60 protein-coding genes and 1 pseudogene (2 of these 61 cut by a window edge) are annotated in these 57,671 nt (G+C 32.3%); 16 read left to right on the top strand and 45 right to left on the bottom strand.

All coding sequences use genetic code 11. From position 1 onward, the window contains the following. The 5 genes from C4S29_RS05480 to pth all read left to right on the top strand — a co-directional run. Window positions 1-90 carry the 3' end of a type II toxin-antitoxin system RelE/ParE family toxin gene (locus C4S29_RS05480; RefSeq protein ID WP_103913145.1) on the top strand. Its footprint begins 204 nt before the window's first position, so the window shows 90 of its 294 coding nt (coding positions 205-294); its start codon lies beyond the left edge, outside the window; it ends in the stop codon at window positions 88-90. A 210-nt stretch (window positions 91-300) separates the two neighbouring features. Then, on the top strand, window positions 301-657 hold the full coding sequence (locus C4S29_RS05475) for a hypothetical protein (protein ID WP_103913144.1): 357 nt from the start codon (window positions 301-303) through the stop codon (window positions 655-657). 8 nt (window positions 658-665) lie between these two features. Further along, window positions 666-4,040 carry a transcription-repair coupling factor gene (gene mfd / locus C4S29_RS05470; RefSeq protein WP_103913143.1) on the top strand — a complete coding sequence of 1,125 codons (3,375 nt, stop codon included), beginning with the start codon at window positions 666-668 and terminating at the stop codon, window positions 4,038-4,040. Between the two features lie 32 nt (window positions 4,041-4,072). Continuing rightward, entirely contained in the window at window positions 4,073-4,912 is an 840-nt protein-coding gene (locus C4S29_RS05465; protein ID WP_103913142.1) for a hypothetical protein, read from the top strand. Window positions 4,913-4,915: 3 nt separating this feature from the next. Continuing rightward, a complete protein-coding gene (gene pth, locus C4S29_RS05460) occupies window positions 4,916-5,479 on the top strand; it encodes an aminoacyl-tRNA hydrolase (protein ID WP_103913141.1) in 564 nt (187 codons plus the stop codon). 243 nt (window positions 5,480-5,722) lie between these two features. Here the strand turns inward: pth and C4S29_RS05455 are convergent, their stop codons facing one another. From C4S29_RS05455 to C4S29_RS05400, 11 genes are all read right to left on the bottom strand, one after another. Beyond that, the gene (locus C4S29_RS05455) at window positions 5,723-6,157 is read right to left on the bottom strand and encodes a hypothetical protein (protein WP_146063263.1); all 435 of its coding nucleotides are present in this window, start codon (window positions 6,155-6,157) and stop codon (window positions 5,723-5,725) included. A gap of 512 nt (window positions 6,158-6,669) precedes the next feature. Further along, window positions 6,670-7,350: a hypothetical protein gene (locus C4S29_RS05445; protein ID WP_103913138.1), complete on the bottom strand. Its 681-nt coding sequence runs from the start codon at window positions 7,348-7,350 to the stop codon at window positions 6,670-6,672. Then, entirely contained in the window at window positions 7,347-7,832 is a 486-nt protein-coding gene (locus C4S29_RS05440) for a hypothetical protein (RefSeq protein WP_103913137.1), read from the bottom strand. The genes C4S29_RS05445 and C4S29_RS05440 overlap by 4 nt, the downstream gene beginning before the upstream one ends. A gap of 371 nt (window positions 7,833-8,203) precedes the next feature. Further along, window positions 8,204-8,776 (bottom strand): Crp/Fnr family transcriptional regulator, encoded by a 573-nt coding sequence (locus C4S29_RS05435; protein WP_103913136.1) that lies wholly within the window; start codon window positions 8,774-8,776, stop codon window positions 8,204-8,206. A gap of 120 nt (window positions 8,777-8,896) precedes the next feature. Then, entirely contained in the window at window positions 8,897-9,532 is a 636-nt protein-coding gene (locus C4S29_RS05430; RefSeq protein ID WP_103913135.1) for a carbonic anhydrase family protein, read from the bottom strand. 22 nt (window positions 9,533-9,554) lie between these two features. After that, the gene (locus tag C4S29_RS05425) at window positions 9,555-11,162 is read right to left on the bottom strand and encodes a SulP family inorganic anion transporter (protein WP_103913134.1); all 1,608 of its coding nucleotides are present in this window, start codon (window positions 11,160-11,162) and stop codon (window positions 9,555-9,557) included. Between the two features lie 113 nt (window positions 11,163-11,275). Beyond that, window positions 11,276-11,569 carry a hypothetical protein gene (locus C4S29_RS05420; RefSeq protein WP_103913133.1) on the bottom strand — a complete coding sequence of 98 codons (294 nt, stop codon included), beginning with the start codon at window positions 11,567-11,569 and terminating at the stop codon, window positions 11,276-11,278. Between the two features lie 190 nt (window positions 11,570-11,759). After that, window positions 11,760-12,428 (bottom strand): carbonic anhydrase, encoded by a 669-nt coding sequence (locus C4S29_RS05415; protein WP_103913132.1) that lies wholly within the window; start codon window positions 12,426-12,428, stop codon window positions 11,760-11,762. Between the two features lie 91 nt (window positions 12,429-12,519). Next, window positions 12,520-13,074, bottom strand: coding sequence for a serine O-acetyltransferase (locus C4S29_RS05410; RefSeq protein ID WP_103913131.1), 555 nt, complete (start codon window positions 13,072-13,074; stop codon window positions 12,520-12,522). A 26-nt stretch (window positions 13,075-13,100) separates the two neighbouring features. After that, window positions 13,101-14,264: a glycosyltransferase gene (locus tag C4S29_RS05405; protein ID WP_103913427.1), complete on the bottom strand. Its 1,164-nt coding sequence runs from the start codon at window positions 14,262-14,264 to the stop codon at window positions 13,101-13,103. Window positions 14,265-14,315: 51 nt separating this feature from the next. After that, complete coding sequence (locus tag C4S29_RS05400; RefSeq protein WP_103913130.1) at window positions 14,316-14,876, bottom strand: acyltransferase; 561 nt, start codon at window positions 14,874-14,876, stop codon at window positions 14,316-14,318. A 48-nt stretch (window positions 14,877-14,924) separates the two neighbouring features. Between C4S29_RS05400 and C4S29_RS05395 the strand changes: the two genes are divergently transcribed. After that, window positions 14,925-15,155, top strand: coding sequence for an acyl carrier protein (locus tag C4S29_RS05395; RefSeq protein WP_103913129.1), 231 nt, complete (start codon window positions 14,925-14,927; stop codon window positions 15,153-15,155). On the opposite strand, the gene C4S29_RS05390 is transcribed toward C4S29_RS05395, so the two are convergent. From C4S29_RS05390 to C4S29_RS05375, 4 genes are read right to left on the bottom strand one after another with little or no spacing between them, the layout of a single operon-like run. After that, on the bottom strand, window positions 15,148-15,768 hold the full coding sequence (locus C4S29_RS05390; RefSeq protein ID WP_103913128.1) for a GNAT family N-acetyltransferase: 621 nt from the start codon (window positions 15,766-15,768) through the stop codon (window positions 15,148-15,150). The two genes, C4S29_RS05395 and C4S29_RS05390, sit on opposite strands and share 8 nt — an antisense overlap. Continuing rightward, a complete protein-coding gene (locus C4S29_RS05385; protein ID WP_103913127.1) occupies window positions 15,765-17,210 on the bottom strand; it encodes an AMP-binding protein in 1,446 nt (481 codons plus the stop codon). Before C4S29_RS05385 ends, C4S29_RS05390 begins: the two co-directional genes overlap by 4 nt. 31 nt (window positions 17,211-17,241) lie before the next feature. After that, window positions 17,242-18,408, bottom strand: a complete 1,167-nt coding sequence (locus tag C4S29_RS05380; RefSeq protein WP_103913126.1) for a glycosyltransferase — start codon at window positions 18,406-18,408, stop codon at window positions 17,242-17,244. Window positions 18,409-18,416: 8 nt separating this feature from the next. Then, window positions 18,417-19,253 carry a glycosyltransferase family 2 protein gene (locus C4S29_RS05375; protein WP_103913125.1) on the bottom strand — a complete coding sequence of 279 codons (837 nt, stop codon included), beginning with the start codon at window positions 19,251-19,253 and terminating at the stop codon, window positions 18,417-18,419. A gap of 114 nt (window positions 19,254-19,367) precedes the next feature. Here C4S29_RS05375 and C4S29_RS05370 point away from each other — a divergent pair, with 114 nt between their 5' ends. Genes C4S29_RS05370 through C4S29_RS05350 form a run of 5 tightly spaced genes read left to right on the top strand, consistent with a single transcriptional unit; the run spans window position 19,368 to window position 24,512 of the window. Then, entirely contained in the window at window positions 19,368-20,138 is a 771-nt protein-coding gene (locus tag C4S29_RS05370) for a class I SAM-dependent methyltransferase (RefSeq protein WP_103913124.1), read from the top strand. Between the two features lie 7 nt (window positions 20,139-20,145). Next, entirely contained in the window at window positions 20,146-21,864 is a 1,719-nt protein-coding gene (locus C4S29_RS05365) for an HAD-IIIC family phosphatase (RefSeq protein WP_103913123.1), read from the top strand. Window positions 21,865-21,867: 3 nt separating this feature from the next. Next, window positions 21,868-22,107: an acyl carrier protein gene (locus C4S29_RS05360; RefSeq protein ID WP_103913122.1), complete on the top strand. Its 240-nt coding sequence runs from the start codon at window positions 21,868-21,870 to the stop codon at window positions 22,105-22,107. Window positions 22,108-22,144: 37 nt separating this feature from the next. After that, complete coding sequence (locus tag C4S29_RS05355; protein WP_103913121.1) at window positions 22,145-23,578, top strand: MBOAT family O-acyltransferase; 1,434 nt, start codon at window positions 22,145-22,147, stop codon at window positions 23,576-23,578. Next, complete coding sequence (locus C4S29_RS05350; protein ID WP_103913120.1) at window positions 23,565-24,512, top strand: hypothetical protein; 948 nt, start codon at window positions 23,565-23,567, stop codon at window positions 24,510-24,512. The genes C4S29_RS05355 and C4S29_RS05350 overlap by 14 nt, the downstream gene beginning before the upstream one ends. On the opposite strand, the gene C4S29_RS05345 is transcribed toward C4S29_RS05350, so the two are convergent. From C4S29_RS05345 to C4S29_RS05250, 20 genes are all read right to left on the bottom strand, one after another. Beyond that, window positions 24,509-25,447, bottom strand: coding sequence for a glycosyltransferase family 2 protein (locus C4S29_RS05345; protein ID WP_103913119.1), 939 nt, complete (start codon window positions 25,445-25,447; stop codon window positions 24,509-24,511). The two genes, C4S29_RS05350 and C4S29_RS05345, sit on opposite strands and share 4 nt — an antisense overlap. Next, a complete protein-coding gene (locus C4S29_RS05340; RefSeq protein ID WP_103913118.1) occupies window positions 25,448-26,266 on the bottom strand; it encodes an FkbM family methyltransferase in 819 nt (272 codons plus the stop codon). Window positions 26,267-26,269: 3 nt separating this feature from the next. Further along, window positions 26,270-27,352, bottom strand: coding sequence for a glycosyltransferase family 47 protein (locus tag C4S29_RS05335; RefSeq protein WP_103913117.1), 1,083 nt, complete (start codon window positions 27,350-27,352; stop codon window positions 26,270-26,272). Then, a complete protein-coding gene (locus tag C4S29_RS05330) occupies window positions 27,349-28,293 on the bottom strand; it encodes a glycosyltransferase family 2 protein (RefSeq protein ID WP_103913116.1) in 945 nt (314 codons plus the stop codon). Before C4S29_RS05330 ends, C4S29_RS05335 begins: the two co-directional genes overlap by 4 nt. A 43-nt stretch (window positions 28,294-28,336) precedes the next feature. After that, window positions 28,337-29,485, bottom strand: coding sequence for a glycosyltransferase family 4 protein (locus tag C4S29_RS05325; RefSeq protein ID WP_103913115.1), 1,149 nt, complete (start codon window positions 29,483-29,485; stop codon window positions 28,337-28,339). Beyond that, the gene (gene asnB, locus C4S29_RS05320) at window positions 29,485-31,284 is read right to left on the bottom strand and encodes an asparagine synthase (glutamine-hydrolyzing) (RefSeq protein ID WP_103913114.1); all 1,800 of its coding nucleotides are present in this window, start codon (window positions 31,282-31,284) and stop codon (window positions 29,485-29,487) included. The genes C4S29_RS05325 and asnB overlap by 1 nt, the downstream gene beginning before the upstream one ends. Before the next feature lie 2 nt (window positions 31,285-31,286). Then, window positions 31,287-32,885 carry a hypothetical protein gene (locus C4S29_RS05315; RefSeq protein WP_146063262.1) on the bottom strand — a complete coding sequence of 533 codons (1,599 nt, stop codon included), beginning with the start codon at window positions 32,883-32,885 and terminating at the stop codon, window positions 31,287-31,289. A 7-nt stretch (window positions 32,886-32,892) separates the two neighbouring features. Continuing rightward, window positions 32,893-33,678: a class I SAM-dependent methyltransferase gene (locus C4S29_RS05310; RefSeq protein ID WP_103913112.1), complete on the bottom strand. Its 786-nt coding sequence runs from the start codon at window positions 33,676-33,678 to the stop codon at window positions 32,893-32,895. A gap of 71 nt (window positions 33,679-33,749) precedes the next feature. After that, the gene (locus C4S29_RS05305; RefSeq protein ID WP_103913111.1) at window positions 33,750-34,418 is read right to left on the bottom strand and encodes an NAD-dependent epimerase/dehydratase family protein; all 669 of its coding nucleotides are present in this window, start codon (window positions 34,416-34,418) and stop codon (window positions 33,750-33,752) included. Next, entirely contained in the window at window positions 34,415-35,341 is a 927-nt protein-coding gene (locus C4S29_RS05300) for a glycosyltransferase family 2 protein (RefSeq protein ID WP_159969828.1), read from the bottom strand. Before C4S29_RS05300 ends, C4S29_RS05305 begins: the two co-directional genes overlap by 4 nt. A 211-nt stretch (window positions 35,342-35,552) precedes the next feature. Then, on the bottom strand, window positions 35,553-36,470 hold the full coding sequence (locus tag C4S29_RS05295) for a glycosyltransferase family 2 protein (RefSeq protein ID WP_103913109.1): 918 nt from the start codon (window positions 36,468-36,470) through the stop codon (window positions 35,553-35,555). Continuing rightward, window positions 36,470-37,357: a glycosyltransferase gene (locus tag C4S29_RS05290; protein ID WP_103913108.1), complete on the bottom strand. Its 888-nt coding sequence runs from the start codon at window positions 37,355-37,357 to the stop codon at window positions 36,470-36,472. Before C4S29_RS05290 ends, C4S29_RS05295 begins: the two co-directional genes overlap by 1 nt. A gap of 5 nt (window positions 37,358-37,362) precedes the next feature. Beyond that, window positions 37,363-38,118 carry a glycosyltransferase family 2 protein gene (locus tag C4S29_RS05285; protein ID WP_146063261.1) on the bottom strand — a complete coding sequence of 252 codons (756 nt, stop codon included), beginning with the start codon at window positions 38,116-38,118 and terminating at the stop codon, window positions 37,363-37,365. A 53-nt stretch (window positions 38,119-38,171) separates the two neighbouring features. Further along, window positions 38,172-39,086, bottom strand: coding sequence for a glycosyltransferase family A protein (locus tag C4S29_RS05280; protein WP_146063260.1), 915 nt, complete (start codon window positions 39,084-39,086; stop codon window positions 38,172-38,174). Beyond that, a complete protein-coding gene (locus C4S29_RS05275; RefSeq protein ID WP_103913105.1) occupies window positions 39,083-40,111 on the bottom strand; it encodes an acyltransferase family protein in 1,029 nt (342 codons plus the stop codon). The genes C4S29_RS05280 and C4S29_RS05275 overlap by 4 nt, the downstream gene beginning before the upstream one ends. 5 nt (window positions 40,112-40,116) lie before the next feature. Further along, window positions 40,117-41,007: a glycosyltransferase family 2 protein gene (locus C4S29_RS05270; protein ID WP_103913104.1), complete on the bottom strand. Its 891-nt coding sequence runs from the start codon at window positions 41,005-41,007 to the stop codon at window positions 40,117-40,119. A gap of 3 nt (window positions 41,008-41,010) precedes the next feature. After that, window positions 41,011-41,751, bottom strand: a complete 741-nt coding sequence (locus C4S29_RS05265) for a dTDP-4-amino-4,6-dideoxyglucose formyltransferase (RefSeq protein WP_103913103.1) — start codon at window positions 41,749-41,751, stop codon at window positions 41,011-41,013. Window positions 41,752-41,831: 80 nt separating this feature from the next. Beyond that, on the bottom strand, window positions 41,832-42,914 hold the full coding sequence (locus C4S29_RS05260; protein ID WP_103913102.1) for a DegT/DnrJ/EryC1/StrS family aminotransferase: 1,083 nt from the start codon (window positions 42,912-42,914) through the stop codon (window positions 41,832-41,834). A gap of 3 nt (window positions 42,915-42,917) precedes the next feature. Continuing rightward, window positions 42,918-44,117 (bottom strand): ABC transporter ATP-binding protein, encoded by a 1,200-nt coding sequence (locus C4S29_RS05255; protein WP_103913101.1) that lies wholly within the window; start codon window positions 44,115-44,117, stop codon window positions 42,918-42,920. Beyond that, a complete protein-coding gene (locus tag C4S29_RS05250) occupies window positions 44,117-44,959 on the bottom strand; it encodes an ABC transporter permease (RefSeq protein ID WP_146063259.1) in 843 nt (280 codons plus the stop codon). Before C4S29_RS05250 ends, C4S29_RS05255 begins: the two co-directional genes overlap by 1 nt. A 113-nt stretch (window positions 44,960-45,072) precedes the next feature. Here C4S29_RS05250 and C4S29_RS05245 point away from each other — a divergent pair, with 113 nt between their 5' ends. Next, window positions 45,073-45,921, top strand: coding sequence for a hydroxymethylglutaryl-CoA lyase (locus C4S29_RS05245; RefSeq protein ID WP_103913099.1), 849 nt, complete (start codon window positions 45,073-45,075; stop codon window positions 45,919-45,921). 317 nt (window positions 45,922-46,238) lie between these two features. Here C4S29_RS05245 and C4S29_RS05240 read toward each other — a convergent pair whose 3' ends face one another. The 9 genes and pseudogenes from C4S29_RS05240 to C4S29_RS05200 all read right to left on the bottom strand — a co-directional run bounded on the left by C4S29_RS05240 (window position 46,239) and on the right by C4S29_RS05200 (window position 53,528). Continuing rightward, window positions 46,239-46,568, bottom strand: a complete 330-nt coding sequence (locus C4S29_RS05240) for an iron-sulfur cluster assembly protein (RefSeq protein ID WP_103913098.1) — start codon at window positions 46,566-46,568, stop codon at window positions 46,239-46,241. 12 nt (window positions 46,569-46,580) lie between these two features. Next, entirely contained in the window at window positions 46,581-47,243 is a 663-nt protein-coding gene (locus C4S29_RS05235; RefSeq protein ID WP_103913097.1) for a hypothetical protein, read from the bottom strand. Between the two features lie 191 nt (window positions 47,244-47,434). Then, window positions 47,435-48,130, bottom strand: a complete 696-nt coding sequence (locus C4S29_RS05230) for a 3'-5' exonuclease (protein ID WP_103913096.1) — start codon at window positions 48,128-48,130, stop codon at window positions 47,435-47,437. Window positions 48,131-48,312: 182 nt separating this feature from the next. Next, complete coding sequence (locus C4S29_RS05225; protein ID WP_103913095.1) at window positions 48,313-48,819, bottom strand: hypothetical protein; 507 nt, start codon at window positions 48,817-48,819, stop codon at window positions 48,313-48,315. Window positions 48,820-48,950: 131 nt separating this feature from the next. Beyond that, complete coding sequence (gene sufD, locus C4S29_RS05220) at window positions 48,951-50,231, bottom strand: Fe-S cluster assembly protein SufD (protein WP_103913094.1); 1,281 nt, start codon at window positions 50,229-50,231, stop codon at window positions 48,951-48,953. A 98-nt stretch (window positions 50,232-50,329) separates the two neighbouring features. Then, the gene (gene sufC, locus C4S29_RS05215; RefSeq protein ID WP_103913093.1) at window positions 50,330-51,073 is read right to left on the bottom strand and encodes a Fe-S cluster assembly ATPase SufC; all 744 of its coding nucleotides are present in this window, start codon (window positions 51,071-51,073) and stop codon (window positions 50,330-50,332) included. Between the two features lie 170 nt (window positions 51,074-51,243). Then, window positions 51,244-51,647 (bottom strand): annotated as a pseudogene (locus tag C4S29_RS05210) (GxxExxY protein). Window positions 51,648-51,743: 96 nt separating this feature from the next. Continuing rightward, on the bottom strand, window positions 51,744-53,189 hold the full coding sequence (sufB, locus tag C4S29_RS05205; protein WP_103913092.1) for a Fe-S cluster assembly protein SufB: 1,446 nt from the start codon (window positions 53,187-53,189) through the stop codon (window positions 51,744-51,746). 9 nt (window positions 53,190-53,198) lie between these two features. Further along, complete coding sequence (locus tag C4S29_RS05200) at window positions 53,199-53,528, bottom strand: HesB/IscA family protein (RefSeq protein WP_103913091.1); 330 nt, start codon at window positions 53,526-53,528, stop codon at window positions 53,199-53,201. Window positions 53,529-53,738: 210 nt separating this feature from the next. Between C4S29_RS05200 and C4S29_RS05195 the strand changes: the two genes are divergently transcribed. Further along, entirely contained in the window at window positions 53,739-54,782 is a 1,044-nt protein-coding gene (locus C4S29_RS05195) for a GLPGLI family protein (RefSeq protein ID WP_103913090.1), read from the top strand. A 12-nt stretch (window positions 54,783-54,794) separates the two neighbouring features. Continuing rightward, complete coding sequence (locus C4S29_RS05190) at window positions 54,795-55,616, top strand: GLPGLI family protein (RefSeq protein WP_103913089.1); 822 nt, start codon at window positions 54,795-54,797, stop codon at window positions 55,614-55,616. A 38-nt stretch (window positions 55,617-55,654) separates the two neighbouring features. Here the strand turns inward: C4S29_RS05190 and C4S29_RS05185 are convergent, their stop codons facing one another. Then, a complete protein-coding gene (locus tag C4S29_RS05185) occupies window positions 55,655-56,404 on the bottom strand; it encodes a murein L,D-transpeptidase catalytic domain family protein (protein ID WP_103913088.1) in 750 nt (249 codons plus the stop codon). A gap of 148 nt (window positions 56,405-56,552) precedes the next feature. Here C4S29_RS05185 and C4S29_RS05180 point away from each other — a divergent pair, with 148 nt between their 5' ends. After that, the gene (locus tag C4S29_RS05180; RefSeq protein ID WP_103913087.1) at window positions 56,553-56,894 is read left to right on the top strand and encodes a hypothetical protein; all 342 of its coding nucleotides are present in this window, start codon (window positions 56,553-56,555) and stop codon (window positions 56,892-56,894) included. Between the two features lie 56 nt (window positions 56,895-56,950). Continuing rightward, on the top strand, window positions 56,951-57,671 hold the beginning of the coding sequence (locus tag C4S29_RS05175; protein WP_103913086.1) for a TonB-dependent receptor plug domain-containing protein. 1,676 nt of this gene lie beyond the right edge of the window; 721 of the gene's 2,397 nt are visible here — the first part of the coding sequence; it begins with the start codon at window positions 56,951-56,953; its stop codon lies beyond the right edge, outside the window.

Raw genomic sequence — 57,671 nt, 5'->3', positions numbered from 1 at the left:
CATATTTATTATTTAATTGAAGAAAACAAAATTGTTATTCTTGCTGTTTTACATGCTGAAAGTAGCGAAGAGAAAATCGGTAAAATTTAATGTTTAACTCTTTCGTGAAGACACTTTTCGCAGCAAGATGAAGTAATTAGGAAATTTTACTTAAAAAGAAGAACCTTAAAATATTTCGTAAATTTGCACTTCACAAACGATCTCGGGGAAATCCCGAAATCGTTTTTTGCCGTTTTCGGTTTTAATGAAAACGGCTTATTTACAAATTAGAAACAAATTTTAATAAAGTATTGTTGAAAAATGAAAAATAAAAATAGAGACCTATTTCTAATGGCAATTGTACTGTTGATAGTAGTTCTATATAAATTTGTTTTTTCTTCAAAAAACAATGATGGCTTTTTAAATGATGTGGAAGGGAGAGAAATAAAATCAATAGTTATTAAAAAATATATTAATCATGACAATCATGGTATTCCGTTTATTGTTTATAGAAAAATGGACGGTAAAACAGACAGTCTCATAGTATATGAAGATTGGTGGAATAAAATTTCTATCGGCGATTCAATTTTAAAGCCGAAAGAATCTTTAGAATTAGTTATAAAAAAGTCTGAGAAAATTGAAAAGTTTAATTATAAAGATAAATTTGGTTTAGAATAAAATAAAAAATGCAGTTAAAGTCCATACAGGAAAGCCTTCTTCCACATTTATTGAAAAATAATTTTGCGGCAGAACTATTCAAAAATCTAGATAAAAAGAAACTTTCTGTGAAAGGTTTTGCGGGTTCGGCGCATTCGCTTTTCACGGCAGAATTGTTTTTAACCCAGAAAAAAAATATTTTCTTTTTGGTTGATGATAAAGAAGAAGCGCTTTATATCACGACGGAATTGGAAGAACTTTTGGGCAAAGAAAATGTGCTTTATTTTCCGCAAACGCATCTTGAACCTTACCAAATCGAGAAAACGCAAAACGCCAATTTGGTTTTAAGAACGGAAGTTTTAAATAAAATTTTAACAGAAAAATCGCCGAAAGTGATTATTTCGCCGGTGTTGGCAATTGCCGAGAAAGTCATTAAAAAAGAAGATTTTTCCGCGATTTCCCACACTTTAAAAGTGGGCGACAAACTGGATTTTGATTTTGTAGATGAACTGTTGAATCATTACCAATTTCAGCCGACAGATTTTGTTTCAGAACCAGGCGAATTTTCCGTGCGTGGCGGAATTGTTGATGTTTTTTCCTTTTCTAATGAACAACCTTTTCGCATTACTTTTTTTGGAAATGAAATCGAAAGCATCAAAAAATTTGATATTGAGACGCAACTTTCCAAGGATAAAGTAGAAGGTTTTCAGTTGGTTTCAAATATGAGCGCGTCCACTTCTACAACGAAGGTTTCAGTTTTAAATTTGCTGCCCAAAGATTCTTTTATTTTGTCTAAAAATCTGGAATTTGGCGCTTTAAAAATCAAAGATTTTTATAAAAAATCAGAAGAAAAATTTGAAAATTTAAATAAAGACATCAAACATCAAAAACCTTCGGAACTGTTTATTTCGCCGGAAGAATTTTCAAAATCTTTGGAACAGTTTCATCAAATCGATTTTATTTCAATAACGAATTCTCTTTTCACGAAAGATTTTTTTAGTATCGAGTTTCAGCAAACATCGCAGCCGGCGTTCAATAAAAACTTTGAATTATTAACTGAAAATTTAGAGGAAAAATTAGCCGATAAATATGATATTTGGATTTCCTTTTCTGGTGAAAAGCAAAAAGACCGTTTGGAATCTATTTTTCAGTCTTTGGAAAAAAATGTGCCTTTTAAAAGTTTTAAATCTGAATTGCACGAAGGTTTTGTAGACGATGCGCACAAACTTTTGATTTACACCGACCATCAGATCTTTGACCGATACCAAAGATTTCAGGCAAAAAATAATTTTGCCAAAAGCGAACAATTAACCTTAAAAGATTTAATGTCTTTAAAAGTCGGCGATTATATTACACATATCGATCACGGCGTGGGAAAATTTATGGGTTTGGTGAAAGTGAACAACAACGGAAAAGTTCAGGAATGTTTTAAATTAACTTATAAAAACGGCGATTTGCTTTATGTAAGCATTCATTCTTTGCACAAAATTTCAAAATACAACGGACCAGAAGGTCGGGAAATTGTGCTTTCAAAACTTGGTTCGCCGGCGTGGAAATCTTTAAAACAAAAAACAAAAGCAAAAGTTAAACAGATTGCTTTTGATTTAATTAAATTATATGCACAACGGAAATCTGCGAAAGGATTTGCTTATGCGCCAGACACTTACCTCCAAAATGAACTCGAAGCCAGTTTTCTTTATGAAGATACACCGGATCAGGAAAAAGCGACTTTCGATGTGAAAACCGACATGGAAAAAGAAACCATTATGGACCGTTTAATTTGTGGCGATGTGGGTTTTGGTAAAACAGAGATTGCAATCCGCGCGGCTTTTAAAGCGGCGACCGACGGAAAACAAGTGGCGATTTTGGTTCCGACTACGATTTTGGCTTTTCAACATTACCGAAGTTTTAAAGAAAGACTGAAAGATTTCCCGGTGACGATTTCTTACTTGAACCGCTTCCGTTCTGCGAAACAAAAAGCAGAAACTTTAGCAGGCTTGAAAGACGGAAAAATTGACATCGTCATCGGAACACATCAATTGGCGGGAAGTGCGGTGAAATTTAAAGATTTAGGTTTATTAATTATTGATGAAGAGCATAAATTTGGTGTGGCTGTAAAAGACAAATTAAAAAATTTAAAAACTTCCATTGATACTTTAACCTTAACCGCAACTCCAATTCCGCGGACTTTGCAGTTTTCGTTAATGGCTGCCCGAGATCTTTCGGTGATAAAAACGCCTCCGCCAAACAGACAGCCGGTGGAAACGCAAACGATTGGTTTTTCGGAAGAAATAATTCGAGATGCGGTTTCTTATGAAATTCAGCGAGACGGACAGGTTTATTTTATTAATAACAGAATTGAAAATTTAAAAGATATTGCAGGTTTAATCCAGCGTTTAGTGCCTGATGCAAAGGTGATTACGGGTCACGGGCAAATGGATGGAAAACAACTGGAACGCAATGTTTTGGATTTTATGGAAGGGAAATATGACGTTTTGGTTTCTACCACCATTATTGAATCTGGCGTTGATGTTCCGAATGCAAACACGATTTTCATTAATGATGCACAACGTTTTGGAATGGCAGATTTGCACCAAATGCGCGGAAGAGTTGGGCGAAGCAACAGAAAAGCCTTTTGCTATTTGATCACGCCGCCGTTTGATATGATTACTTCTGACGCGCGAAAACGTTTGGAAGCCATCGAGCAATTTTCAGATTTGGGAAGTGGTTTTCAAATTGCGATGAAAGATTTGGAAATTCGTGGCGCAGGAGATTTGTTGGGTGGCGAGCAAAGCGGTTTCATCAATGAAATGGGTTTTGAAACCTATCAAAAAATAATGCAGGAAGCGCTCGAAGAACTACAAAATGATGAAGATTTTGAAGATTTATTTGAAAATGAAGACGACAGAAAAAAATTGTTTAAATCAACAAAAGATGTTAATATTGACACCGATTTAGAATTGATGTTGCCCGATTATTATGTGAGTTCTGTGGAAGAGCGTTTGGCTTTATACCAACAATTAGCAGAAATCCCCAACCAAACGGAAATGCAGGTTTTTGAGAAAAATTTAATTGATCGGTTTGGAAAATTGCCTTCAGAAGCGGTTAATTTATTAAAATCTGTTGAGTTAAAATGGATTGCAGAAGAGATTGGTTTTGATAAAATCGTGGTAAAAAATGGTGTGTTTCTGGGTTATTTTCCATCAAATCCGCAGGATAAATTTTACCAAAGTGACAGGTTTAAAAATATCATTAATTATTTAAGCAGAAATCAGCATGAGGCAAAATTGAAGGAAAAACATTCAACGGAAGGCAATCAACTGATGATGCGGAAGGAAAATGTGCAAAATATATATGAAGTAAATGCGTTACTTGAAAGGATTCTGTATTCTAGTTTAAATTAAAAATTTTCAATTACTTTTGTAAAAATTTTTTGATGAAAAAATTAATCTCATTTTTTACCCTTTTTGCGGTACTTTTCGTTTATAATTCTTGCTCGCCCAATGCAGATAGAGATGGCGATTTGCTTTTTGGCGTACAAACACCCGTAGATTCTGGGACGACAAATCCGTCTGGCACAATCATAAAAAAAGTAACAACAAAAGACCAAAATGGCGTACCATCAATCATTAGTTATACTTACACGAGTAATCAATTGACCTCTGTTTCTTTCGGTGGAATTCAAAATTTTGATTTGACTTACACCAACGGAAAAATTACAAAAATCGCCTCTACTACAAATATTGGCAGTATTACTTCTGTTACTAATTATAAACTCAATTACACTGGTAATCAACTCACTAGCGTAGATGAAAGCCAAGATATTGGAACTGGCGTTACACAAAATTCAACTTCTGTGATTAGCTATATTAACGGAAAAGTTTCAAAAATACGTCGTGGTAATTTTGATTTTCAAACACCGCCACAAGAACAATCTTATTCTAGTTATGATTTCACTTGGAATGGCAATAATTTAAGCACAGTAACAAATACTTCGGCCATCGTAGCGGTTCCTGTGCCGCCAACATCGCAAACTTTCACTTATAGCAGCTACGATTCTAAAAAAAATCCGTTCAATACTTTGCCAATAGAATTTAATATTGCTACTATTTTTTCATTTAATGCTTCTCTTGCATTACAAGGATTTAGCGCAAATAATCCAACAAAAATTACTTCGGGAACTGATAGCGGAACCTTCACTTACACTTATAATTCAGATGGATTCCCAACTTCGGTAACTGAAAATGGGCAAACTTCAACTTACGAATATTATTAAATTTTGAAATACCTCATCGTTGGTCTCGGAAATAAAGGCGAAGAATATGCAGAAACGCGCCACAACATTGGTTTTAAAGTCGCAGAGAAAATTGCGGAAACTTTAGAAGTACCTTTCAAATCTTCTAACTTTGGTCTTTTAGCAGAAGGAAAATACAAAGGCAGAAAAGTGTTGATTTTAAAACCCGACACTTATATGAATTTGTCTGGAAATGCAGTGAAATTTTGGATGCAAAAAGAAAATATTCCTTTAGAAAATATTTTGATAATCACTGATGATTTAGCTTTGCCATTCGGGACTTTAAGATTAAAAATGAAAGGTTCAGATGCGGGACATAATGGTTTGAAAAGTGTTGCAGAACAACTTCAAACCCAAAATTATCCGCGCTTGAGATTTGGGATTTCTGCCGAATTTTCTGAAGGAAAACAGGTTGATTACGTTCTCGGAAAATGGGAGACGCAAGAAAAAGAAAAACTTCCCGAAAGAATCGAGAAGTTTTCTAAAGCCTGCTTGTCATTCGTTTTTGCAGGAATTGGAAATACGATGACGGGTTTTAATGGGAAGTAAAACTTTTCTCCTAAAATATCTTCTGGGAATCTATATTTCTACTATTTTATTCACAGGTTTTCTAAAGTTTAAAATGATTAAAGTTACAGAACTTATTATAAACATAACAGATGGAATTATAAACCAATTTGTTATTCTTTCATAATTTATTGGGTTTAAAATTCCCATATATGCAATCGCAACTAATAACAAAGCAATAAAACTAAGCAGATTACAAAAATGAATAAGGCAGAAACATGGGGGTTATTTTTCAAGATTATCCTTTTTTGTGGGTTTTCTAAAATTCAATACGATTAGAATTATAGAACTTATTATAAAAATAGATGTTGGAATAATGAAATCTAATGAAATTCTTTTATAATTATGAGGGTCTAAAATTCCTGTCAATAAAGGAATTATTGCTAATAATGCAATAAAACAAAATAATAAAAGATACCTGTCTTTATATTTCCTGCAAAGTGAAAAGGTTATTAAAGTCCCAATAATTGGAATTGTGATAACCCCTTCCCAAAAAATACCGAAACTTGGGAAATGAGTGATATCATGAAAGAAAGCAAAAAAATACATTAAAATTAGACCAAAATTAATTGTCCCGTTCTCCTGAATACCATTAATAATGAGAAAAGAAACAATAGCAATTATTTTTAAAATTTTTATAGGAATTTCTTTTTTTGCCACAGGTTTTCTAAAACTTATTCTAATCAGCAATAAAATTAATAGAGCAGTGAAGATTACAAAAATGAATAAAGCAGAAAGATGTGGATTATTTTTCATGTTAGTTTTTTATTGTCGGTTTTCTAAAATTTAAAATAACTAACCAGACAGAACTTATTATGAAAATAGATGCGGGAAATAAGAAGCCATTCGTTAATTTATTGTAACTGTCAAAATTTAAAATTCCTGTCATGAAAATTATTGCAATTAATAAAGCAATAAAGCAAAATAACAACAGATATCTGTCTTTATAAAATTTACATTTTGAGATAATTATAAGTGTTGCAATAGTAGGAATAGAAAGCGAGCCTCCTTCCCAAAATATTTTGTGGTAATTAGCGAAAGTAATAATGTCATGTATAAATTGATATAAATATAATAACAAAATGGCAAAATTTAGATTTCCATGCTCTCCAAGTCCCTCAGAAAAAAGAAACGAGGTAACTAAAACAATTTTAAGAATTTTTACAGTCATATTAATTACAGGTTCTATGGGTTGAGGATGCAGTTCCATTTGCAAAATGACCAATTAAAGTAGCAACATCATCGGGAGTATTTACTCCTGCAGTATTATTAGTGAGTCCGATTAAATTCAATACACTTAAAACAAAATCCGAACAATTGCTAAAACCGAGATTATAATTACTATTTGAATATGCTAAAGCAGTCGCAATTATTTGTTGCAATTGTGTTGGTGTAATAGAGCCCGCATCCCATGCATTTGTGTAAGGATGTCCACTATCATCACCAAAAATACCTGGGCCAATTAATTGTTGAGCATATCCATTTTTAGGATAAAATCCGAAAGTCATTGTATTATTTCCTTGAGTAATAGTAATAAACGCATGTCCTGCTAAACTTGAACTGCCCATTTGCGCTGCATAAATTGTCAAATTTGCAGATTGCTGAATATTGAAACAACTTAAAAACTTCTGCATATCTGCAATTGGTATTTTTGGTGGAGGAGGCATTGTTAAACCTGAATTATCTCCATTGTTTCCGCCACCGCCACCGCCACCGCCGTGACCACCAACCCCGTCGCCATAATTTGGGCTTATATCGCCATCGCCTCCACTACAGCCAAGTAACATGATTGGTTCAAAAGTACCGTCATCATACCACCAGCCAATGTACGTGCAAATTACGGGTGCGTTCATAATTTTTCCACTGATATAGTTTTGCCACCAAGATTAAAACTACTAACAATTTTATTATCTTTATCAAAAACCGCGATTTTATTTGGGAAATTATCTTGCATTTGATTATAGGTTATTTTATTATTTTGTATATTATTTCCGTTAGAAATAAGTAAAAAATAAAAATCCCATTGATTAGAAGTTTTAGATTTTCGCAATAATAATCTTGCACTGGGCTTGGATAATTCGTCTCCAATTTTAGCGCCGATTTTATCATTTAAAATCAAAGGAATTTCGACAGCATCATATTCTGCGCCATTACTAACGATTGGATTTCCCCATTCAATTTTTGAAGCATATTTTAGAATTGAAAATTGAGGGCTTTCTTTTTGAAATGCTTGCTTGGCTTCGCTAGATAATTTTTGGTTTTCCGTTGGAAAACTTACATTTTCATCGTTTCTACAACCAAGAAAAATAGCAACAAATAAAGTCGCACCTCCCAATAATTTTAATAGTTTTTTAGAGCCTGTTTAAATTTATAATTTATTTTTACCATTAAGGAATTAAGCCATTTTCGCTTAAAAAACTTAATAAAAATCAATTTATTGATTGCTTAATCAGAATAAACTTAACTCACTGAAATTCTTAATGTTAAATTTAAGAATAAACAGAGTTTATTTTAATTTAGAAAATTAAGAAAAGGCTATAAAAAATTTATTGAATGAAATTTAAACAGGCTCTTAGTCATCGTAATGATTTTTAGGTTAATAATTGATTTTTTAATGTTTGTTGTAAAATATTCACTGATATTACATTAACAAAATTCTAAAAATCAAAAAGAGAAAACTGTGACAGAAATCACAGTTTTCATTTGTTACAGAAATTTTTTGTTCCTTACAAAGGTTTCCCTAGTGATGCCTAAAAAAGAAGCAATTAAACTATCATTTACACGATTAATTAAAAAAGGAAAATCATTTTTTAGATGATTAATTTTTTGTTCAACATTTTTGGTATTTAGATAATGAAATCGTTCTGTTAGAAGTGCGTAATACTCCTCTATAATATCTGCATAAATACATTTTAGGTTTTTTGATGAGTGCATTAGTTTATCAAAATTTTCTTTTGAAATAGACAATATTTCAGCATCTTCAATACATTCTATGGTCTCATTATTTTCCGCGAAGCCGTTAAAACTAATGATATTGGTTAAAAAGCGTCCTTCACAAGTAATGATTGTTGTAATCTCGTTTCCCGTTTCATTAATAAAAAAATCACGTAATAAGCCAGAATTCACAAAGAACAACTTATTACAGGGCGTGCTACTTTTTATTAAGACCTCTCCTTTTTTAATTTTCAGAGCTGTGAAAAAATTTTCAAGATTTGTTTCTTCTTCTTTTGAAATCTTATCATAACTTTTAATTGTATCCAATAATTTTTCATGTTCCATGCTATATCTCTTTTAAAAAAAATAATTTCCAACGTAAAGGTATTATAAAATGAAATAAATAAAAAAACTGCCCCAAAATTTTGAGACAGTTTGATATGATTACTATAAAATTTTATTTTTTTAAATCCAAGTCACTTCGCCAGTTTCTACGTTATAATTGGCGCCTACAATTTTTATTTTGCCTTCTTTTTCTAATCTTTTTAGTGTAGAACTTTGGTGTCTAATATCTGCGATTGTTTTCTGGATGTTGCAGACATTCAACCTTTCTAGCAAATCTTCATTGGAAGAAGAACGCTCTTCATCAGTTTTAATAATTTCTCTAATGCAAGGATCAAAATGATAAACCAAATGGTTGAGATTATCCATTCCTAAATCTTCAAGTTTTTCTGCATCTAAACCGCCTTTTAGAGCGCCACATTTTGAATGCCCGAGAACTACGATTACTTTAGAACCTGCAATGTTACACCCAAATTCCATAGAACCGAGAATGTCTTGGTTTACAAAATTCCCTGCAATTCTGATACTAAATATATCTCCCAAACCTTGGTCGAATAAAAGTTCGGCCGAAGTTCGGCTATCAATACAACTCAAAATAACAGCAAAAGGCCATTGTCCTTCCTGCGTATCATTTACTTGTTCTAAAAGATTTCTGTTTACTTTTAAATTGTTGATGAATCTTTGGTTGCCTTCTTTTAAAATTTGAATGGCTTTATCTGGTGTTATTGTAGATTGTGTTTCTATTGTATGTGCTTTCATTTTATTTTTTTATTAAATTGTATTAAATCGCTCTTCTGTGCGCGATGGTAACATGAGAATGTTGATCATTTTCATAATCTTTATATGAGGTTTTAAAACCTAGCAATTCCACTTTTATATCTTCTTCTTTTGCGCGTATATTTGCAAAATCCTGTATCATTTCTAAAACATCTGTAGTAATGTAAGACGTGTTTTTTGCATCAATGGTAACATGGGAGCCTGGTCTGATGTTTTTCAAGGTTTTTTTAATGGCCGCTTTATTTAAGAAAGAAACTTCTTCTGAAAGTTTTAAGTTTACTTCATCTGCGTCTTCCAATTCCTTTCTGCTAAAGTAATAGGCTCTTTTCATATTTCCTTGCAAAATATAAATAATGGAAATCGCCAAGCCAATCCCAACTCCCTTCAATAAATCTGTAGCAACAACGGCGATGATTGTAGCAATAAACGGAATAAATTGGTATTTGCCCTTGCGCCAAAAATTCTTAATTTTTTCAAAACTTGCGAGTTTGTAACCCACCAAAAGTAAAACCGCCGCTAAAGTTGCCAACGGAATTAAATTCAATAAAAAAGGAATTGTGAGCACGCATATCAAAAGTAAAAGTCCGTGCATTATGGCAGACGATTTATTGGTAGCGCCAGAATTAGCATTTGCCGAAGACCGAACCACCACAGAAGTCATGGGTAAACCACCAATAAATGCACTAATCAGATTTCCAATTCCTTGCGCCTTTAATTCTAAATTTGTATCCGTAATTCTTCTGCGAGAATCCAAGCGATCCGAGGCTTCAATGCATAATAATGTTTCAATAGAAGCGACAATTGCAATTGTGGCACCCAAAATCCAAATTTTAGGATTTAGAAAACCGGCAAAATCTGGCAGCACAATTAAATTTTTAAAATCTGCTGCGGTTTGTGGTACCGGAAGTTTTACCAAATGCTCGCTGCCGATCGCAAACGCACTTCCTGTTGCGGTAAAAATTGAATTTAAAACAATCCCAAAAATTACGGCTACCAAAGCACCAGGAAGTAATTTTATTTTTTTTAGCGCTGGAATTTTATCCCAAGCCAAAAGAATAGCCAATGAAACCACTGTGATGATAATAGCACCTACTTGAACTGATGAAATTAAATTAGACAAATATGCAGAGATAGAACCTAAATTATAACCATTATCAAATAAACTCTGATGGCCTTCAAAATCTTGGTCGTAACCTATCGCGTGGGGAATTTGTTTTAAAATAATTATCACGCCGATTCCTGCAAGCATCCCTTCAATCACATTTGTTGGGAAATAATTTGAAATACTTCCCGCTCTTACAAATCCCAAAATCAACTGTATTAATCCTGCAATTAAGCCGGCACAAAGAAACAATTGAAAACTTCCCAGTTCTGTGATTGCACCTAAAACAATTGCTGCTAAACCAGCTGCAGGACCAGAAACTGAAATATGTGAATTGGATAAAAACCCGATTACTAAGCCACCAACAATGCCGGCAATCACCCCAGATAAAGGTGGGGCTCCTGATGCTAATGCAATTCCCAAACATAGAGGCAACGCCACTAAAAACACGACCACCGCAGAGGGTAAATTTTCTGTAATCCCTCCTATAAAGCCTTTTGCTTTTTTCATATAAATTTAATTTTTTTTGATAAATACGATATTGAAAAGCCTACATCACGGTGATGCGGGTTCAACAATCTTTGGCAGAAATAAAAATTTTGCCAAAATATTAAAGAAAAAGATTAAATTTCCGGAGGGGGAGAAAATATAGAAAGGTAAGCCGATAAGTTTACGGCATCATCAAATAGGAAAAAAGACTTTTTTGTAAAAACATCTACGAAAAAGGGTTCAAAATCACTAATATCTAGAACTTTTGGAAGTGATTTCTCGTTGATTACCAAGGGCGAATGTTGTGATTCTTCTTCCGAAAGCACTATATTTGTCTTCGCTATTTCCAAATGAAATAATGTGGCGATACTGGGTAAAGCCATAAAATTCACAAAAACAAGTAAAACGATAATTGATAAATACTTCATTTTCCTTTTAAGAAGTTACAAACTTAAGTAGATTTTTTTATTAATCAAACCGCATTATAGATTATATCTAAATATTAACACATTTTAATATTTAAAGACTATAAATATAAAACGAAAATATTTTTACATTAAAATTGTTAGGGCTTTGGCTACATATTTTGGCTGAAACGAAAAAGAATATTTTAAAATATTATTTCCTCTTTCGGCTCATCACCCAATTAGAATCCGTAAGGTTATAGATTTTTTGAATGTCTTTCAAGATTTTTTCAAAATCAATTTCCAAATCTATCAATTTTCCCGTTCCCATATCGAAAACCCAGCCATGCACAACGGGATATTCATCTAACAAATATTGCTCTTGCACGACGGCCATTTTTATAACGTTGATGCATTGTTCCTGCACATTAAGTTCCACCAATCTATCGTAGCGTTTGTGTTGATCCTCAATTGCGTCTAATTCTGTTTGATGCAGCCTGTAAACATCACGAATTGTTCTTAACCAAGGATTTAATAATCCAAAATCTTCTGCCGACATCGCCGCTTTTACACCGCCACAGCCATAATGACCGCAAATTACAATATGTTTTACTTTCAAATGCTCTACCGCATACTGAATTACCGCCGTTGAACTCATGTCTAAAGTGTTTACTACATTCGCAATATTACGATGCACAAACAATTCGCCCGGTTGCATACCCATCATTTCTTCCGCAGAAACTCGGCTATCTGAGCAACCAATATAGAGATATTCGGGTGTTTGGGTTTGAGCAAGAATTTTAAAAAAATCTTGATCTTTTTCTAATTTTGATTCTAACCATTTCTTGTTATTTTCGAAAATAGTTGTGTATGATTTTTCCATTTAGGCAGGTTTGAGGTTTTAATTTGAATAAGTAAACAATACAAAAATAAGTGCTAAAGATATCATAAAAAAGTTTGGGATAACACTTTTATTAAATTTTATGATTAATATAGCCCAAAGTAGCGTTTTCATTTAGCGTAAAAGTTGCCGGATTTCCCATTACAACTGCATTTGCAGGAATATCATAATTTACGTACGCATTTGGTGCAATCAAAACATTATTTCCGATTTTGATATTTCCAACAATTACTGCATTCGGGCCAATCCAAACCTCATCGCCAATTTCTGGTACGCCTTCATTTTTACCACGATTGGCTTGTGCGATGGTCACACCTTGCGCAATATTGCAATTTTTACCAATTTTCGCTTTAGGATTTATCACTAAACCACCATAATGCCCGAGATAAAACCCTTCACCAATCTGCGTTTCTGGGTAAATCTGGAAACCATATTTTATCTGAAAATGTCTTAAAACTAAACGCCAAAACATCCCAGCGAAGGATTTTTTAGAATACTTTTGTGCTATTCTTAAAAGATAAATAAAATGCAAATTGGGATTGATGCATTTCTTCCAAATTTGAAAAGTGGAAAGATAAGCACCACTTTCGCGGTAGAAATCTTTTTGGATAATAGTTTTTTCAGACATTTGAGCAAAGATAAAAGAAAAAATTTTTACAATTCGTCTATAATTTTAATGATAGAATTTACCGAGTTTTCTAGATTAAAAGGCATTTTATAATGTTCTAAATTAGTTTGATAAACATCAAAACTTTCGGGCTTTTGCAAGGCTTTTTTCATTCCAAAATAAATACCATCTTCAGAATTTTCGACAATCAAACCTAATTTTCCGTGCTCCAGCATCTCATTTACGCCAGAAACATCAGTCGCAATAATGTTCTTTTTTAAAGTTAATGCTTCAAACAAAACTGTCGGAAAACCTTCATACCTTGAACTTAAAATGTAGAAATCCGCCATTTTAAAATAAGGATAAGGATTGTTTGAAAAACCAAGCATTGTTGCGCTTTCTGAAATATTTAATTCTGAAATTAATCTTTTAATATTTTCAAAATCATAACCGTCGCCCACTATTAAAACACGGTGTTTCAGTCCTTCATCTAAAAGTTTTTTGTGAACTTTGAGCAACCTATCAAAACCTTTTTGTGGAAAAACCGTCCCCACAGAAACAAAAATTGGAACATTTTTTATGAGTGATGATTGCTGAATGATGAATGATTTTTCACTTTTCTCTAAAATTTCTTCCGTATCTAATGGATTATAAATCCGAACGATTTTATCTTTTTCGTTTTCGTTTTTAGCCAATTTTTCAAAATCTTGCTGTATTTTTTCGGAAATCACCATAATTTTATCAAAGCCAAAAAACTTCCTAATTTCGTTGTCCGTATAATTGTGAAAATGGGTTTTCCTTAAATCGTTGTGGATCCAAACCATTTTTTTTGATGCTTTTTGTGGCGAATTTAATATATCATCGCGCATCCCATGAATGGCAGCAAATTCTACATCGTACTTTTTATTTTTTAAAATAAAACGATACAAAAGTTTTGGAAAAATTTTCAATATTTTTTGGTAAGAAACACGCAAAACCTTGGTTGGTATATCTTTCGGGCGATTTGTGGGGATCATTTCGCCTTTAATTAAATAAAAAATACGCACCCAATTTGGAACTTCGGGTAAATATTTTCCGGAAAAAAGGTTCAAAAGCAAATCAACCTCATACTTTTCTGGCGGAAGATTTTTCAGAAAAGTCACCAATACTTTTTCTGCACCGCCGTGGCGAAGCGAACCAATTCTGATGAGGATTTTCTTTTTTTCAGCCATTTTCGTGTTAAGTTTTTCGTGTTTTCTTAACACGTTTTATTTTAATAATTTTTACTTCGCCACTTTATATTTCTCAATGAGATTTTTTTTCAACCAATCATTCAGTTTTTTTCTGTCTTGTTCCAATTCTATCGGATAATTAACATTGGTTTTCAATAAAAAATCGCCATAATCTTCAATTTCACACACATATTTTGCTGGATTTCCTGCAAAAACGGTATTTGAAGGCATTGATTCTGAAAGCACAGAATTCGCACCTAAAATACAATTATCTCCTAATTCTACATCTTGCAAAATCACGCAATTGCTTCCCACAGCACAGTTTTTTCCTATTTTTATTCTTCCAAAATTTCTAACTTCTTCATAACCTGCAATTTTGCGCATATTAACGGTTGCGCCAGAATGTGTTACAAAAGTGGTTCCCGAAGCAATTCTACTTCCATCGCCAATTGTAACCAGAAATGGCTCCGAACCAAGGGAAACGCCATTTCTAATACTTACATTTTCACCTAATTTCAAACCGTTGTTGATGCAGGTTTGAAGATAAACCTTGTGTTTAAAATCATCAATTAAAGTGAAAATTTTATTTATAATTCTGTACAAAATATTCATAAGGCAAATTTAAAATAATTAATATATTTGCAGACAATAAAAAACACGATGACAAAAGAGCAATTTTGTGAACTTCTACGCAAAGAATTGGGCGAAGAATCTAAAATCACACCTGAAACTAATTTTAAAGAATTGAGTTCTTTCGGTTCGTTAACTTCGGTTTTAGTGCTGCAATTAATTGAAAACGAATTGGGTACAACATTAAACCCTAGAAGTTTCAGAACTATAAAAACGGTAAATGATATTGCAGAAGTTGTTGCGCCAGAGGTTTTTAGTTAATTTTTTTTACCATAATTAATTTTTCCGCTGACGGATAAAACCTCGGTGGATTCTCGTCAATCTTTACTTCTTTAAACTTCTCAAAGCCCAATTTACGATAATATTCTATGGCATAATCATTAGTACTAAAAACATTAATATATACTTTTTCTGAATTTATTTTTTCAATACTTTTCTGTATTAATGCTTCTGCAACACCTTTTTTTCTAAAAAACTTTGATACGAAAATATATTCTACAAAACTTTTATTTTCGCTAATTGCCCTGCTGTCGGGCAAAGTTTGCGCATTATTCATAAAAATTTTTAAGACGTCGCTGCTAAGATGAATGGGGAAAAGTTCACCTTTATTTCTGTAATAATCTTGATTTGTAAAAATCTTGGAACAACATCCTGCAATTTCGCCATCAATTTCTGCCACCGCAAAACTATTTAACGATAATTCGGTGTCAAAATTTTCTTCATCGTTAAAAAAAGCAGAGAGAATTATCTTAGTTTCTTCACTTTCTGTCCCGAAAAGATTATTGTAACTATTGCTATTTTCCGTTTTTTCAATTTCTAAAATTCCGTCTATAATAAAGGGAATATCTTCTTTCTTGGCATTCCGAAGCATCATAAATTATAGTTTTTTTTCAGTTGTGGTCTATCAATTTTCCCCGAAGTATTGTGCGGAAATTCTGCAATTTTTATCACTTTGGAAGGAATGGAATAACCGGCGAGATTTTGGAGCAAATAATCTAATAATTCTTGCTCTTTAATTTCTAAATCATTAGTAAATAAAACCAGAAAATCGTTACCATTGCTGTCTTTAGAAGTTGTGGCTAGACTTATGCCTTGTTTCAATTTTTGGTTGGCAAAAAATTCTATTTCAGATAATTCTACCCGAAAACCATTTATTTTGGCTTGAAAATCTATCCGGTTGGTGTAGAAAAAATCACCATCTGTGTCTTTCAAGCAATAATCACCGGTTTTGTAAAATCTGTTTCCGTCAATTTCTAAAAATGTCTCTTTGGTTTTGCTTTCATTTTCCCAATAAAATTTGGTTAAAAGTTGCCCCGAAAGTAAAAGTTCGCCTTCATCAGAATTTTCATCAATGAAACTCATAGTGCTATTTGGAAGCGATTTCCCAATGCTGATTATGCCATTTTTTTCTTTAATATTTTCATTAATTTCATAAAATGTACAAAAAATAGTATTTTCTGTGGGACCGTAAACATTATAAATTTTCGCATTTGGAATAAAACCGCGCCAATTTTCTATTTGTTTTACCAATAATGCTTCGCCGCAAAATAGATTTAGCCGAAGACTAGAATTTTTTATGCTATCGTCTAAATAAGGAAAAATTAAATTTAAAATACTTGGAACCATCAATGCGACCGTTATTTCATCGGCTTCCAAAAGATCGAGAATTTGCAAAGATTTTGTTTCTTTTTTATGAAGCCCGACTACTTTTGCACCGTTCAACCAGGGGATTAAATAACTCATTACCGATAAATCAAACGTGAGTTCAAACATTTGCAAAACGCTATCTTCAGGCGATAATTTCCCAAAAATTTCGTGAAAAGATTCCGAAAAATAATATAAATTTGAAAAGGTAATCGGAACGCCTTTCGGGTTTCCCGTGCTTCCAGAAGTAAACAAAATGTAAGCGTTATTTTCTAAAGCTGAATCTTTTGGCGGCGTTGGAATTTTATTAAAATCTTTCCGAGAATCGATTAATTTTAAACCAAAATCATCCTTAATTTCAATGGAGGTTAAAACGGTTTCAATTTTTGCTTGCTGAATTACGCTTAGATTTTTACTTAAAGGAAATTCTGGATGCAACGGAACGTAGGTTTTTCCTTCATGCCAAACGGCTAAAATTGAAGCATACATAAAAACATCATCTGACAAATAAATACCAATATTTTGTGAATTTACCGCCTGAAGTTGATGCCTGATTTGCTCAGAAAAATATAAAACTTCACTGTATTTAAAATTTTCACCATCAATAGAAATACAGATTTGATCGCTGTTTTGCGAAAAAGATTGGTGTAAGTTTTTTATAAAAGAATTCATTTAAAATTGTGTTTTTTAGGCTAAACTATTTTTATTTTTCTAAAAGTTCAAATAACATTTCTTCTACACTTTTGAAGATTTTTTCGTTATCAAACTGTTTTTCAATGCTTTGCAAATTAATTTTAATTTCGGAAACTACAGCTTCATTCGTTAAAAACAATTTCATCGCAGCACACATCTCATCTTCTTCATAATTAATAAGATAGCCTGTTTTTCCGTGCTGAATCATCAATTCTAAATCACCACATTTTGTTGCAATAATTGGTTTTTGCAAAATTAATGCTTCTGCGATTACCAAAGGCCAGGCTTCAGATTGGGACGGAAGAATGAAAAAATCGGCTTGCTTGATGTATGGATACGGATTCATTTTATTCCCAAGCAAAATAAAAGATTTTTCCACCTTGTTTTCTTTAATTAATTCTTCTAATTTCTGCCGATGTTCGCCTTCGCCTACAATTAAAATTTTGTGTGGAAATCCTTCTGCGACAAGTTTTGCGTGCGCCAAAATCAGTTTATGATAGCCTTTTCTAAAATGCAATCTTCCAACCGAAACAAAAACTGGACTTTCTGGGAAATCGGCCATTTTTTCTGCGGCTTTACTTTTAATCTCTTCAATCGGAATGGCATTGATGATCACTTTCTCGCGCGGATAATTTAGGTTTGGATGATGCTCGTGCATCAAATTTTTGATTTTTTCCGAACAATAAACCATTTCATCAAACTGCGGGAATTGTTTTAAAATATTAGGAACCAAAGGCTCAAAACCGGCAACGTTTATTTCAGAATGAAACCAGCCAATTTTTTTTGATTTTTCGTTGCTAGAATTTAAAACCATTTCGAAATCGTTGTAAGTCATTCCAATTTCAATATCGAAATGCTCTTTCAAATATTTTATATCAACAATTGAAGGCTCTTTTCTGAGTTGTTCTAGTTTAATTTTTCGCTTTAAAAGTTGAAATTTCTGAATGATTTTATTTTTAGAAAAATCTTCTCTTCCATCTGTTAAAAAGACTTTTCTTACGTGCGCAGGAAATTCGTCACGCAATTCGCCTTGATTTAGATTTAGACAAACAGTAATTTCGAATTTGTTTTGGTCTAGATTATTGATGATACTGAGCATCACTTTTTCTACGCCACCCATTTCCATAGAGCGGTGGCGAAAGAGAATTTTTATTTTTTTGTGTTCTTTGGCAGTCATTATTTTAGTTAAAATAAAGATTGAAAAATAACCTTTAATTTCTTTTTTATTCGATAAGGAATAGAATTTTGATAAACTAATAAATCGAAAATATCTTTAGGAGTCGTAAACTTTTCAGGGATTTGCTTGCCATTAATGCTTTTTAAACCGCGCCGTTTCATTGCATTAAAAATAGCAACGGCCCAGAAATCATAAGATTTTTGTTTATTTTCGTTCTGAGAAATGCCGCCAGAATGGGCGCGATAAAGATAATCTGTTTGATTTACAAAATAAACTTTCCCTTTTTCATACATTTTAAAATACAAATCTTGGTCTTCTGCTATTTTTAAAGTTTCGTTCATTTTTTCGCATTTCAAATAGACCGCTTTTTTAAAACCCACAAAAGGTGCAATTTGAATAGGACAATTAAAAAAATTTTTATCCCCGTTTGGAACTTGCATTGCAGCGCGAAATTCTTCTAAAGGATTCAAGTTTTCATCACATTTCACCAATCGCGAATACGTTAAAACTGCTGATTTTTTTGTCTTAAAAATGTCTATGGAAGCCTGCAATGCATTTTCTAAAATGGCATCATCTGGATCGAGGTAGCCGCAAATTTCGCCATTTGCCAAATCAATTAATTTACTTTTGGTAAATCCCACACCTTTATTTTCTTTGTTTTCATAAAAACGAAAACGAGAATCGCCCGAAATGATGTCTTTAATAATGGCAACCGAATCATCTGTAGAAGCATCATCCAAAATTACGACTTCCCAATTTTGGTAACTTTGCGCGCAAATGCTTAAAAAACAATCCTTGAAAAACTTGCCATTGTTATAATTTGCTATTAAAATTGAGAATTTCATTGCAGACTAAAATATTATCGTTTTTTATGGAGAAAATGGTTTAATAGACGCACAAATATAAAGATTTTCTGTGTTAGTGATTTTTCGCTATTTTTGTGAACAAATAAAAACACAGTGGGCGAAATTTTACGGGTAAGCAAAACTTTAATAGGATATTTAAAAAGACCAGATCTTTACCCTGAATTGGGAAGAAAAATCATTAAAAATATTTTTAATAGAAAAAGCGCCTTTCGCGGAAAGCAAAAAACTTTAACTTGGGCAAATTCACAAGCGACTACGCAAGAAAATGTGATCAAAAAATTATTCGACATAAAAAGCATCCCTTTTGCGGAAGTTTTTGCAGAAGATTTTAAAATTGCCACTCAAAAAGAAAAAGATTGCCCTATAAAAATGGGCGGTCCTGGTGCATTAGAACTTATTTATTACGCTTGCGAATTTACAAATGCAAAAAGTGTAATTGAAACTGGCGTTGCATACGGTTGGTCTTCGCTGGCCGCTTTAGTTTCTGTGGAGAAAAGAGATGGCAAACTTTACAGTTCAGATATGCCGTATTTGGGGCAAAACGGTGATCAATACGTAGGTTGTATAGTGCCAGAAAATTTAAAAAAATTCTGGAAACTTCACCGCCAAGCCGACAGAGAATCTTTACCAAAAATATTTGCAGAAAGTGCAGTTTGTGATGTTGTTCATTATGATTCTGATAAAAGTTACGAAGGCAGAAATTGGGCGTATGAGCAACTTTACAAATCTTTAAGAAAAGGCGGCGTATTCATCAGTGATGACATTGGCGATAATTCTGCGTACCAAGATTTTTGCGAAAAACATTCGATAAAAACGGAAGTTATTGAATATGAAGGAAAATATATTGGTGTTTTTGTAAAGTAAAAATTAGATGAAAACCTTCACACAATTAAAGAAAAATTTAAGTAAAAATACCGACGGACTAAAAAAAGTAAAAGTAGCCTTACTCGGCGATACGGCGACGCAATTTTTAAATGTTGCGCTAAAAGGAATCGCATTTGATGAAGGTTTTGATTTAGAAATTTTTGAGGCAGATTTCGGGCAAATTTCACGGCAGATTTTAGATCCAACTTCAGAATATTATGAATTTGAGGCCAATTACACGATTATTTTTGAATCTTCGCACAAATTATTAAGCCTTTTCTATAAATCTTATAATTCTCCATTAGATTTTGCTCAAAATAAAATAAATGCAATCGAAGAACTTTATTCTACCATCCAAAACCGCACAAAAAGCAAAGTGATATTTTGCAATTTCCCAGGAATTGACAACCAGGTTTTTGGAAATTTTGCTACGAAAGTAGAATCTTCATTTGTATTTCAGCAAAATAAACTCAATTATTTATTGCAAGAATTAGCGGTAAAAAAAGATAATCTTTTTATTGCAGATTTGCTTTCTATTCAAAATAAATTCGGCAGAAATTTTATGTTCGCTCCGAATATTTATGTGAATACAGAAATGGTTTTATCGCTTGACGCTTTGCCAATCGTGGCTCACAATATTTTTAGCATTTTGGCTTCATTGGAAGGGAAATTTAAAAAATGTATTATTCTTGATTTAGATAACACCACCTGGGGCGGAATAATTGGCGATGATGGTTTAGAAAAAATCCAGATTGGGAGTTTAGGGATTGGAAAGGTTTTTACGGAACTTCAATATTGGGTAAAAGCCTTGCAAAAACGCGGAATTATAGTTGCTGTTTGTAGCAAAAATGACGAAGACAAAGCAAAAGAGCCTTTTGAAAAACATCCAGACATGGTTTTGAAATTGGAAGATATTGCCTTTTTCGTTGCCAATTGGGACAACAAAGCCGATAATATCAGAAAAATTCAAAATGTATTAAATATCGGGTTTGATTCTATGGTTTTTTTAGATGATAATCCGTTTGAGCGCAATATTGTTCGGGAAAATTTGCCCGAAGTTTGTGTGCCAGAATTACCCGAGGATCCAGCGGAATATTTAGAGTATTTATATGGATTAGATCTTTTTGAAACCACCAGTTTTTCTGAAAACGACGCCGAAAGAACGAAGCAATATCAAGTAGAAGCGCAGCGCGTGATTGCTTTGGATAGTTTCACGAACCTTGAAGATTTTCTTAAAAGCATGAATATGGTTTCGGACGTTCAGGCGTTTAATAATTTCTCAAAACCAAGAGTTTCACAACTTACGCAACGTTCGAATCAATTTAATTTAAGAACCATCAGATACACGGAAGAGGAAATACAAACCGTGATGAATGATGAAAATTTCCACACCATTTCTTTTACTTTAGAAGATAAATACGGTGATAATGGCTTAATTTGCGTGATTATTTTAGAAAAAATAGATTCAGAAAATGTTTTCATTAATACTTGGCTAATGAGTTGCCGAGTATTAAAACGAGGTATGGAAGATTTTACATTAAATACAATTGTAGAATTGGCGAAAGAAAAAGGCTATAAAAACATCATCGGAGAATACATCGCAACCGCTAAAAACCAAATGGTAGAAAAGCATTACGAAAGATTGGGTTTTGTAGAACACGAAAATAAATGGCTTTTAAATATTGAAAATTATGAGCCAAAAGAAGTTTATATTTTAAAAAAATAAAAAATGACAAGAGAAGAAATTTTAGAAAAAATCACCGGGATTTTCCGTGAAGAATTAGAAAATGATGACATCGTGCTTTCTGCAGAAACCACCGCAGACGATGTTGAAGAATGGGATTCTTTGTCGCACATACAATTAATTGTAGCCATAGAAAAGGCTTTTAAAAAAAGATTTACCTCGTCGGAAATCCAAAGTTGGAATAATCTAGGCGAATTGATGGATTCTTTAGAAGCGAAATTGTAGGACAAACTTGGTTTAATTTTTACATTTATTATTTAAAATGCTTTTAAACTCTTATCATTTCATCTTTTTTTTCATAGCGCTTTTCTTTATTTATTGGCGTTTGGCGAAGACCAACAAAACCCAGAATATAATTTTATTAATCGGGAGTTATATTTTTTTCGCAATTTGGTCTTACCAATTTATTTTGCTCATTTTCGGCACTTCGGTTGCGACTTATTTTATTGGCAAACAACTACTTATCGCAAAAGATACGGAGAAAAAATGGTGGTTAAGATTGGGCGTTTTAGTTGTTTTGGGGCAATTAATTTATTTTAAATACACCAATTTTTTTATTGAAAATTTTAATGATTTGCTTAAAATTTTCCATTCTAAAGGCAATATTTCTACTTTACAATACATCATCCCGATTGGGATTAGTTTTTATTCTTTCCGGATGCTGGGTTATTTATTAGATATTAAAAATAGAAAATTAAAAGAATCCAAATCGCTTTTAGAATATTTGGTTTATGTCGCGTTTTTCCCTTGTATTATTGCAGGACCTATCGATCGCTCTTTTGTTTTTTTAAATCAATTAAAAGAGAAAAGAATTTTTAATGCCACGCTTTTCAGTTTGGGTTTAAGACAAATTCTTTGGGGACTTTTTAAAAAATTAGTAATTGCAGATCAAATTGCGGTGATTACCACAGAGTTATTTTCAAAATATGAGGGTTTAAACGGAAGCGCATTATTTGTGGGGATGATTTTGTATTTCATCCAATTATACGCAGATTTTTCTGGTTATTCTGATATGGCAATTGGGATTGGCAAATTGTTGGGCATCAATGTTCAGAAGAATTTTAATTTCCCATTTTTTGCACAAAATGTGGCAGATTATTGGCGAAGATGGCATATTTCTCTTACTTCTTGGGTTACAGATTATGTATTCACGCCGCTTTCTATTCAGTTTAGAGATTATGGAAAATTCGGATTAATTTTAGCGATTATCATTAATTTTATCATCATCGGTTTTTGGCACGGCGCAGAATGGCATTATATTTTTCATGGTTTAGTGAGTGGCATTATGTTTATCCCATTAATTTTAGGTGGAAAAATGGGTAAAAAAATAAAGCCAAATCTAAATATTTTGCCCACTTTTAGAGAGGCAAAAAATATGATAATTACCTTCATTTCTTTCGCGCTTTTGCAAGTGCTATTTTTCTCTAAAAGTTTAGAAATGGCGCTGCATTATTATAAAGGTATTTTTTCATTATCGTTTTTTCAAAAGCCTAATTTTCAATTTCAGCGATTTGTTGCAATATTAATTATTTTTATGATGGCAATAGAATGGCTCACGAGAAATCAAGAATTTCCGACTGCTAATTTCCTAGATTCTAAACCCAGAATTGTGCGGTGGGGATTTTACTATGTGTTGGTTTTTCTGATATTTTTATTTTATTTAGCACCAAAAGGATACATTTATGCACAATTTTAGAAATTCTATATTAAAATTGGTGCTTTTTTCAATAGTGCCTTTTGCCGTAGTTTGCTACGCCGTTTATCTCACCGGGAAAACGACGGATGATTTTTATAAAAGATTTACTTCTCCCCAACAAAATGCACTAATTATAGGGAGTTCGCGCGCGGCAGGTCTGAGCCCAGCAATAATAGACAGTATTGTTAATAAAAAATATCCCAAGGTTAAGTTTTATAATTATGCCTTTACTTGGGGGCATTCTCCTTATGGCCCCGCGTATTTGGAGTCAATCAAAAAGAAATTAAAAACAGATACGAAAAACAGTCTTTTCATAATTTCTGTGGAGCCGAGTACTTTAATGGTCGATAAAAACAAACCAGATTCGCCAGAGTATTATTTTGAAAACGATAAATCGCTTGCCGAAACTGACTTTGTAAACTTAAACCCAAATATTCCTTATTTATTAGAAAATTATGATTTTTCTATTACAAAGGTTTTAAATGATAAAATTCGGCCACCTGTAAACCCGATGGCAGAAGTAAAAATTTTGGATAATGGCGAAGTAGATGTCATTAGTTTAAAAGATTACCCGCCAAAAAGGAAAGTGGTAGAAATGAAACGAAAAATGATTTTATTTCAAAATCTTATTAATGGCTTGAAATGGTCTGAAAACAGAGCGAAATATTTAGAAAAAACAATTGAACTTTTGCAACAGCATGGAAAAGTGATTATGGTAAGAAACCCGATTGATTCTACGCCCTATAAAATTGAGCAAACAAGAATACCAGATTTTGATGAAAAAATGGAGCAAATTGCCAAAAAATATAAGGTGAGTTATACTGATTATAATCTCGTTCCAAATGATTATAAATACTTAGATTTGGTGCATTTGAATAAAAAATCCAGGTATGAATTTTCTAAAGTTCTCGGCAAAAAATTATTGGAAAATTAAAATAAATCTTTTCGGAAATTAATATTATACAAGCCCGAGCGGATGGATTGAAAATCTAGAAAAAAATATTTCACAATCATCGCCCATTTTTTAACGAAACCAGCATTTGCAATTTCGAAACTGCGCTGTGTTCTTTCTATGTGTTTTTTATATTCTTCTGGGAAATTTGGCTCGTTTTCTGCCCAATTTTTTAATTGATTCCACATTAGAATTTTTGTGCTTGCAGGTTTTACTTCTTTCGTCTCGATTTTGGTAATTCTATTGTTTTCGTGAACGCCACGAATGGCGATTGCTTCATCATTTATGCCTGTAAATAATTTTAAATAATAAGAAAGCCTTATCGTAAATTCTGTATCTTGGTGCAATCGCAAACTTGCATTAAACAAATTTGGCATTTTATAAAGCGCAGATTTTCTGATTGTTAAAGTATCGAGATGAATTAAGCCAAAACTTCCGCGCAAATTCATTTGGCCCGGACAAACGTCTTCCGGCTTTGCTTTTTTGTAAACCGTATCTAATTTTTCTTGGTAAATATGAAAATATTGTTCTCGTGCTTTTTCAGAATAATATTTTACGCCAATTGCGCCGTAAACGCCTTCTACTTCAGTATTTTTAAACAATTCTTTTTCAGCATCAAAACGATTTGGAAGATAAAAATCATCTGCATCCAAAAAAGCAACAAAATCTCCCGATGATTTTTCTATTCCTAGATTTCTACTCGCACCTGCGCCATGGTTTTTTTTGTCGGGATGTTGATATAATTTTACACGAGGGTTATTTTCTGCTAATTTTTTGCAAACTTCCAATGCATTGTCTGGCGAATTATCTTCCACCAAAACCACTTCAGAAACCTCCTGAAATTGAAGCGCAGATTCTACAGCTTGCGTAATAAATTTTTCTGCATTATAAACGGGAATGATGACGGAGATTTTCATTTATAGCGCAGGTTTTATAATCCAATTGTCTTGGCTATTGGTATCTAAATCTGCTTTAGACAAGGTTTTGTTATTATTTCTACTGAAAACCGTAAAATCATTGTCTATAAAAAAATCAAAAACTTCATTTCTTGTAAAAGAGCCTTCTTTTTCTATCCAATCTGGGTTATATTCCATAAAAATAACAGGTTTGTCACGCAATATTTTTTCTTTATTTCCCAATATCACTACCGATTCGTAGCCTTCTACATCCAATTTGAGGACATCTATTTTGGTGTCGCCAAGTAGATTTTGAAGTGTATCAATATGCACTGTCATCACTTCAGAATTCGGATTTTCTCTTTCAACAAACGAACTTGTACCTGCATGATTCGTTACAAAATTAAAAGATTTTTCCTCTTTTTTACTCCCAACTGCTGTATTAAAAAGATGGATATTTTTGTAATTATTTAAGCCAACGCTTTCTTTAAATTGTTTAAAAACTGCCGGAATCGGCTCAAAAGAATAGACATTTTTGCAGTAGGATGCCATCAGTAAACTGTGCTGCCCAATATTTGCGCCAATATCTACAAAATTTTTAGAAGAATCTAATTCATTAAAAATATCATCTACTATTTCTTTTTCATAAATGCCATTTTTAAAAATCTTCAAATCTACATGTCCAAATTTTCGGTTCAACACAATTTTGGTTTTTTTATCCCGATAATTGATTGTAAATATGGTTTTGCTATCCAAAAAGGTGATGTTTCTTTTCCTTTTAATAAAATTAACGATACCTTCTTTAAATAACACATTATAAATAAGCGTTGTGGTTTTCATAGTTTATTTTTTAATTAATTTTACACTGCGCTCACTTGCATTAAGATAAATCGGATGCTTTTCAATGTTATCTAAAATGTTTTTCCCTGCAGACTTTGGATGAAGAAAATTATTGTAATATATTTTTGCATTTTCTTCTAAATTTTTTCTTTCTTCATTGCTTTTTTTAAAAAGTTGATTGGTTAAAATATTATCTAAATCTAATAAATCTTCAAATATAATGGCATTTATACCATTTTCAAGTGGTGGATAAATAGTTTCAGCATAATTTTTTTCGATAATTGGGACACATCCGGCCGACATTGCTTCAATAAAATTATGACTTAAAGGCGCAAAAACACCTGGAACACAAAGAAAATAGCGAAAATTAGACAAATATTTTCGTACTTCTTTCATCGGTATTTGGAAATTAGATTTTTCAACAAAAATGAACTTTGTATCACATCCATTTCTAAGTAAATCATTCAAACTCTCCTGATTGTCAATACTAATAAAGTCCTGTTTTTTACTGAAAAATTCTATTAAATCTGCTCGGTTCAATACTTCAAAGGGATATTGATCTATGGTTTTATAAACGCGTCGATCAAAATTCCCAAAAGTAAATATTGCATCAACCCGCTCATTGCGCTTGGCTAAGGGCTCATCCCAAAGATTTTCGGCGTACATATTCGGATGAAAACTCATCGGAATGTGATAAGAATTCTTTTCAACATTACTATCTTCAAAAAAAGTTTTATAGTAATCCGCACTAAACATTTCATCTTTTAATTCTACAAAACTCGAATTTTTCTTGGTGTTTTTTATAATTAATAAATCGTTTTCTTTAAACAAAAGCGCCAAATAGGGATCGCCAGTTCGTAAATTTCTAAATCTACTGAATGACATTGGGTAAAATACCGAATAACCTCCTAATTGCAAAGTTTTAACTAAATTATAAAAATAGCGGTGGTACAAATTTGGATTTTTAAAACTTATAAATATTTTTTTGTTCTCATTTACTTTTGGCGAATGAAAATATTTAAGATAAATAAAAAATCCAATATCTTGTATTAAGGCTAAAATTTGCTTGATTCTCTTTTTAATCATAAATGCTTCTTTAATGCAACAAATCTATATCTTGTTTTTAATAAAACTGGGTTGAAAAGTGAATTTGTAACATAAGTGAAATATTTTGAAAAGCCCGTTCTAGTAGCAATTCTATAACTGATGTAGCGATTTTTTATAGTTTTTTTTAAAACTGGACTCAATTTTTCTTGCTTTTTACTCCAAATATAGCGCGATTCGTACAGCAAAAACATGTTTCTAAAATAGGTAGAAGAATATTGCTTTACTTTCGTGATTCTATTGTCATCGTGCACACCTCTTATTGCAACCGCTTTATCTATAATACCAGATTTTAAATAAAGATGATAAGACATTTTAACGATAAAATCTGTATCTTGATGAATACGTAGTTTTTCATTAAATTTTAACTTATTCTTTTTAATATTTTCGGCTTTTACCGTTAAAGTATTAAGATGAAAAAAGTGCCCAAATCCTTTTCGAATTCCCATTAATCCTTCAAAAACTTGCGCACCTTCCGCAGGATATTTTACAGTAGTTAGAGTCACTTGTTTAAACTTTTCTTGAAACTCTTTTTTTCCTTTTTCTGAAAGAAACTCTGTTCCGATTGCGCCAAAAACACCTTCGATTTTAGGGTCTTTAAACAACTCTTTTTCTGCCTCAAAACGGTTCGGAAGATAATAATCATCGGCATCTAAAAACGCAATAAAATCTTGTGTAGCCTTTTCTAAACCAAGATTTCTACTGGCACCAGCGCCGTGATTTCCTTTGTCGGGATGTTGCAATAAAAATATTTTAGAATTTTCTGCGGCTAATTTTCGACAAAGTTCCAAAGAAGTATCTGTAGATTTATCTTCAATTAAAAGAATTTCCTTCACCTCATCATGTTGCAGCGCAGAATTCACTGCTTTCTCTAGGAAAACTTCTGCGTTGTAAACTGGGATGATGACGGAGATGTTTAACATTTTATTTTTTTACTTATTTAAACCTTGAAGGTTTAATTAGGTCTTAAGATTTATTATAAATTTCTTTTAAATTCTCTTCAAAAATTTTAGGTTCATGCATTTCCTGAATTCTTTTTACCGAATTTTTAGATTTTCTAATCAACTGTTCTGGATGTTCAAAAATATTAATTAGTACGGTTTCAAGTTGTTCCTTTAATGTGTTTTTTAAAATTTCCTTTTGCTCTTCTGTAAAATAAAGCGCTTGTTTTAGGCGGTTCTGCGGGAGATGAAGCAGCCAACCACAATCTTCATTATTTATTTCTGGCAATGCACGAATATCGGTAGATATTACGGGAACTCCGGCTGCCTGCATTTCTAAAACTGAAAAACCATAAGTATCCGACCATGTTGGAAGCAAGCCAACATGAGATTTTTTAATTAATTCTAAAACTTTTTCGTTTGGTAATTTTTCAAAAATTTCTAGCCATGTTTCATTTTTGAGTGTTTCTACATATTTCGAGGCTTCTTCTTTTGATATTTTTGTGACATAATTGTCGGTTTCAAAAGTCGAAATTAATGTAAGTTTAAACTTATATTTTTCCTTTAATTTTTGCAAAACTTCAATCATTTCTACGCCGCCTTTGCGGAAAAATTGGGAGCCAACAAAAATAAAATGAAAGGTTTCTAAATTTTTGTAAAATTCTTCGCTATTTCTATCAATTAATTTTTGCGGCGGATGAAGTACGAAAATCTTATTTTTAATCGTATTTTCAAGTTTTGGATAGTTTTTGAGCAATTCAAATTGGATGTTTGCACCAGCATCTGAAATGCAAATTATGCCCAAACAATTTTTTTTTGCAATTTTTTTTAAAGCTTTTTCTGTCTTCTTATTTTTTGTGTGTGATGGTTCTACTTTTTGGTGGTCGTCTTTTGTTTCATTAAATCTTGGCACCAAAGTTTCGCAGGTTGACACCCACTTTTGGCTAGAATAATTAATGTCGTTAAAAAGATGCAAAACATCAATTTTAGGTTTCTGATAAAAAAAATATTGGCCTTTAAAATCAATTTTTTTTCTAAAAATTAAGTTTTTTAAAGTTGAAAGCGAATGAAAAAGATTATTATTTTTTCTTAAAACCAAATATTCTGCGCCAGAAACTTTATTTAAAATATTCCTCTCTGTGGGGTAAGATTTATCTGTGATGCCGATCTTCATTAGATAATATTTTTATGATTTTGAAACCAAAGTGCCAAAACAAGTAAACTCCAATGTTGAGTTTGATGGTTTAATTTTTTTTGAACTTCCTCAAAATTTAAAAATTTGAAAATAGGGCTTTCTTTATTTTCAAGTAAATTTCTACTTAATTCCTGAAGTTCTGGCTCTTTAAACCATTCATTTACATGCGCTCCGAAACCATTTTTGCCGCGTTTTGCAATTTCTTCGGTCCACGCTTTAGAATAGGCTTTTCTTAAAATAATTTTATCTTCGGATTTATTGACTTTAAATTGCCATGGTAATTGGATGCAAAATTCCGCAAAATCTTTGTCTAGAAAAGGAATTCTTGCTTCAACAGAATTGTGCATTGCAGTTCTATCACCTTTCAACAGCATGTTTCCGGGGACATATTTTTCTAAATCGATGCGCATTAAATCATTAAAATCTTCAGGATTTGGCTTAAAACTAAAATCTTGGGTTGGAATATCATCCGATATTCCGAGTTTTTTGATCTCCGAAGGCGTGAAATGATTTCGCACTTTATTTTGATGAAAATCTATAGAATCTGAGTATTTCGCACGCAGCAATCTTTCTGAACCAACATTTTTTAATCTGTTTCCTAAAAGTAACATTTTAGATAAAATCGTCGGATAATAGCCTTTTTGGGAAAGATCAATATTGTATTTATAAAAAGTGTAGCCACCAAAAAGTTCGTCGCCGACATCACCAGAAAGCACTACTTTTAGGTTTTTTGAGGCTTCTTTAAAAATAAGATGCGTTGGCAAAAGTGAAGAATCCATCAAAGGTTCATCCATATAAGCGTAAATTTCTTGCAACGTTTCAGAAATTTTCTGTTTTCTGTCTAACAAAATATGGTGATCGGTTTCGTATTTATCGGCAATCGCTTTTGCGTAGGGCATTTCGTTTAAATCACCTGTTTCAAAACCGTAAACCAAGGTTTTTAAATTCTTTTTGTATTTAGAAGCAATCGCCACAATGGTGCTAGAATCTAAACCGCCCGAAAGAAAAGAACCGACTGGAACGTCTGCTACCATTTGTTTTTTCACAGCATCATCTAGCAGAAATTGGAACTTTTCAACACTATCGTTCAGGCTTAAATTGGAGGTTTCTGTAGGGATTTTCCAATAAGGTTTTGTTTCAACTTTGCCTTCCTTTAATATTAATTGATGCGCTGGTTTTAAGTTAAAAATATTTTTATAAATACTTTTATGTGGATGAATGTAGCCGTTTTTTAGGTAATAGGCGATTTGCGATTTGTCTATTTCGGGCTTTACTAAACCGGACGCCAAAATGGCTTTGATTTCTGAGGCGAAAATAAATTCATTATTTTTTCCGAATGCGTAATAAAAAGGTTTTTCACCGAAACGATCTCTCGCGCAAAATAGTTCTTGTTTTTTGTCGTCCCAAATTGCAAAAGCAAACATACCTGGAAGTTCTTGCAATAAATTTGCACCGCTTTTTTGATACATCGCCAAAACTACTTCTGTATCGGTAGTGCCGCGGAAAGGATAAGTTGAATAATTTTTTTTAATATCAAGAAATCCATAAATTTCACCGTTTAAAACTATGCATTCGTTTTTTGTATCAGAAAACATGGGTTGGTTTCCATTTTCTGACAAGTCTATTATGGAAAGTCTTCTATGCCCTAAAGCGGCGTTTTCATAAAATTCCTGATGCGCAGAATCTGGCCCGCGATACGCAATTGCGTCGGTCATTTTCTGAATTTTTTCAGAATAATTTTTGGCGTTTGGAGTTATTATTCCTGCTATTCCGCACATTTTTATTTTTTTTGAAAATTTCCTGGAAGGTATAATGTAAATCTCCCCGCCTTCACCACTTTATACTTTTCTGGATGGCTTACAAATTTTAAAGGCACGATTTCTTTTGGATAGAAAGGATAATCATTGCTTTCTATATAAATGTAATCATCGGGTGTTTTGCCTACTTTTTTAATGATAAATGCAATGTAATCTTTTAGCGTAAAATAATAATAAATAGGCGGCGCAGCATCTAAAATATACAAATAGCCCATGAGATGATTGCTAGAATATATTACATTTTTTTGGTTGTGTAAATAAGGCCGAAGATCATCGAGGTCTTTTTTTCGTCCTTTATCTAAATACAAATCGTATCCGTTTACTTTTACTTTTTCTGTTTGCTCCGTGAAAACGAAGTCTTTCCAGCCTTTTACATGAAGAATATTGTGAAACGACGAAATCATAAAAGAAACAGGAATAAGATAGCCGATTACCCAAAATATACTTTTGTAAGATCTAAAAAGCACAATGAAAATAAGTAGAAAATAATAAAATTTATATGCATTTAAACGCAAATGAAACCAAGTCTGCGAGCCGAAAGTTAAACAATAAGGTATCACGAGCAGGAGAATAATGAGATATTTATTTTGTTTAGATTCTGTTTTGCTTAAACAAAATTTTATGGCAAGAAAATGGGTGAGAACGATAAACGAAAAAACAAAATACTCTTGAAAGAAAAAGAATAAGCCAAAAGTTGCCAATGCGACAAAGAGGATTACTTTATCGAATATTTTAAGAGATTTTTCGGAAAATTTCGCTTTCCAAAGCAAGAAAACCACAATTATTGAGGGTAAAATTGCATTTAAAAAGAGATAAAGCGCCCAAAGAACCATAAAGGTTTTGGAGTGTTGTTTCCTGTTATAATGCAGGTATTCTTCTAAAAATTTGAATTGGTGAAAAAAATGTGCTAAAGTATCTAGAAAAGTAAAATAGATAATAATGCCCACAATATAGCCAAGTAAAAAATAAATTAGCTTTATCCTCCATTCTTTCGGAGTCATAAAAATTAAAAAAGCAAATAGTGGCGCATTCACCACTGCATGCGTATTTCCATCAAATAAAGTGAATGAAATGACGAAGCCTGCTAAAATTAAAATAATTTTTTTTTCGGTTATTAATGAAAATAAAATCAAAGAAACGCCCACATTTACCAAAATGGTATTCCCAATATACTGGTGCAAAACAAGATTGTTTATTTCCCAACTTTGAAAGCCAATAAAAATCCCTAAAAAACTCAAGAAAAAAATATATTTTTTGAAATTTAGAAATTTAAAAACAGAAAAGCAGAGCAAAAAATTACTCAAAACCAAAGTCGTGATGGAAATAATTCTGAAATGATAGATATTTGGCGTATAGAGAAATTTAAAAATCCTAAAGAAATTACTTCGATCAAAACTCAAACTTTCGCCTGTATTTCTATAATAAGATAAATAATAGGCTTCATCATTAAAAATAAAACCTTTGTCTAAATTAGAATAGGTGAGATACGCTAAAACAACGGCGCCAATTAAAAATACTAAACTAGATAAAAGATAAATTGGGTTTTGAAGTAGTTTTTTCATTATTACGCTATTTTTCGCATTCAAAAATAAAACAAGATGCAATGTTTTTGCTTAAAGGATGGTATTGCAAAATCACATCTAAAAATTTAATAGGAAAAGTAAGACACATCACAATGATTAGCAGTATGTTATGCAAGGTTTTTATCCCAAAAGAAAACAACATCACGATCCATTCTTGCAAAGGCCAAAGCATTCCGCCAGTGGGACTTATAGAATGTATTTTTAAATTTTTGAAATTTTGAAACTGCACTTTTATCCCTTCATAAGTATATCTTTGGAAATCATACGGCGACGCGTGAAAGGCTTGCATAAAAGGGATTTCGCATAATAATTTGCCGCCGGGTTTCAGCACACGATGAATTTCTGCAATGACTTCTCTCGGATTCGGGACGTGTTCTAAAACCGCGATATTGATAATTTGATCGACAGAATTATCTTTAAAAGGAAGTTTTGTAATATCACAAACCACGTTCACTGGCGCATACGGAATAAGATCTACATTGATCATATCATCTCGCAAATCTGTGTAGCCGCTGCCAAGATTGATGATAACTAAATCTTTGTCTTTGGTGCGCTTCAAAACCCGTTTTAGATAATAATATCTAGAAGGATAAAGTGGCGCGATTACATAAATAAGCAACTCATACAACCAAATAAATTTTTTAAAAAAAGTCTTTATTTTATCTAAAGAATCAGAAACGATTTCTTCTTTAAATTCTAAAAAAACAAATTTCCCGTCTTTGTACTCGTAACTGAATTTTGGATCTAAAATCGATTGTATTTTTTCTTTCATTTTATTTTAATTGCGTTTTTATGGCTTTTTAGATTTTTTCTAATATCGTATGAGTTGTTAGAACGTCAAATTTACAAATAAGTCGTAAATAATTTTTTTAAATATTCTTCTGGGTTGGTTTCTGCGAAGAAAGTTTTGGTGCTTTCCTCAAATGTAATTTCATAAAAAGAACCTTCATTAATAATCTCACAATTTGCCTTTTTGTTTAGATGACTTTCTAATGCTTCAACTACTTGGTTTAAAGCGAATTGATGTGGGTAAACGAGATTAAAAATTTCATTATTAATATTTTCTAAATTTTGCTTAATGAAAAGCGCAATATCTTCTACGCCAATAAAAACTCTTTTCGCTTTACTATGAAGTTGAATAATTTTAGAATTTTCTAAAGAATACGATAAAAAATTGATAAGTGTGTTTTTGTTTCCACCTTTGCCAACAGCGTTTCCAATTCTGAAAATCACATATTTTTTGCATTTTCTTGCTATAATATGTTCTACATTCAATTTGTGAAGCACATATTTGCTCTGTTTTTTAGATAAATCATAGATACTGCAAGTGGAAAAATACACCAATTTTTTATCGGGATATTTTGCAATTATTTCTTCTAGCAAATTCGTTTCTCTATCAAACTCGCTGCTTCTAATTTCCAATGAATTTGAAACTCCTGATGCAAAAAAAACAACATCATCTGCATCTATTTTCCTTAAAGAATTCGCCAAAACACCATTTCCAATAATCATATATTCACGGTTTTTTCGATAATTGTATAAGGCCTGTTGCGCACCTCGTTATATATTCTATAAATATATTCTCCGATGATACCTAAACTCACCAGTATGAGGGAACTAAAAAATAAAAGCAAAATAATCATTGTGGTATAGCCTGCCACTTCTATCTCATTATTAAAATACCTAAAGATTGTAAAAACGGAAAATAAAATAGATATTACTAAACCCAAATTTCCTAGCAAAGTGATGATCTGAAGTGGTATAGAAGAAAAAGAAAAAATACCATCTTTTGCAATTTTGATTAATTTTTTCAGCGAGTAACCAGATTCGCCTTCAATTCTGCCACTTCTTTCGTACTCTAACCCAATTTGTTTAAAACCAACCCATGCTCTAATACCTCTCAAATAGGGGTTTTGCTCATTTAAAGTGAGCATTTTTTCTTTTACATTTTTCGTCATCACACAAAAATCACCAGAGTCTATTGGTATTTTTGTATCGCTAATAGAATTTAAAATGCGATAAAAAACTTTGTAAGCCGTTTTCTTTACTTCGCCTTCTTTTCTATTTTTTCTAATGCCATACGCCACTTCAAAACCTTTTTCTAATTCCGCAAAAAAACGCGGCAATAAAGACGGCGGATCCTGCAAATCATCATCAATTATGGCAATATAATCTCCAGTTGCATAAGACAAACCCGTTTTCACAGCGATTTGATGCCCAAAATTTCTAGAGAGTTTTACCGCTTTTATATAAGAATATTGCTGCGCTAATTTTTCGATTACTTCAAAACTATTGTCTGGGCTACCGTCTTCTACCAAAACAAGTTCTAAATCCCAGTTAGACGCTTTTCTTTGGTCATCAACTGCTTTTAACGTTTTATGCAAAAATTTCGCTGAATTATAAACAGGAATTACTATTGTAATTTTTTGATTCATATGTAGATTTCTATTTTTTTTAAAGGTCATATGTTATCGCCTTAATCTTCATCGGTGTTGGTTTGCAAATTTGCTAATGGCGATTTCATAAGTAGTTATTTATTTTAAACAGTGACCTGCAATCGCCTTTCTTGATGAATGTTTGCTAGCAAACTTGTTCTTGGCAATTTCATAGCTGTTTAATTATTCTTAAAAATAAGTTGAAGCCCATTTATAAATTTAGAAATGGTGCTGCTTCTTTGCTCACTTTGGCTTTCAAATCCTCTAAAATAGAACTTTCTGCCATAATTTTTTTATACCGATTGTATAATTTTTTTGAATTTTTGAAATTCCCGAAAAGCAAATTCTTCAGCATACTTTGCCTCAAAGCCTTTTTCTCTTGCTTCAAAGCATTTGGCACATTTGGATTTAATATTTTTGTTTCAATTCCCAAATTTGCATATTTTTCATAATTTACTTTTGCTAAATCTTGTTTTCCATCGTGCACCACTTTGCTTTTTGGGCAAAGAAATATTTTCTTTTTGTAAAAATGCAGCCGGTTTACATATTCATTATCTTCACCGTAATGAAAAAAGTAAGGATTAAAACCACCCACTTTTTCTATAGTATCTTTAGGTAAAAACCAATGCGCAGCGTTCACAAATTTTATTTCATAAAACGACTTTGTATCATTCAAATAAAAATCTGAAATCATTCTACTTTCAAAATTTTGGGCGATGTATTTATCTAAAAAAACATCCAATTTCTTTTCGCTTCCGTCTAAATGCATCGGACTTAAAATGCCAATTTCTTCTTTATTTGGATGATTTTCATAAACTTCTAGCAAATCTTGAAAAGAATTTTCAAAAACCCAAGCATCTTGATTCATTAAATAAAAAAAATCTGCGCCTTGTTTGTAGGCTTTTTCTATGCCCAGATTATTGGCTTTCCCGAAGCCCAAATTTTCTTTGGATAAAATTAAATCTACTTCTGGGAAATTATTTTTAATATAATCCTGAGTTCCATCTTTTGAGCCATTATCAATCACAATAGTTTGCACTGGTAAAGATGATTCTCTTAAACTAGAAAAGCATTTTTCTGCCCATTTCATGGCGTTGTACGTAACGATTATGACGAATATTTTTGGCATTATTTCAACAATTTTGTAATGATTTGTTTTTTATTAATATCTGCACGGTATCTGAAATAATTAAAATATTTTTTTAAAATTAAATAATGGTCTTTCATTTTTAAACTCCAAAAAGGATAAAAACCAAGCGTGAAAATAAGATTTTTAAAATTTACAGGTTTACACTCAAAATATTTATACAAAAATCCTAAAAAATTTTGTCTTTCCGTTTCGGCATCTGCTCTTTCTTGAAACTTAAAATTGTGTTTTTGTCTTACTTTTATGTTGGCTTGCAACCACTCACAATCAAGGTTTCCTTTAGAAAAATGTTCTATTAAAATATCATCTATCACATAATTTTGAAATTGTTTTGCAACGCTTAAACTAAAATCCAAATCATAGCCATGAAAACCTTTAAGCAAATCTTCATCAAATTTACATTGATTAAAAACTTCTTTTTTTACGGCGAGAAAAACGCCATCTACAGCGAAAACTTTATTTCTATTGCTTTTTGTGCTGTTTAAAAGGATAGAGTTTGCGTCTTCTTTGTTGCCTTGTAAAATATTCACAACATTATATTTCTCCGCAACCGTCCAACTAAAAGGTGCTTTTGGCACATAAGAAGAACCTGCAACACCAATAATTCCGGTATTTTTTTGGGTTAAATGTGAAATTAGTTTTTCGCCCCAATTTTTGGTTTTAAAGATTAAATCTTCGTGTAAAAATAAGAGATTTTCAAATTTAGATTTTTTTGCTCCAAGATTGTAGGCGGCACAAATTCCCATCAATTTTGGATTCCAAATTGGTAAAATTTCATATAAAAAAGCCTCGCCAATTGTCTCGTTTATATTTTCAACAAGATTCTCGTAGAAGTCTTTTTGATAGGATGAAATGATAATGGAAAGCATTAAATTTAGATAAATGGGTTATATTCTGAAGACAAATGTGCGCCTTTTTCGTCCACTTTCCAAGAAGCAGATTGGTTGGCGGTTTTGATGTAAAATAAGTTTTCATCTGACAAGTCATTCGGGTTTGTGTACCAACCGCCGTGTTTGCAAGTGAAATTTCCACCTAATCTTATGGCTTCCATTGGTTTTATTAAATTGAAAATAGATTTGGGATATTTCGGTTTATAGAGTGCAAAAGTGGTATCAATATAGGCTAAATAAACGTCTTTTTCAATTTCATTTTTCCAGAAACGGGTTTCCCAACTTTGCACTTTTTCTTTTAGGGGGAAAAAATCTGGGATATTTTTGGTATCTATTGCAAAGCCTATTTTATTTACTTTTTTGTAATATTTTAATAAATAATCTAGCATAACGCATTCGAAATTTTGGGGCAAATTTTCATTGGGAACAATGTCGGCATCAGTAAGAAAATAAAAACCTTGTCCGTATTTTTTTCGGAGTGATTTGTTTTTAAAAAATACTTCGTGGCCAGAATTTGTTTTTAATTTTTCGACGGTAACTTCGTTTTTAATCTCGTCGTAATAGTCTAAAAGCGGTTGATAAGAAGATGCGTTATCAATAATGACAATATTTTTGAACTCTCGTTTTCGTAAAAAATCGATTAATTGGCGAAGATAAAAAAGTTGGTTATAGTTGATGATGATTACGGGAATGCTTTTTTTGTCAAGAATCTGTTGGCGAATCTTGCTACTAGTTTTCATTCTTATTTTGAGGTAAAATAATTCTAAAAATAATTTTAGCCTTCGTGTTGTAATCATTTTTTTTGCGTTAAAATATTGTATTTTATTTTAAGTGTACTTTTAAACATATAGAAAAACCTTTTTGGATAGCCCCGAAGCAAGAGGATTTTAATGAGATGAAGGTTGGGGTTGGATAAATTATTTGCGCAATAATCAAAATGATCATTGAGCATTTTTATCAGAAATCTTTTCTCAAAATATCCTGAAAAGTTATTAAGAACCTGTTTTCTCATTAAATGGTAGCCGTATCTTTTTTCGTTTTGATTAGAATTATTTCCAGAGATGCTAAATTGAGAAACCCTTACTGTTACTAATGCGGAAGATATGTAAAACACATTTTTTAAGCCTGAAAAAGTAAGTATTGCAAAATCATCAGCACCCCAAGCAAAAGGGATTTTTAGAAATTTATATTTTAAGTAAGCTGATTTTAGAAAAATATTTTCTGAGAGACTGCTCGGCATTAATCCATAATATTTTAACTTGAAAAGCTCCGTTGCCGCAATTAAATTTTCTTTGTGAGAAATTGCATGTAAAACTTCTTGTTGTTCATTTATTATATTATGAGAGCATTTAATTGCAGTAATATTGTTTGCCGTTACGGTTGGGAGATTTTTATGAAATTCTTCTACAAAATTAGCAGAAATCATGTCATCATCTCCTAAAATTTGGAACCAATCTTCTTTTACATTTTCTAAAATTCTTTCCCATTGCAATGCAAGATTTTTCCCGCCAAGATTGTCTTCGTAATTAAAATAATGATAGTCTTCTTCTGAAAAATATTTTGAGATTATAGGAAGCGGATCGTGTTTGCTTGCATCATTTCCTATGTAAAGCGAAAAATCTTTGTTTGTTTGCTGTGCGACTGATTTTAAGGTTTCTTCAAAGAAATCTATTTTGTAAAAAGGGATTACGATCGCTAATTTTTTCATATTATGTTTTTGTATTTCATCATTTTTTCTTCGATAAAATGCCAAGAAAAATAAGCCAAAATATAGGTAATTATCAAACTTAAAAACATCAATTCTAAAGGATTTAGATTAAAATAATTCATAAAAATTTGCTGCACTAAAAACCCGTAAACATACACGCCGTAAGAAATATCGCCAATTTTCGCTCCTAAACTATTAATATATTTTGTGTTTAAAATGCCTAATAAAATGATTAAAAGTGGTAAAGCAAAGGGTGCAATTTCTCTATAAAAATTAAAAACTAAAGACACTATGAGGATTAAAAATAAACCTAATCTTGAATATATGGAATTAATTATTTTAAAATCTAAAAATGTAATAAGGCTGCCTGCTAAAAAGTAAGTTGAAAGGCGATAAAGTTGCACGGCATCAAGATTAATTTTTAAGAAAATTTGGTAAGCAAAAGTGCTTTCGTTTTGAAAAAGCCAATATGAAAGAAAGAATCCAATTGACAATATGATGATGGATACTCTTCTGCTTCTAAAAAAATAAAGAAAAACAAGGAGCATATAAATTGAAAATTCGTAAGCAATTGTCCACAAACTACCATTTATTGCACCTTTGTAAGGGTTGAGTTCAAAAACACCTGGGATAAAATATTTTACGTTGTAGAGCGATAAACCTCCAATAGCATAATGCCAATAATTTTTGATGGCGGAAGTAAGGTGATTTCCATCATATAAAATGGGTATCAGCAAGAAAGTAAAAACCATTAAACCTAAAAGTGCCGGATATAATCTTAAAACTCTTTTCCAAATGTAATTGGTGACCGTTTTGCTCCTTTGTAAACTTAAAAATATAAAATAGCCACTTAGCACGAAAAAACAATTTACTGCCAAACTACCAAAATCTATTTGACCATTCGTTAAAACCGCAAGTATTTCATCATTTTTAGTTAGAGGATAAGAATGAGAAACAATAACAATTGAAGCCAGAATTAGCCTTAAAAAATCAAAATTATTATTGCGATTGATTGTAAAACTCATGTTTTTTACTTTGCTATGCCGATGTAAAGCAATACTTTTTTCATAAGACTATAAAGTCTCTCAATAGCACTGTGTCTTCTGGTATTTAATAATTTTTGCCGATAATCTAACTCTACTAACTTATTTTCTGAAAATTGAACTAAATTCAAAATGTTTTTATAGAAAATTTCTTTGATTATTTCATTTTTTTCTACTGCATATAAATTAATATAAAGCAAAAGATTAGCGCTTCTTTGTTTTGCAGTGGAAATTGCGCTAAAAACGCCCACACCAAATCTATAAACCGCCATATTATCTTCCAAATAGCCAATTTTACCATATTTGCTTATAATCAGGTACAGAAAATAATCACCAATAGGCGAGTTTTTAAATTCCATAGTATGTAGTTCTTTTTCTACAATATTTCTAAAAACAACAGAAGGAGTATGAATATAATTGGAATTGGATGCTAAAGTCATTCTTTCCTGAAAGTTCTCTGGTATTTTGGTGATAAAGTCATCCTCAATTTCTCCATCTTTTTTCAAAATTTTAACAGGATGGAAGCATAATGCAAACTCATCATTTGCTTCTAAAAAATCGACTTGTTTTTGAAGTTTCAAAGGATCTGTCCAATAATCGTCTCCTTCGCAGAGCGCGATGTATTTTCCTTTGCATGACATTATGGTTTCTAACCAATTACCAATCATTCCTAAATTTTCACTTCTTTCTATAAGCGTTATTTTAGTAGGATGTTTATCCGCGTATTTTTTACAAATTTCCAAAGTACCATCTGTAGATTTATCTTCGCCAATAATAATCTCATAATCAAAATCAACAATTTGAGAAAGTACACCATCCAAGCATTGTGAAATGTATTCTTCTTGATTATAAGTAATTATACACGCAGATACTTTCATTTATTATTGCTTTTCAAATTGAATTTTTATAAAAATTTTTTTACCACTTATTTTATCAATATAGTAAGCATTTTTATATTCTCCGTGAGTTAATGCTCTTAACTTGTCTATTGTTTTTTGTACCGTTTGCATTTCATCCAATTTTATTTCACACAAATTATTAAAATCTTTTTTCAAATATAAATGACCTTCGCCTTCTGCTTGAATTGTTTTATATGAGTTTTCAATAATTTTTGTTAAATTTTTTCTTAAAAGTTTCATCTCCAATTTAATTACTTTTTCATACAAACTAAGAGATGTGTCCCAACTATTTTTTTCTACAAAATCTCGATCTATTATTGGGCCATGATCTAATTTTGCGTCAATTTCATGGATAGTAGCACCAATCTGTGTGTCATTGATAATTGCAAAAACTTGTGGATACCATCCTCTATTTATTGGGTTATATCCAGGATGAATGTTAATGCATTTCACCTGACTTAATAATTTCTCTGGAAAGATTTGTTTACAATGAATTGAAAAAATTAAATCGTGCTTTTTTAAAAGCATTTCTATTTCACTGTCTTCTTTTAGATTCGTTATACTAACATTGTTTTGTAATTCGAGATTAAAATCTTCAATTTGAGAAAACGGACTTATAGAAAAAGTCCATTCTACGTTTGGGATATTAAATTCGCATATTATGTTTTCAAACCCTTTACATAAGTGCAGGTTATCTGATATAATTAAAATATTTTTGTACATAATATTGCTCCTAATTATTTTGTAAATATGTTCTATATATTTTGATTATTTAATGCAAATTCTATCCTAGATTCTACTTTTTAATTATTTTGAATTCTCAATAATAACCTACAAATCATATCTACTTCCTCTATAGTTAAATCATGGTATAAAGGAAGGCATAAGACTCTTTTGGAGGTCTGATCGGTTACCGAAAGTTGTTTTCTTTCTACGTATGGAAGCGAGTCTGCCAATGAGGGATAAAAATATCTTCGCGTGAAAATTTCATAAGATTTCAAATTTTCTATGCATTTAAGCATTAGTTCCTCGTTTTCGAAAATTATAGGATAATAGGAAAAATTATTTTCAGATTCGGAATGCCAAATCGGTCTTCGCGCCTTGAATGTTCTTAGTTTTTCATCATATCTGTGCGAAAGTAATTTTCTTTTCTGATGAATTTTTTCTAAATATTTAAGATTTGCTAAACCCATTGCTGCATGAAATTCAGAATTTTTTGCATTCAAACCCAATTCAGCAAATTTCTCCGGCCCATCAAATCCGAAATTTCGCATGTACGCTAATTTTTTCAATAAATGTGGGTCTTTTGTAATCACCAATCCGCCTTCTATAGAATGATATAGTTTAGTTGCGTGCAAAGAGCATGTAGAAATATCACCAAATTCAAAAATAGATTTTCCATTTACTTCAACTCCAAAAGCATGTGCTCCATCATATATTACTTTTAAATTATGTTTCTCTGCAATCTTTTCGATTCTTTCTACATCACAAGGATTTCCGTAAACGTGAGTTGCCAAAATTGCAGAAGTTTTATCCGTAATTGCGGCTTCTATTTTATTGGCATCTATGTTTAAAGAATTTTCATCAATATCTACAAAAACAGGTTTGCAATTTTCCCAAACTATCGTACTTGTTGTAGCCACAAATGAAAAAGGGGTGGTAATAATTTCGCCTTCTAATTCTAATGCTTTTATAGCCATTTGCAATGCTACAGTTCCATTGGTTACAAAAAGCAGATGCTTTACTTTTAGAATTTCTTTTAGTTTTAGTTCCAAATCGTTTGCCAATGGCCCCATGTTCGTGAGCCAGTTTCTGGTCCAAATGCCGTCTAAATATTTCCCATAATCTTCTTTTAGTGGGAGGAAAGGTTTGGTTACTGGTATCATAAATTAAATTGATTCTATTGCAACAATATTTTCTGTCTCTAATTGAAAAGGCACCCATTGCTCTTTGTCACCACTCACAATAAATTCGAGTGCATTATTAATTCGTAAATAAGGTTTACCTAGATTTTGTTCATATAATCCAACATCAACAATGTATTTACCTAAAGTAAAAAGGGGGTTCTTAATGGTAGTTCGGTACACAATTATCGAATTTTCTGAAGACAGATTTATATCGTCTTTTACAAACACACCAGCAATTGGTTTTTGTTCCTTGTCTTTAAATTCTAGGTAAAGTACAGGGCAATTGCCTATATTTCTATTAACTTTAAACCTAAAAGTTAGCGTAAAATCTTTTTTGTAGTGCGCTATATTTTCTACTAAATTTGTTTCCAAAGAAAACATTTCAAAAGTGCCATTATCAAAAACTTTATTTTGATCATTATTAGAAAATTTGTTATAATAAAACTGCACTCCTTTTCCTATATCCGTTCCAATGTATTCAACTTTACCATGATCCATCAAAATGATCTGATTACAAATCCTAGAAACCATTGGCATACTGTGAGATACAAAAATAACGGCTGTTTCAGGAAGTAATTCATCAATTTTGTTGAAACATTTCAATACAAATCCCAAATCTCCTACTGCTAAAACCTCATCGATGATTAAAACATCTGGTTCCAGATGCGCTGCAACAGCAAAACCTAACCTTACCTTCATACCAGAAGAATAATTTTGTACTGGCATATCGATAAAATCTTCTATCTCAGAAAAGGCGATGATAGAGTCTATTTTTGCAGCAACTTCTTTTTTGGTAAATCCCAAAATAGACGCATTATTATAAATGTTTTCTCTACCAGAAAGGATAGGATTAAATCCAGCGCCTAATTCTATCAATGCGCCTACTTTTCCTTTCATCACAATTTCTCCTTCGTCTGGGTTGTAAAGACCATTTAAAACTTTGAGTAGTGTGCTTTTTCCTGCACCATTATGCCCGATTAGTCCAATGCATTCTCCTCGCTTTAACTCAAAACTTACGTCTTTCACAGCCCAAAATTCTTTTTGCCGCAAATCTTTTTTTATAGGAATGCCAAAACTACTTTTCAGAATATCCCATGCTCCGTATTTCAACGAGGATTTCAAATCCTTAGAAAACTTTTTAGACACATTGTTTACTGATACTAAAACCTCATTCTCTACCATTATCCTCCAATTTTTTCAATGATTATTGGCATAGATTTTCTAAAAATCACCAAGCCAATAAGCAAAATTATAGAACTAATCACCAAAACTATCAATGCGAAGTTTAGATTATCAACAGAAATTCCGACAAGTGCGTTTCGAGCATCATTAAATAAAAACGTAAGTGGATTGAGTTCGAATAACTTTTTGAAAAAACCTTGTTGAGGAACTGCATAAACTACCGGCGTAAAGTACATAAGAAAAGGAATGGCAGTAGTAATAACTTTTGCAATATCTGTATATATTAAACCTAAAGGAGTAATGAGCAATCCTATAGACATAGAAAGACACATAATAGAAATTAAAATAAAGGGGAAATACAAAATTTCTATTCCAGGTTTCACACTATAAATTACTAAAAATAAAGCAATCATCAATAATTTTAAGCCGAGATTGAAACCTAGTTTGTATATTCCCGATATTAAAAGTGCCTCTTTCGGAAAATTAATTTTTGATAATATGCTTCGGGCACTGTTTACTGATGTAAGAGGAATCATCATACTTTCCGTAAAAATACTCCAAACTGTTGTCCCTATAACTACAAATAAAACATAAGGAATCTTCTGATCTGAATTTACATTGACTGTGCCAGAATTATTTAAAAAAATCCAAACTAAAGAGTTGGTAATAATGGGAGCAAATGCCCAGAAAAAACCGAGAAAAGATTGTCTGTATTGTGACTGTAAATCTCTTTTTGCTAATTGAAATGCTAAAAAATTAGAGGATTTAATATCGGTAAACATATCCTTCAACTCCTGAAAGAAATGGGTTTGCTTATCTGAAGAATAGACAGAAGTTTTCAAAAGTGTGTTTGTGTTTAAGTGAGCAAAAATAACGATTATTTTTTAATTAATATTCTAATGAAATATTGTGTTAGGTTTTAAAATCTTATATTTGAAATCAAAGATTTTAATACATGTTTTTGACCGAATGCCCACGAGATGCCATGCAAGGTTGGGGAAGTTTTATACCAACTCAGCAAAAAATAGACTACATTAATGCACTAATGGCGGTAAAATTTGATGTATTAGATTGCGGTAGTTTCGTTTCGCCAAAAGCCATTCCGCAAATGAGAGATTCGGGGATTGTGCTAGATGAAATTGATAAATCTCTTTCTAACACCAAACTTTCGGTAATTGTAGCCAATTTTCGGGGCGCAGAAAAAGCATTAAAACATTCAAATATCGATATTCTGGGATTTCCGTTTTCTATTTCTGAAACCTTCCAACATCGCAATACCAACAAATCACAAGAGGAAGCATTTAATGTTATTTTAAAAATAGCAAACCTTGCAAAGGCCGAGTCTAAAGAATTAAATATTTATTTTTCAATGGCTTTTGGAAATCCTTACGGCGAATTTTGGAAATGGGAAGATGTAGATTTTTGGGCAAAAAGGTTTTCAGAAATTGGTATAAAAAACATTTTGCTTTCCGACACAACGGGTGTTGCGACGCCAGAAAGCATCTCACTTTTATTTAATAAAATCCCGAAAAAATATCCTGAAATTAATTTTGGCGCCCATTTTCATAACCGTTACGAAGATGCTTATATTAAATTAAAAGCCGCTTATGACGAGGGTTGCCGTAGGTTTGATTCTGCTATAAGAGGAATTGGCGGCTGCCCTTTTGCAAAAGATGATTTGGTCGGAAATATGCCGACAGAGCAGGTTTTTAATTTTATGGCGACAGAAAAAATTGAAATTCCGCAAAATTTATTGCATTTTGAAAGTGCTTTTAATTTGGCGAAAAAAATATTTCATTTTTAATCGCTGCGTTTTAACTTTCGCAGATTTAGCAGATACAAAAATGTAAACGGATTTCTTTTTTTATGCCACGAACCCACGAATTATAATTGCATTTTTATCCTTTCAAAGATTTGTAAAATTAAATTTTAAATTACACCATTTTATCTTTGAATTTTCCGAAAAATAAAAATGCTCCGTAGGAGCAATATCTTTGTAGAAAAAATGAATAATATTGAAAAAGAACTCCGAAGGAGTTCAATCTTTTAAAGTAATTTTAATGACAAAATTATATTAAAAGTAATTTTTGCATAAAAAAATCTACGTCAACTGCGCGAGACTTAAAACAAAATTCCAAGTTCAAATTTCGCCTCCTCGCTCATCATTTCTTTATTCCAAGCCGGTTCAAATGTAAGTTCTAAATCTACCTCTTTTACCATTTCTACGGCAGCTACTTTTTCTTTTACTTCTTGCGGAAGAGATTCTGCAACAGGACAATTAGGCGTCGTTAAAGTCATAATTACTTTCACCTCACCAATTTCCGAGATTTGTACGTCATAAATTAAGCCCAATTCATAAATATCGACTGGGATTTCTGGGTCGTAAACCGTTTTAAGGGCTAAAATTATATTATCGCCTATTTTAGCAATTTGGTCTTCTGTGTAGTTCATTTTTTGTTATACTTAATTTTTTAGCTCTTTGTTCTTGAATCGCATAATACCATCCATCAATTCTTTTTGGAATTCATCCGGATTTTTTTCTAATATTTCCTTTAAACTTGGATTACTGCTTTCCTCACTTGTAAGATACTCTTTAACCTTTTGATCTTGCTTTGCGTTTGAACATAAAGACCATTTTGCGGTTGATCCTGTTAAAAATAAAGTCAAATCATTTGTATTTGCAGCAAGAGGAATATTTAAAATTATTTTGTCCAAATATTTTACATTTCCAGTGGCGAAATATGAGGACCAATTCATATCATTAAACGCTGGTGAAAGCGGCGCTTTAGCATAAATAGAGTTAATATCTGTCTCGCTTAAAAACACAAATAATTTTTTGAAATCTACATTTGAAATTTTATCAATATTCTTAACAAATTCATTTTTAATAGTTGCATCTTTAGAAAAAAGCGCTCCAAAAAAACCTACCATTATTGGTTCAAGTCTTTTGTATTCTGATGTAGGTTTATTTACAAAATCAATTGTTTTCTGCACAACCTCTTTATCCTGATGCAGATAATAGGTTTGTAGTATTTCGGTAAAACCCCGCTCTGGCTTTTGCGCAAAGGCAAAAGTTGAAAAAAACACGACACTGAAAAGAACTAATAGATTTTTAAATAATCTCATAATTCTGATATTTGTTTTTCATTAAAATAATTATTTAGTATCATTTACTGGGTTTTTACACTTTTTTGTTAATTAATCCAAATCACTTTTAATTTATTTGGAGACGTAATAAATTATTGACTTCGTCTATTTATAGGTTTTGGGCAAATGCGATTGATGTCCCCACTTTGTTCTATTTTGCAAATTTAATTTTATTCAAATCGTTTTAAAATATCTTCCTGACGCATTTTACGGAAAACATTGGCCAAAGTTAAAACATCTTTCTCGCAATAGTTCACAATCCGCGGCAAGTCTTTTTCTATATGATAAATAGATGCTACCATAGAGCCGTCTATGTCGTCTTTTGGAGTGGGAACGCCAAATAAATGCGCCAAAAGTTCTAGCGACACAAAACTTTTATAATCGCCAAATTTCCACAATTCCATCGTATCTAAATGCGGAATTTCCCAAGGTTTTTTGCCAAACATCTGAAACGGAAGTGGCGGCTGCATGCCATTAATTAAAAATCGGCGCGCAATCCAAGGGAAATCAAATTCTTTACCGTTGTGCGCACAGAGAATCACATCGCGCAATTTCGGGCTGTTGAAAATTTCACCAAATTCTTGCAATAATTTTAGTTCGTCATCGCCAGAAAAACTTTTAATTTTTAAAGTTTCATTTTTCTCCACCATTCCGACGCTGATGCAAATTATTCTGCCAAATTCCGCCATTATTCCACCGCGTTCTACATAATATTCACTTGCTGTGAAATCTTCTTTCCGTTGATGTTTTGTTTTTTTATCCCATAATTTTTGCTCGCTTTCTGAAACCGTTTCCCAAGTTGGATGGTTCGGAACTGTCTCAATATCAAGGAATAATATTTTTTCTATGGGAATGTTTTTTATCATTGAGTTTGTGTTTAGGTAAATTTAAGAATTTTAAATAATAATGCTACGAATGCACGAAATTTTTTTTTAAAGAAAGTCCTGCTTAATTAAGGAAATGTTACTAAAAATAAGATCAATTATTTAACAAAAAGTTTTTTAAACCTTGTCAAGGTTTTGAACCTTGACAAGGTTTATCCGTAGTTTTAAAGACTTTCAATTAATTTCTCTATTTCTTCCTTTTGCGCTTTGTATTTTGCTTGCAATTGAGAGTTTTCGCCCATTCTGCGGTAATATTCAAAGGCTTTTTCTGAAAATTGTTTCTGAAAAAACGGTGATGCATTTGGAATTTGAGGAAAATGTCTATGAAAAAGCATTTCATAATAGGCCTGAAATTCTCGTTCATTTTTATCTTCTACAATTTTTCCTACTTCTTTTTGGCGAACGTGGAGCATTTCGTGCGCCAATAAATTTAGAACCAAAGGCAAATCAAAATCAAATAAATTTCTCGGGATTTTTACGGTTTGCATTTCGCCGAGTGCGCCTTCTGTTGTTAATAATACGGATTTTGCTTCTAGCTCGTGGCGAAAATCAAAACCTGCAAAATTTTCACTTTCTAAACCAAAACTTTCTACGATGTAGTTGGCTGCATCAAGAATTTGATCGTTTTCTTTGTAAGCGTTTAAGTGTAATTGTATTTGGTTTAATTTCATTTTCAAAAATTATAGTCTTTTTATGAACCAATTGCGGCCCCGATCGCAACGGAAATCCTTTTTTTTCGGAGCGGAGCGGAGTAAAAAAAGATTGTAGTGTAGAGCGGGAAATGTCCGCCCAAAAAATATTTTTAAAACTGAATGTCCACTTCTAATTTTTTGGCTAAAAGTTGTGAAATTTTTAATTTCAGAGGCTCGATATCCACATTTTCCATCGCATCATTTGCAAATGCGAAAAGGAGCAAAGCCTTTGCTTTTTCTAAGCCGATACCGCGCGCGCGAAGGTAAAAAAGGGCTTCTTCATTGAGTTGACCGACCGTGCAACCGTGGGAACATTTCACGTCATCCGCGAAAATTTCGAGTTGTGGTTTGGTGTCGATTGTGGCGCCTTCGTCTAGTAAAATATTGTTGTTTTGCTGATATGCGTTGGTTTTCTGCGCGGCTTGTTCCACAAAAACTTTCCCGTTAAAAACGCCTTTTGCATTATTCTTAAAAATTCCCTTATAATTTTGATAACTTTCACAATTTGGTGTTTTGTGGTGAACTGCGGTGTGGTGATCTACCAATTGGTCTTGCCCAATGATGGTGATTCCGTTCATAAATGAATGGATATTCTCGCCATTGTGGATAAAATCTAGATTATTCCTCGTTAATTTTCCGCCAAAAGAAAAGGTATTTACGGTGGCTAAACTGTCTCTTTCTTGTTTCACGAAAGTGCTATCAATAAGGTAAGAAAACCTGCTATCATTCTGCAATTTGTGCCAATCTGCTTTGGAATTTCTATCTGCAAAAATTTCGGTTACGGCATTAGTAAATGTGTAAAATTCATCAAAATTATGATGACTTTCTATAATTTCTATTTGTGCACCTTCTTCCGCGATTAGTAAATTTCTAACGTTATAAAAGGTGTTTTCTTTCTGATTTTGCGAAATATAAAAAACGTGAATTGGCTTTTCTACAACGGTGTTTTTACTTACTTTTAAATAAAATCCTTCGGTTTGAAAGGCAGAATTCAAATTTACAAACTCGTTCTTTTCTGAAGCGATAGAATTAAAATAATGGCTTAAAACATCCTTTTGTGATGCGTCGCTCGTAGCGTTTTTTAAACTAAAAAAATCTGGTTTTTCCCAAGAGATTTTAGATAATTCTGGGCGAAGTTTTCCATTAATGAAAATAATAAAATCAAAATCTGCTTCGCCAAGATGAAGTTCACTCAATTGATTATCAGTGATATTATAGTCTAAATCTGGCGAAAATCTGTAGTCTTTTTCTATAATTTCGCGTAGATTGGTATATTTGAATTCTTCATCTTTTTTAGTAGGAAAACCTTGCTGTAAAAAATGATTTAGATTTTGTAGTTTTTCACCGGAAAGAAGTTCTTTTTGTGCTTCTATTTGCTGAAATAATGCCATTTTATGGGATTTTTCTTGAATGTTTTTTTTAATGATAAAGTTTTGGGGGTTATCTTTTGGGGGACAAAACCGAAACTCTTGGCTTTTTTGGGAAAAAGTTATTTTAAAAGCCAGTCGTAGCCTTTTTCTTCTAGTTCCAAAGCCAAAGATGCATCGCCCGTTTTGATGATTTTTCCATCTGCTAAAACGTGTACGAAATCTGGCTTAATATAATCTAAAAGTCTTTGGTAGTGCGTGATCAAAAGCACGGCGTTTCCTTCATTTCTAAAAGAATTTACGCCATCTGCAACAATTCTGAGTGCATCAATGTCCAAACCAGAATCGGTTTCATCTAAAATGGCGAGTTTTGGATTGAGCATCAGCATTTGGAAAATTTCGTTTCGCTTTTTCTCACCGCCAGAAAAACCTTCATTAAGAGAGCGCGCCAAAAAATCTTTTTTAATATCTAATTTCGCCGAGTTTTCGCGCACCAAAGCGAGCATTTCTTTTGCCGGCATATCTTCTAAACCGTTTGCTTTTCGGGTTTCGTTGAGCGCGGCTTTTATAAAATTAGTTACCGTTACACCTGGGATTTCTACAGGGTATTGAAAGGACATAAAAATGCCTTTATGAGCGCGGTCTTCTGGTTTGTCTTCGTTGATATTTTCACCTTCAAAAATGATTTCGCCTTCGGTTACTTCGTATTCATCTTTTCCTGAAATTACGGATGAAAGTGTAGATTTTCCTGCACCGTTTGGTCCCATTATGGCGTGAACTTCACCAGGTTTAATTTCGAGATTAATTCCTTTCAGAATTTCTGCGCCGTCTTCTATTTTGGCGTGTAAGTTTTTAATTTGTAGCATTTTATATTTTTAATATTAAAAAATATTTCCTAATTTTCATTTTATTTTTAAACATTGAGGCATTAAGTAATTCAGAATGTTTAAATTATTTTTTATATGTTTAAGTAAATCAATAAATTGATTTTTATTAAGCGTATTAAGAGAAATCTTAACTCCTTAATGTTTAAATTTTAGTCCTTTAATTTTTTAAAATATTCATTTACCAATGGAATCATAGATTTTGTAATATTATCTGTATAAAAATTAATTAAAAGACCTTGAGGCTTTTTCAAAATTTTCATATAAGTCATCAATTGGGCTTGATGAACAGGTAACAATTTTCAACCGTTTTAATCTCTATAACAATCATTTCATTTACTAGAAGATCTACTTTTAGTGGTGTTTCAATTTCTATCTTTCCGTAATTGATTTTTGTAGCAACCTGCTGATTTACTAAATATCCTTTTTCCTTTAATTCATAAGCCAAACATATTTCGTAAACACTTTCTAGCAATCCCGGTCCTAATTCTTTATGAACTTTAATTGCACATCCTACAATGTCATAAGAAAGCTGTGTTACCTCTGCTTTAGTCATATTTAATTTTCTTCAAAAGAATTGATTTATCAATTTCTTAAATATTAACATTAAGAATTTAAGAAAATTAAACTTAACTTCTTAATGTTAATAACTTTATCCAACACTTCCTTCCAAAGAAATCTCCAACAATTTTTGTGCTTCTATCGCGAATTCCATTGGGAGTTTGTTCAAAACTTCTTTGCTGAAACCATTTACAATTAATGCAATCGCTTTTTCCGTAGAAATACCACGTTGGTTGCAATAGAAAATTTGGTCTTCACCGATTTTTGAAGTTGTGGCTTCGTGCTCCAATTGTGCCGTCGGATCTTTAATTTCGATGTATGGAAATGTATGCGCGCCGCATTGATCGCCCATTAATAAAGAATCGCATTGTGAAAAATTTCTGGCGCCTTTTGCAGACGGCATTACTTTCACTAAACCTCGGTAAGAATTGTTAGATTTTCCGGCGGAAATTCCTTTTGAAATGATGGTGGAACGGGTATTTTTCCCGATGTGGATCATTTTTGTTCCCGTGTCTGCATATTGAAAATTATTAGTTACCGCGATGGAATAAAATTCGCCAATAGAATTATCGCCTTTTAAAATACAAGACGGATATTTCCAAGTCACGGCGGAACCGGTTTCTACTTGTGTCCAAGAAATTTTTGCGTTTTTCTCACAAACGCCTCGTTTGGTTACAAAATTAAAAACACCACCTTTACCGTTTTCATCTCCTGGATACCAATTTTGGACGGTAGAATATTTTATTTCTGCATCGTCCATTGCAATGAGTTCTACAACGGCGGCGTGCAATTGGTTTTCATCGCGAGAAGGCGCGGTGCAACCTTCCAAGTAAGACACGTAACTGCCTTCGTCGGCGATTAATAAAGTTCTTTCAAATTGGCCTGTTCCTGCTTGGTTTATTCTAAAATAAGTGGAAAGTTCCATTGGGCATTTCACACCTTTTGGAATGTAGCAAAAACTTCCATCTGAGAAAACCGCAGAGTTTAAAGCGGCATAAAAATTATCGCCACGAGGAACGACTTTTCCTAAATATTTTCGAACCAATTCTGGATATTCCTTTATTGCTTCAGAAATGGAGCAAAATATTATGCCTTTTTCTTTTAAAGTTTTGGTAAAAGTTGTTTTCACCGAAACTGAATCCATCACAATATCAACTGCAACACCAGAAAGTCTTTTTTGTTCGTGTATGTTAATTCCCAGTTTCGCAAATGTTTTCAGCAACTCTGGATCTACTTCATCTAAACTTGCCAATTCTGGTTTTTTCTTTGGTGCAGCATAATATTTAATGGCCTGAAAGTCTGGCTTTTCATATTTTACATTTGCCCAATTGGGTTCTTCCATTTTTTTCCAAATAGCAAATGCCTCCAAACGCCAATCCGTCATCCATTGTGGTTCTTCTTTCTTGGCAGAAATTGCACGCACAATATCTTCATTAAGACCAATTGGGAATTCTTCGTAATCCAAAATAGTTTCCCAACCGAATTCGTATTTTTTATTTTCTAAATCAACGCGTAAATCGTCTTCTGTGTATTTCATATTCTTTTATTAAAGTGAAAAACTCTCTCCGCAACCACAGGTTCTGCTCGCGTTTGGGTTATTAAAAACAAAACCTTTTCCATTTAAACCACCAGAATATTCCAAAATGGTACCAGCAAGATAAAGGATAGATTTTCTTTCGATAATTACTTTTATGCCGTTATCTTCAAAAACCTGATCGTTTTCCTCCTTTTTATTATCAAACTTCAAAACATATTCTAAACCTGAGCAACCACCGCTTTTCACACCAACTCTGATGAAATCTTCAGTAGGATTAAAACCATCTTCAGTCATTAGCTGGATGGCTTTTTCTTTTGCGTTATCTGATATTTTTATCATTATTTTTATTTAGACTTATTTTAAAGTACAAAAATACTATATTTAAAATCAATTACAAATACAGCACAAATTATTTGTCTATCATACAGATTGATATTTATCATTTATGGGGCATTGTGTTAAAGTATTTATAAAAAATGCAAATTTAAAATATCTTCACTCTTTAAAATTAACTTTGCTCTGCTTTTATTATCAAACATCAAAACTAATATGAAACGTCTCTTTATTTTAATGCTATTTTTAAGTTCTTTTGGGCAATTTTTTAGCCAAACGCAACGGTTTATTTACGACACAGAAATAAATTCTGACACTATAAATCTTCAGCCACTTAAACATGAGCGCACATTTTTAGATCTTAAAAATGGACAATCCACATTCATAAGTGAAAACAAATTATTAAAAGATTCTTTAATTTCTGTATTTAAAAAACAGGAAGAAAGCAATCCAAAACTTGAGAAAAGAAATAAAAAAAATAAATCAGATTCTCCAAAACTTGCTGCTGGTAATTCTTTGAAACCTAGTTTTTTTAATTTTTTTATTGAGAAAAATATAGACGACAAAAAAGTGTCGTTGGTAGAAAATATAGGGCCGCAACAAATCTATTATCTAGAAGACAGAAAAATCCCTTGGAAAATTTCAAAAGAAACAATGTTAATCAATGGATATAAAACACAAAAAGCCACAGTAAATTTTGGCGGAAGATCTTGGACTGCGTGGTTTGCACCCGATATTAAAATTTCTGATGGGCCATATAAATTCTATGGTTTGCCAGGGTTAATTTTAAAATTAGAAGATGAAAAAGGCGATTATTTGTTTACTTTTTTAAAGAAAATTACCATTCCAAACGCTTATGCCGAACAAGTTCAGCCTAACGCAAAACAATCAACAAGAAATAATTTTAACGGAGATAAAGCGGCAATAGAGTTTGAAATGCTTCAAAGTAGAAAAGACAAATATTCTAGAGATTCCAATTCTGAAATATCCGGCAGAAAAGGTAGAATGCATGGCGGTGGAATGGGCGGCGGAAGAAGTGGCGGAATGGAAGGTGGCGGTGACAGAATGCGAGGCGGTGGCGAAAGAAATGCGGAAAGCGAAGATGATGAAATGGGTTCACAAACGCCAAGCAATAATCAATTTAGCGGTTTTGAAGGACAAAGAAATGCTTTTGGTGGTAGAAGCCAAAATGGCAATTCAAACAATAATTTTGGAAATTTCAGAAGCGATTCCGACGGAAACCCAATAGAATTAAGATAAAAAAATATAACAATGAAAATAATAAAATTATTAAGTTTACTTGCAATGCCTTTAATTATGGCGCAGCAAACAACAAGATTCGTCTATCAAGTCTCTATAAAAACAGATTCTACAGACGCGAAATCTGTAAAAACAGAATTGGCAAATTTAGACGTATCACCCACAGAATCTATCTTTTATGGCGATAAGCGTTTAAAACGCGACTCTATTTTTGCTAGAGCAAGACAAACAAGAAATTTTAATTTCGACCGAAGCATGTTTGAGAATTTGCAATCTAATATTGATTTTATCATTAAAAAAAATTATGAAGACCAAAGTTTAGTTTTTAGAAGCAGAATCGGTAGAGATGAATATTCTTATGAAGAAAAACCAAATTTTAACTGGAAAATTTTACCCGAAACCGTTAAAATTGGTGATTATAAAACGCAGAAAGCAGAAATGACTTACGGCGGTAGAAAATGGGATGCCTGGTTTACCACAGATGTTCCTGTTTTGGATGGCCCTTATAAATTTTCTGGCTTACCTGGCTTAATCGTAAAAATTGAAGATGAAAAAGGCGACTATTCTTTTGATTTGATGGAAAGTAAAAAAATTGATGCGCCAGCAGAATTTCTCACACGTGGAAATGTGGTGAAACTTTCTAAAAAAGACTTTTTAAAACAAAATGCAACTTACCGAAAAGATCCGGTTTCGTATATGCAAAGCAGCCTAAATTCTAGAGGCGGCAGAGGTGGCGGAAATAGACCCAGCCCAACACCGCAAGACAGAAAAGAGCAAGAAGACAGACTGAAAAAAAGCATTGCAGATTTTAATAATCCGATAGAATTAAACTAAAGAAAAAAAGCAAATCGTGTAGATTTGCTTTTTTATTTTTAAGATTTCAACCATTCGGAAGAACTTAAATAATTTTGATCTGGATAATAAATAAACAGACAATTTTGGTCTTTTATGGTATTGATAATTGGCTCTGCTAACTCGCGCGAAACAGCCGGGCAACCCCAACTTCTACCAATTCTTTTGTGGTTTTTTGCGAAATCATTGCTCACATAATCTGCACCGTGCATTACGATCGCACGTTGCAAAGCCGCGTCATTAAAGCCTTTATCCATCCCAATTAATTTTAAAGAAAAACCATTTTTGCCCGTGTAGGTTTCTTCGGTAATATAAAAGCCCAAACTGCTTTGGTGCGAACTTTCGGTGTTTGAAAAATGCGCTGCAAACTCATCGCCAGTTCCCATTCCGTGGGCAACCAATGTGTTGAAAATTACTTTTTTCTTATCTAAATCTATCACCCAAAGTCTTTTGGAATTTGAAGATTTGCTAAAATCTGCTATGGTTAAAACATGAGATTCTTTAGGTAATTTTCCATCGCTTTTTAATTTTTCAAAACCTTTGAAGGCTTTTTCGAAAACGTCTTCATCTAATTGTTCATTGTTAGAAAAATCAATCTCAGAAAAAATAGCATCGGCTTTTGAACTATTTAAACTTGTAATGGCTTTAAAATCGGTTTCTGCTTTCACAGAATCATTTTTAAAACCGCTTTTCTCCGCACGAATTTTTGGTAAAACAAATGATGTAATTACTAAATAAACAGGGATAAAAATAAAAAAGACTTTCTTCATATCAAATTTTAGAATGCAAAAATAAGTAGTTTAACTTGTTTTAAACCTGTATAATATCTTAAAATTGTGTGCTTTAACATTTTTTAAGACACTTTAACTTAAATAAATAATTGTTTTTAACTGTTTTTTCTAACTTTGTAACAAGAAAATGAAAAATATTCAAAATCTTTTCATCTTTATTTTTTCTGTTGGAATTTTAATTCTTCCAACACAAAATCTTATGGCGCAAAATATGCCGCAAGCCAAATGTTGCACATCACAAAGCGTTTGTCATAATAATATGCCCGCGAAAAATCACAAGAACTCTACGTCTCACGATTGCTGTAGTGTAAGTATTTGCGTTTTTCAATTCATCAATTCTGCGGAAAGTATATCTACAGAATGTTATCATTTTAATAATTTTAAAAAGAAACTTTCTTTCTTTTATTCTCATCAATTACTTCCAAACACCTATTTAGAAGGCGTTTTTCAACCACCGAAATTTATTTAATTAAAACAACATTAAAGCAGAAGTCTGCCCAATTTTAATTAACTAAATCTTAAAAAATGAAAACAATTTTAGGCAAAATTGTGCCTTTGTTCATCTTTCTATTTTGCACAATTCTCTCAGCGCAAAATCTTAAAACTTATGAAAAAGCAATTGTGAATGGCAATTGTGTGCAATGTAAAACGCGAATAGAAAACGCAGCGAAAAGCGCGAATGCTGAGACGGCAGTTTGGTCTCCTGATACAAAAGTGTTGCAAATAGAGTTCAATCCGGCGAAAACATCTTTAGAAAAAATTCTAAAAAAAATTGCGCAAGTGGGTCACGATAATGAAAAATTCAAAGCAGATGATGAAGCTTATAAAAATCTTCCAAGTTGTTGTTTGTATGATAGAGAACAAAATCTAGAAGATTTTTTACCAAATAAGACCGCGACTGTTTCTAAAATATTACAAGATCATTCAATGCAAATGGATGCGCAAGACGACCATTCTAATCATAAAGAAAAAAGCCAGAATATAGAAGGCGTAAAACTTTTAAAATTACAAGATCCAACCGCGATTGATAGCAAATCTGCAGGTTTAACGATGAATATGAACGGAAAAGAATTTCTAAAAGCCGCTTGCTGCAATTTATCTGAAAGTTTTGAAACCAACGCAACTGTGGATGTATCTTACAGTAACGCTGTAACCGGAACTAAACAACTGAAAATGCTCGGTTTAGACCAAAAATATACAGCAATTACGCAGGAACAATTGCCGCAAGTTCACGGTTTATCGGCTG

It is taken from the genome of Halpernia humi (assembly GCF_900108025.1).
In the GTDB taxonomy this organism is placed as follows: domain Bacteria; phylum Bacteroidota; class Bacteroidia; order Flavobacteriales; family Weeksellaceae; genus Halpernia; species Halpernia humi.
This window is presented reverse-complemented; position numbering and strand designations above follow the sequence as displayed.

Coding starts and splice junctions, on each gene's coding strand:
- C4S29_RS05475 (WP_103913144.1), top strand. CDS start 301: ATGAAAAATAAAAATAGAGACCTATTTCTAATGGCAATTGTACTGTTG.
- mfd (WP_103913143.1), top strand. CDS start 666: ATGCAGTTAAAGTCCATACAGGAAAGCCTTCTTCCACATTTATTGAAA.
- C4S29_RS05465 (WP_103913142.1), top strand. CDS start 4,073: ATGAAAAAATTAATCTCATTTTTTACCCTTTTTGCGGTACTTTTCGTT.
- C4S29_RS05445 (WP_103913138.1), bottom strand. CDS start 7,350: ATGAACGCACCCGTAATTTGCACGTACATTGGCTGGTGGTATGATGAC.
- C4S29_RS05435 (WP_103913136.1), bottom strand. CDS start 8,776: ATGGAACATGAAAAATTATTGGATACAATTAAAAGTTATGATAAGATT.
- C4S29_RS05430 (WP_103913135.1), bottom strand. CDS start 9,532: ATGAAAGCACATACAATAGAAACACAATCTACAATAACACCAGATAAA.
- C4S29_RS05425 (WP_103913134.1), bottom strand. CDS start 11,162: ATGAAAAAAGCAAAAGGCTTTATAGGAGGGATTACAGAAAATTTACCC.
- C4S29_RS05420 (WP_103913133.1), bottom strand. CDS start 11,569: ATGAAGTATTTATCAATTATCGTTTTACTTGTTTTTGTGAATTTTATG.
- C4S29_RS05415 (WP_103913132.1), bottom strand. CDS start 12,428: ATGGAAAAATCATACACAACTATTTTCGAAAATAACAAGAAATGGTTA.
- C4S29_RS05410 (WP_103913131.1), bottom strand. CDS start 13,074: ATGTCTGAAAAAACTATTATCCAAAAAGATTTCTACCGCGAAAGTGGT.
- C4S29_RS05405 (WP_103913427.1), bottom strand. CDS start 14,264: ATGGCTGAAAAAAAGAAAATCCTCATCAGAATTGGTTCGCTTCGCCAC.
- C4S29_RS05400 (WP_103913130.1), bottom strand. CDS start 14,876: ATGAATATTTTGTACAGAATTATAAATAAAATTTTCACTTTAATTGAT.
- C4S29_RS05395 (WP_103913129.1), top strand. CDS start 14,925: ATGACAAAAGAGCAATTTTGTGAACTTCTACGCAAAGAATTGGGCGAA.
- C4S29_RS05390 (WP_103913128.1), bottom strand. CDS start 15,768: ATGATGCTTCGGAATGCCAAGAAAGAAGATATTCCCTTTATTATAGAC.
- C4S29_RS05385 (WP_103913127.1), bottom strand. CDS start 17,210: ATGAATTCTTTTATAAAAAACTTACACCAATCTTTTTCGCAAAACAGC.
- C4S29_RS05380 (WP_103913126.1), bottom strand. CDS start 18,408: ATGACTGCCAAAGAACACAAAAAAATAAAAATTCTCTTTCGCCACCGC.
- C4S29_RS05375 (WP_103913125.1), bottom strand. CDS start 19,253: ATGAAATTCTCAATTTTAATAGCAAATTATAACAATGGCAAGTTTTTC.
- C4S29_RS05365 (WP_103913123.1), top strand. CDS start 20,146: ATGAAAACCTTCACACAATTAAAGAAAAATTTAAGTAAAAATACCGAC.
- C4S29_RS05360 (WP_103913122.1), top strand. CDS start 21,868: ATGACAAGAGAAGAAATTTTAGAAAAAATCACCGGGATTTTCCGTGAA.
- C4S29_RS05355 (WP_103913121.1), top strand. CDS start 22,145: ATGCTTTTAAACTCTTATCATTTCATCTTTTTTTTCATAGCGCTTTTC.
- C4S29_RS05350 (WP_103913120.1), top strand. CDS start 23,565: ATGCACAATTTTAGAAATTCTATATTAAAATTGGTGCTTTTTTCAATA.
- C4S29_RS05345 (WP_103913119.1), bottom strand. CDS start 25,447: ATGAAAATCTCCGTCATCATTCCCGTTTATAATGCAGAAAAATTTATT.
- C4S29_RS05340 (WP_103913118.1), bottom strand. CDS start 26,266: ATGAAAACCACAACGCTTATTTATAATGTGTTATTTAAAGAAGGTATC.
- C4S29_RS05335 (WP_103913117.1), bottom strand. CDS start 27,352: ATGATTAAAAAGAGAATCAAGCAAATTTTAGCCTTAATACAAGATATT.
- C4S29_RS05330 (WP_103913116.1), bottom strand. CDS start 28,293: ATGTTAAACATCTCCGTCATCATCCCAGTTTACAACGCAGAAGTTTTC.
- C4S29_RS05325 (WP_103913115.1), bottom strand. CDS start 29,485: ATGAAGATCGGCATCACAGATAAATCTTACCCCACAGAGAGGAATATT.
- asnB (WP_103913114.1), bottom strand. CDS start 31,284: ATGTGCGGAATAGCAGGAATAATAACTCCAAACGCCAAAAATTATTCT.
- C4S29_RS05315 (WP_146063262.1), bottom strand. CDS start 32,885: ATGAAAAAACTACTTCAAAACCCAATTTATCTTTTATCTAGTTTAGTA.
- C4S29_RS05310 (WP_103913112.1), bottom strand. CDS start 33,678: ATGAAAGAAAAAATACAATCGATTTTAGATCCAAAATTCAGTTACGAG.
- C4S29_RS05305 (WP_103913111.1), bottom strand. CDS start 34,418: ATGATTATTGGAAATGGTGTTTTGGCGAATTCTTTAAGGAAAATAGAT.
- C4S29_RS05300 (WP_159969828.1), bottom strand. CDS start 35,341: ATGAATCAAAAAATTACAATAGTAATTCCTGTTTATAATTCAGCGAAA.
- C4S29_RS05295 (WP_103913109.1), bottom strand. CDS start 36,470: ATGCCAAAAATATTCGTCATAATCGTTACGTACAACGCCATGAAATGG.
- C4S29_RS05290 (WP_103913108.1), bottom strand. CDS start 37,357: ATGCTTTCCATTATCATTTCATCCTATCAAAAAGACTTCTACGAGAAT.
- C4S29_RS05285 (WP_146063261.1), bottom strand. CDS start 38,118: ATGAAAACTAGTAGCAAGATTCGCCAACAGATTCTTGACAAAAAAAGC.
- C4S29_RS05280 (WP_146063260.1), bottom strand. CDS start 39,086: ATGAAAAAATTAGCGATCGTAATCCCTTTTTACAAAATAGATTTCTTT.
- C4S29_RS05275 (WP_103913105.1), bottom strand. CDS start 40,111: ATGAGTTTTACAATCAATCGCAATAATAATTTTGATTTTTTAAGGCTA.
- C4S29_RS05270 (WP_103913104.1), bottom strand. CDS start 41,007: ATGAAAGTATCTGCGTGTATAATTACTTATAATCAAGAAGAATACATT.
- C4S29_RS05265 (WP_103913103.1), bottom strand. CDS start 41,751: ATGTACAAAAATATTTTAATTATATCAGATAACCTGCACTTATGTAAA.
- C4S29_RS05260 (WP_103913102.1), bottom strand. CDS start 42,914: ATGATACCAGTAACCAAACCTTTCCTCCCACTAAAAGAAGATTATGGG.
- C4S29_RS05255 (WP_103913101.1), bottom strand. CDS start 44,117: ATGGTAGAGAATGAGGTTTTAGTATCAGTAAACAATGTGTCTAAAAAG.
- C4S29_RS05245 (WP_103913099.1), top strand. CDS start 45,073: ATGTTTTTGACCGAATGCCCACGAGATGCCATGCAAGGTTGGGGAAGT.
- C4S29_RS05240 (WP_103913098.1), bottom strand. CDS start 46,568: ATGAACTACACAGAAGACCAAATTGCTAAAATAGGCGATAATATAATT.
- C4S29_RS05235 (WP_103913097.1), bottom strand. CDS start 47,243: ATGAGATTATTTAAAAATCTATTAGTTCTTTTCAGTGTCGTGTTTTTT.
- C4S29_RS05230 (WP_103913096.1), bottom strand. CDS start 48,130: ATGATAAAAAACATTCCCATAGAAAAAATATTATTCCTTGATATTGAG.
- C4S29_RS05225 (WP_103913095.1), bottom strand. CDS start 48,819: ATGAAATTAAACCAAATACAATTACACTTAAACGCTTACAAAGAAAAC.
- sufD (WP_103913094.1), bottom strand. CDS start 50,231: ATGGCATTATTTCAGCAAATAGAAGCACAAAAAGAACTTCTTTCCGGT.
- sufC (WP_103913093.1), bottom strand. CDS start 51,073: ATGCTACAAATTAAAAACTTACACGCCAAAATAGAAGACGGCGCAGAA.
- sufB (WP_103913092.1), bottom strand. CDS start 53,189: ATGAAATACACAGAAGACGATTTACGCGTTGATTTAGAAAATAAAAAA.
- C4S29_RS05200 (WP_103913091.1), bottom strand. CDS start 53,528: ATGATAAAAATATCAGATAACGCAAAAGAAAAAGCCATCCAGCTAATG.
- C4S29_RS05195 (WP_103913090.1), top strand. CDS start 53,739: ATGAAACGTCTCTTTATTTTAATGCTATTTTTAAGTTCTTTTGGGCAA.
- C4S29_RS05190 (WP_103913089.1), top strand. CDS start 54,795: ATGAAAATAATAAAATTATTAAGTTTACTTGCAATGCCTTTAATTATG.
- C4S29_RS05185 (WP_103913088.1), bottom strand. CDS start 56,404: ATGAAGAAAGTCTTTTTTATTTTTATCCCTGTTTATTTAGTAATTACA.
- C4S29_RS05180 (WP_103913087.1), top strand. CDS start 56,553: ATGAAAAATATTCAAAATCTTTTCATCTTTATTTTTTCTGTTGGAATT.